The following is a 57,164-nucleotide window of genomic DNA, read 5'->3' as shown; positions in this document are numbered from 1 at the left end:
GGCCGCTGTAAGACGAAGCTATGAAGCAGGCTCTCTTTGCCTGCTTTTTTTGTGTGTCGGCTTTACATCTGACATGTCGAGTTTTCTGAAACTGTACCTTTTTAAATGTCAGACAGTGTTATATGATACTCTGCAGATATTCAAGAATATGTACTTGGAGGACATTCTCATGCGAAATTTTAATGTTGCTATCCCTACGCCTTTTCATGAAGATGAAAGTTTATATTTAGAAGGATTTGATGCTATTGTCGAACATTTGAAAAACAGCGGTATCCATTCGTTACTCATATGCGGCACGACTGGTGAACAGCATTCACTCAGCATAGATGAGCGTCTTCAGATCATTGAGTATGTTAATCAGCGAAAATTTGAAGATGTTGAACTGATGTTCGGTGTTTCAGCCGTAAGAACCAGTGATGCCGTCAAACTGATGAAACACATCGAGAAAACCAATATTGATTCTGTACTGATTGGTTTTCCTCCTTATATAAGACCGACACAGCAGCAAGCCGTTTATTACGTTGACGAACTTCTCAGTCATACCTCTAAAGAGGCTGTGCTTTATAATAACCCCGGCCGGACCGGTTTTAATCTGAGTGAGAAAGCGCTTAAAGACTTAATAAGCCGGCATCCGGGGATAAGGGGGCTGAAAGAAGGAGGAGACGTTCTGCGTCATAAACAAACAGAGTTCCCTGATCACTTTATTTTGTTTGCGGCAGGAGACGTTGAATTTCCGAAGATGCTGAGTAACGGGTGTAACGGCCTGTCAAGCATGGCCGGAAATGTCTATCCTGAAGAAATCAGAGAAAGCTTCAGCAGCTTATCAGAAAATAAACCGATTAATCTGGATCGAATAAACGATCTGATTGCTGAAGTGACAAATCATCATACTGTCATGAATATAAAAAATCACTATAAGAAGATTGGGATTCAAGCAGGCAGCTGCCGGTCACCCATTATATAAGAAATGTTCCGTCGCGGATAAGTGAAACATGTGATCAGCGCGCTTTCTGTACTTGGATTAGGCTTAATAAGCAAGTTTTATAATACTGTTATTAGCGGGGGCGTAAGCATTTGTTTAACTTTACATAAGGGAACCCTTATGATATGGTGATTATTGCTAATATTGACAAGAAAGAGGTGAAAGCGATGATAACGATTTATGGAATTTTGTATGGTAAAAATGCAAAAATTGGAAACATCTTGGCGGATAAAGGGAGCAGTCTGTCCTTTTTTAAGCCAAATCATCATACAAAAACAGTTATCGGTGCTTTTTCTCTATGTCAAATAAACGATAATCCAATGACATAATGTCCTTGTTTATTTGTGCATGATGTTATTTAAGCGTAACACCGATAATTGTGTCGGTGTTTTTTTGTGCCTGATTTTAAAAAAAGGTTAGATGATCACTCCCTTCTATTTACTCAAACAAACCAGAGTTTTATGGAAGGATGAGAAAACATGCAACAAAAAAACAAGTATATAAGAATTCAAGAGTTCCTGAAGCAAAATAAATTTCCTGATTTTAGAATGAATCAAATCAAAAATGCTGTGTTCAAAGGGAGAATAAATCATTTTAATGAAATAACGGTTCTTCCTAAATCCTTGAGAAAATTGTTAATGAATGAGTTTGGAGAGTCAATTTTAAATATTGCTGCTTTAAAAGTGCAGCATTCTGAGCAAGTAACAAAAGTCTTATTTGAAATTTCAGGAGACGAAAAAATAGAAACGGTCAATATGAAATATAAAGCTGGCTGGGAGTCATTTTGTATATCCTCGCAGTGCGGCTGTCATTTTGGCTGTACATTTTGTGCAACAGGAGATATTGGTTTAAAACGCAGCTTAACATCAGATGAAATGACTGACCAAATTTTGTACTTTCACTTAAAAGGACATTCAATTGATAGTATTTCTTTTATGGGAATGGGAGAAGCATTAGCGAATATACAAGTGTTTGATGCTTTACATGTGCTTACAAATCCCGAGTTGTTTGCTTTAAGCCCTCGTCGGTTATCTATTTCGACCATAGGTATTATTCCGGGCATTAAAAAAATCACTCAGGATTATCCGCAGGTCAACCTGACGTTTTCATTACATTCTCCTTTTAATGAACAGCGAAGCAAGTTAATGCCGATTAATGAACGCTTCCCGTTATTGGAGGTAATGGACACATTAGATGAGCATATACGTGTGACCTCAAGAAAAGTTTATATTGCTTATATTATGCTGCCGGGAGTTAATGATTCTATTGATCATGCGAATGAAGTAGTACGTCTTTTAAGAAGCAGATATAAGAGAGGGAACTTGTTCCATGTAAACATCATTAGATATAACCCGACTGTTAGTTCACCTATGAGATTTGAAGAAGTAAATGAGAAACAAGTTGTAAACTTCTATAAAAAATTAAAGTCAGCAGGAATTAACGTGACCGTCAGAAGTCAATTTGGCATTGATATAGATGCTGCTTGCGGACAATTATATGGAAATTATCAAAAAAATAAGAACCGATAAATCAGGTGCAGAACTCGGTTTGACTTCATATTATTTCATTTGATAACATAAAATGGTTATCGTGATTGAAAAAAAGATACCCGTTTTTATAAAAAAGGAGTCATAACGTTGCTGAAAAGGTTTTTTCTTGTTTTTCTTACGCTGATAATGTCTATATTTGCTGTATTCGCGGCTGCTGAAGAGTCTCCCGGCGATCGTGTCATTTCTTTTGACGAGCCTATGATTTTATTGATCTCGCTCGGAATCATCTTATGTTTGTTCATTCCGCCATTCGTCATGTCCTTTTTTGGCAGCTTGGTTGTGAGAATCATATCCGGAGTCTATCAATGTTTTATCGTCCTCACGTTTGCGGGGCTCATTCCGATTGGATTTCTGATCCCCAATGGCTTTTTGACAATTCTTGCTGCCGTCCTGGGAACTTTGGTCAGTTCAGCCAGTGTTGCGGTCACCTTATTCGTTGGCAGGACAGAGAACACAAATAAGCTTTCGTAAGCGGTTTTGACAACAATAACACGCGTCCTGAAAACACCAAGTGTCACAGACCCTTGGTGTTTTTTAATTCCGGCAGAAAAGAAGGTATAATGGGCGGGGAAGAGGTGTCAGCCAATGAAAATAACCAGAGAGACATTAGAAAAACAGCAAATTTGGATATATGGTGTGACTCTTGTGATCGGAGGAATAGCGGGGATCGCCGGGAAAGATTCAGGACTTCGCTGGGGATGGACGATATCACCGTTTATCGCTGTTCTCATGTATGCCATGTTTGCCCAAATCCCATTCTTGAAGCTGAGGGAAGCCTTGTCAAACCTCAAGTTTATGGCGGCTTTACTGATCGGTAATTTCTTAGCTGTACCTGTCGTTGTATGGGTGTTAACCGCCATTTTTCCTCAATCTCCTCCTATATTATTAGGGGTTTGTTTGGTATTGCTTACACCTTGTATTGATTACGTCATCGTCTTTACTCAGCTCGGCAAAGGAAATGAGAGATTAACACTGGCTTCCACGCCGGTTTTGTTCGCCGTTCAGATGGTATTGCTTCCGTTATACCTGCGGCTGTTTATCGGGAAAGAAGTGATAGGGGCTGTTCATGCGGGACCGTTTCTGGAAGCATTCTTATTGTTAATAGCGGTGCCGCTGCTGGCGGCGGTGATGACTCAATTATGGGCTGATAAGAAGCCGGCGGGAGAAAAGGTGCTGGAATGGACGGCGTGGCTGCCTGTTCCTTTTATGGCTCTGGTCTTACTGGCGGTCGTCGCCACACAAATCGGCAAGGTCATCAGTGATGCTGACATCATTATACGTGTGATCCCAATCTATCTGTTATTCCTGCTCATTATGCCGTTTGTTTCCCGGTTTATCGCAAATGCGTTCTGTCTGGATACAGGTGAAGGAAGAGCATTGATCTTCAGCACGGGCACAAGAAATTCACTCGCAGTCCTTCCGTTAGCGCTGGCTTTGCCGGATGCTTGGGCCTCATTGGCCGCCGCTGTTATCGTCACACAGACGATTGTTGAGCTGATAGGCGAATTGGTTTATATAAAAGCGGTGCCCGGATGGCTGCTGAAATAAAAAATAATCTGAACAGAAAAAAACATACCAACAAATATTGGTATGTTTTTTATATCGATTATAAAGTTGAAATATCAATGACGAAACGGTAGCGGACATCGCTTTGGAGAACCCGTTCGTACGCTTCGTCGACTTGATTGGCCGGTATCACTTCAATTTTAGGAGCAATGCCGTGCTCGGCGGCGAAATCAAGCATCTCCTGAGTCTGCGGAATACCACCGACGAGTGAACCCGCAATGCTGCGGCGGCCCGTGATTAAAGAGAACACACTGTATGAATCCGGCTTAGCGGGCGCCCCCACATTTACCAATGTACCGTCAATGCGAAGCAGAGATAAGTAGGCATCTACGTCAAGGTTCGCGGATACTGTATTTAAAATAAGATCAAAACGTCCGGCCAGCTCAGTAAATGTATCCGGATCGCTTGTTGCAAAGTAATGATCGGCTCCAAATTCAAGCGCTTCGTCTTTTTTGTTCATTGAGCGGCTGAGGACGGTGACCTCTGCGCCTAAAGCGTGCGCGAATTGAACGGCTAAATGTCCGAGCCCGCCCATTCCGACAATCGCCACTTTTTTGCCGGGGCCGGCATTCCAGTGTTTCAGCGGAGAATACGTGGTAATGCCCGCGCACAATAGCGGGCTGGCAGCATCCAAATCCAGCTGATCGGGAATCCGGACAACGAATCTGTCAGTGACAACTATTTTCTGGCTGTAGCCGCCGTATGTAGGGTTTCCGTCGTAGTCCAGGTTATTATAAGTCTGAACAACGCCTTTTGTGCAATATTGTTCGTCTCCGTTAAGGCAGTATTCACATTCCCCGCAGGAGTCTACAAAACAGCCGACACCCACACGGTCGCCGACGGCAAATGTGGTGACGTCTTCACCCACGGCTTCCACAACTCCGGCAATTTCGTGCCCGGGAACCATCGGAAAGATTCCGCCGCCCCATTCATCGAATGCGCTGTGGATGTCTGAGTGACAAATCCCGCTGTACTTAATATCAATCAGGATATCGTGCGGCCGTAATGCTCTTCTCTCAATCGTCGTCTGCTCAAATTTAGCTTTTGCATGCGGAGCGCTTAATACACGAGTCGGATGATTATTACACATGGTTATCTTCCTTTCCAAGATAAAGTGATGAATCCTCTGTTCGGTTTTACTTTAAATGTTAAAGCGGACTTTAAGTCAAGGAGTTTGGTTTATTTTTTTATGAAATGATATTCTATAATGGCACGCTTATGAAAGGTATGAAGGACGGGTGGTAAGAATATGAAGATTGCGCAGGCTGCAAAGCAGGTTGAGTTATCAGCCGCAACGCTTAGGTATTATGAAAGTATAGGACTGATTCCTCCGGTAAAACGCAATGAAAGCGGCATCCGCGATTATGACGAAGATGATGTGAATTGGATTCAATTTATAAAATGCATGAGAAGTGCCGGGCTGTCGATTGAGGCGCTGATTGAATATACCGCTTTATTTATTGAAGGAGCCGATCATACGATCGAACCCCGAAAAAACATCCTGATAAATGAAAGGAAAAGGCTGACGGAGAAACAGAGGGAAATTGATGAAACCATAAAACGATTAAACAGGAAGATTGAGGATTACGAAGATATCCTTGAAAATGAAGCGAAACTTAAAAACAGATTGAAAGCTGAATGTATTTCTGAATGAAGAGAAGGTGTCCCGGACGCCGGGCCGCATGAAATGTACCAAGGAAACGAGCCTTGGTTTTTTTATTTTCTAAAGAGAGGAAACAAAACAGCTTTTTCTATCTTATCAATCATTGCTTATCCTTTTTTCAGCTTGACTTTTTTACTGCAGACTTTTAAAGTGTGAAATGTTGCTTAGACTGTGATTAGCGACTTTAATGCTGAAAAGAGGTGGTTTACCCAGATGAACAATCATAAGAATCCTTGGGCGTTATTGCCTTTAGTCTTATTCGTAGGGCTTTTTGTCGGCTCTGGTCTGGTGACCGGAGATTTTTATAAATTGCCGATCTTGATTGCCGCGATTATTGCGTCAGCTTTTGCGCTGTTATTTAACCGGAAGAAATCGCTCAATCAAAAAATAGAATGGTTCGCTTCCGGTGCGGGACATCCTGATATTATCATTATGGTTATGATTTTTATATTGGCAGGTGCCTTTGCTTCAGCGGCTGAGGCGATGGGAGCGGTGCATTCAACTGTCAATCTTGCTTTGAGCATTATTCCGCAGCAGTTTTTGCTGCCGGGGCTGTTTATCATTGCTTGTTTTATTTCTATATCGATGGGAACATCAATGGGCACGATTGCGGCGGTTGCGCCGATCAGCGCGGGTTTGAGCGGAGAGCTTGGCATCTCCGGCGCGATTGCAATGGCGGCTGTGGTCGGCGGAGCTATGTTCGGAGATAATCTTTCTTTTATTTCCGATACGACCATCGCGTCAGTCCGGACGCAAAAAACACAAATGATGGATAAATTCAAAACGAACTTTCTGATTGTTTTGCCTGCTGCCATTGTGACTGTTATTATCTTATTTTTTATTCCGGCAGGCCACGCCGGCCATACGGGTGCTGAATCTTACAACTGGATTAAGGTGCTTCCTTATGTCGCCGTGTTGGTTTTTGCGTTAATCGGTATTAATGTGATGGCTGTCATATTCGGCGGATTGGTTTTGACGGGAATCATCGGATTAGCGGGCGGCAGCCTGACGCTTGACTCTTATTTTAAGGCGATTACGGATGGAATTGCCGGAATGAGCGATCTGATCATCCTGTCCATGCTGATCGGAGGGATGGTCGGCATGATGAAACAAAACGGCGGGATCGACTTTTTACTGGAGTTCATCACGAAACGAATCCGTTCGAAAAAAGGCGCCGAAGCCGGCATTGCCGGACTGGTCAGCGTGACGAATCTGGCTGCGGCCAATAATACGATCTCGATTATCGCAGCCGGGCCGATTGCAAAGAATATCGCTGATAAATTCAACATCGACAACAGAAAATCGGCAAGTATTCTGGATATCTTTTCGTGCATGATTCAAGGATTGATTCCTTACGGCGCACAGCTGTTATCAGCCGGGAAATTCGGGAATATTTCACCAGTCAGCATCCTGCCATACTCTTTCTATCCCGTTTTAATCGGAATCTGCGGCATCGCCGCCATCATATTTGGACTGCCGAAATTCACAAGAAATACGAAATAAAAAAAGGCGCCGTTCGGCGCCTTTTTTCTTTCATGACAGCCAAGCATTTCTCAAAAGCTGTACGCCCTGTGTGATCTGATCCGTATCGAGATGGGCGAAACCCAGCTTTATAGTCGGCGGTTCGGGTTTTTGGGCAACGAAATAAATGGCGGTAGGGTACACCTTCACTCCGTACTGAAAAGCGCGTTCGATTAATGTTTCTTCTGTATAGTTCAGGTGAACTCTCACCAATATATACAATCCCGACTGCTCGCCGATGATCGTCACATGATCGCCGAACTGCTGCTTTACATGTGAAATCAAGTGCTGCATTTTTCGCTTGTAAACAATGCGCATGCGCTTAATATGGCGGGTCCATTCACCGGCCTTCATCAATTCAGCCATGGTCAGCTGGTTAAGCGAAGAAGCGGTGCTTTCGAAATGAATAAACCGTCTTTTATACCGGTGCAAAAGGCGTTGCGGCAAAACCATATAGCTTATGCGGATGCCAGGAAGAAAGGATTTTGAGAAATTCCCTAAATAAATCACCCGGTCTGATTGAATGGAAGCAAGAGCGGGAAACGGCTGCTGTGTATAACGGAATTCACTGTCATAATCATCCTCAAGAATATAACCCTCTCTATGATTCACCCAATTGATCAGAGTTTGGCGCTGCTGAATGGACATGCTTACGCCGTAAGGGCTGTGATGGGAAGGGGTCACATAGATTAATTTTTCTTTCATTGCATGTAATTGAGAAAAATCAGCTCCGTTTTCATAGACAGGCATCGTCTCCAGAGAAAGCCCATGAAATTGAAAAGCCGCTCTGGCACCGTCAAATCCCGGGTCTTCAACGATCATTCCCGAAAAATCCTCTTTCAGAATCCGGCTGAGATATATCAGCATCTGCTGGGTGCTGCTGCCGATGATAATGGAATCCGCATCTGTTTTCACTCCGCGGGATTCCAAGAGATAAGCGGCAATTTGTTCACGCAGGTCTCTCTCGCCGAACGGTTCACCGTAAAGGAAGCTTTTCTCTGATGTCAAAACTTGATTGTATAATTTTCTCCATGTTTTCAGAGGAAAATGCTTTTGATCGACGGCTCCGGCGCGAAAATCAATCAGGATCGGCTGAGTTGATTCGGTTTTCTCAGCGTAAACAACATCATGTTCTTGTTGAAATAAAGAGGGTTCTATTTCATTAGCAAAATATCCTTTGCGTGTTTCTCCGCGAATGTATCCCTCCGCTAAAAGCAGATCATAGGCCATCAGCGTTGTATTGCGGCTTACCCGCAGGGAATCTGCCAGCTCCCGAATTGAAGGCAGCCGCTCATCTGCCTGAATATTTCCCTGCTCAATCAATGTTTTAAATTGCTCGTAAATTTGTTTGTATTTCGGGGTGTCGCTTTCGAAAGCGAAAATCATATTTTTCATCAGATGTTCTCCTCTGACACGTATATTTATTTAAAATTGTACCTTTTTAAATGTCAGTTGATATCTTATTATAGCGGAAAGCGCTTTATCAATCCATGTTCAGAGAGGAGAGTTTTTATGTATATTCCCGCTCCATTTCAGCTGAGTGAAGCTGAAGCGTGCGATGTAATCAAAGAGTATGGTTTCGCAGCATTGTTTTCAACGGCGGAAGGCATGCCGTATGCAACCCACCTGCCATTGATGATGAGTAAGAATAACGAATGCTTATACGGTCATTTTGCATTGCCGAACCCCCAATGGAAAGAGATTGATGGCCAAAACGTGTTAGCCGTTTTTCAAGGGCCTCATTGTTATATCTCGCCTAAATGGTATGAGACGAATCAGGCTGTTCCCACATGGAATTATGTGGCGGTTCATGTTTACGGAGAGGCGGAGCTTTTGGATGAGGAAGAAACCGTGCAGTCGATGAGTGATCTCGTATTGAAATACGAAAGCCCCGACAGCCCGTACAAATTAGAGGATGTCGATGCGAAATTGCTGGCAGGCATGAACAAAGGGGTAAAAGGTTTTAAAATCAAAATCAGCAAAATAGAGGGGAAAGCAAAGCTGAGTCAAAATCATTCAGCCGCAAGACAAGGGCTGGTCGTACAACAGCTCAAACAGATTCCTCATACAAACGAACAGCTCATTTCCGGCTTGATGGAAGAAAACATCAAACGGATCACTGCGAACAACTGACAAGCATACTAAAAACATACCGGCAGCATGCGGTATGTTTTTTCAGGTTACGAAGCTTTTCTCAGAATGAATAACGACTCAAACAGCACATAAATCAACGGCGCCATTAAAATGAAGAAAGAATGAAAAATAGCATACGGTATGAGGAAGTAAACGATAAGTTTCAATAGAATGGAAGACGTTTTATTCAATGTCCAGCGGTTTTTCAAGATATCAGTCATACAAGCTAAAACAAGGCCGACCGTCAAATATCCGGCTGCGATGTAAAGATAAATAAAAAGGTAAAACGGGTAAGAAGACAACGGCGGTGTGTCTTCCTGTGTCATTTTTAAACCCACATAAAAGACCAATAAAAAGCAAACGGACGAAACGAGAGCTAACAAAAGGTGTTTATATAAATACTTCTTCATGTGTTCACCTGCCTATGGCGCAATTATTTCTTAACATATTATGACATGGTTTTACTGTTTCTTCTATGTGAGCGGGGCGTAAAGAATCAATATCATCTTTTTATGAATCCGTTTTTTGTTCGGCTGGATGTAAAAGAAGAATACACCAAAAAAAGCTGTCAGCTTGGTCCTGACGGCTTATTTTTGGTGAAAGGCTTATTTCTCCGTGGTGAAATAAAGCAATGCTATGACCGGAAAAGCGATTCCAATCCATAATGTGATACTCCACCCGCCTGAGGCGTATGCCCATCCTCCGATTGATGATCCTGCAGCACCGCCGAGAAAGAAGATTGCCATAAATAATCCGTTTAATCGGCTGCGAAATTCAGGTGCCAACGAAAAAATGGCACGCTGACTGAGTACGAGATTGGCAGATACCCCCATATCCAACAGGATAGCAGCGGCCACCAGAACTGCTATTCCGACGGGGGAGCTGCTCTGAATCATGAGCGGGAGTAATAAAGAAACGATGACAACACCGAGAGCGATTCCGGTGGCAAGCCGGGTCAAGCCGCGATCAGCCAGACGGCCGCCTATCGGTGCAGCCGCTGCACCCGCAATGCCCGCTAATGCATACAGCGCGATTGCCTTTTGAGAAAAATGAAAAGCAGGACCGGACAATAATAAAGGTACAGTCGTCCAGAATAAGCTGAAAGCTCCAAATACAAACGCATGATAAATGGCACGGCGGCGTAAGACCGGAGTCGTGCGCAGCAGCTTCCACATTGAACCGAGTAAGACGGTGTAGCTTGTGTTTGCTGTTGGTTTTCTGGCAGGAAGCACTTTTGATAAGATGATTGCCAGGACAACACTTAACGCGGCGGATAAAGCAAATATGGCATTCCACCCCCATATATCAGCGACCAGGCTGGATATCGGACGGGAAAGCATAATACCGAGCAGCAGGCCGCTCATCACATTGCCGACAACCCGGCCGCGTGCGGCATCTGGTGCAAGGTATGATGCGAACGGAACTAGCACTTGGGCCGCGATTGATCCCAGTCCGATGAAAAACGCAGCGGCTAAAAACAGTGTTCCATGCTTCACAAATGCTGTCAGTGTCAAAGCGGCTGCGCTTAGAAGGAGCGATACAACGACAAGTTTTTTGTTTTCGATAATGTCTCCCAAAGGGACGAGAAACAGTAAGCCGGCAACGTATCCGATTTGGGTCAGCGTGACAATCAGTCCGGCGCTGCTTGGAGAAAGTCCGATTGCCGCACTAATGAATCCTGCCAAGGGCTGTGCATAATAAAGATTAGCGACAATGATACCGCATGCCATTGCGAGAAGAAGGGTTAAACCAGGTGAAATTCCCTGATCTGCTGTCTGTTTGTTTTCTTTAGCCATATGAATGAACTCCTTTTTAAGTGGTTTTTATGATGCTTGATAAATGATTTGCTGATTCATCTCCTTTACGCAGAGGCTTTTGGAGTCTGCATTTCATCAAGACTTCCCTCAAGTTATTTTGTAAACTGAACGTTTAGTTTTGTTATAAGAAAATAATATACTAAACGTTCAGTTTTGTAAATGGGTTTCTGTTTTCTTTTTTTATACAGGTTAAGTATACTGAACGTATCGTTTATAATTCGGGAAGGAATGATTCATGTGCAGAGTAAACGAGGACGGCCGCGCGATGAAGGAACACATAAGGCGATTCTTTCTGCAGCCTATGACCTATTGTTGGAAAATGGATTTGACGCGGTGACAGTCGATAAAATTGCTGAGCGTGCCAAAGTGAGTAAGGCAACGATTTATAAATGGTGGTCAAACAAGGCTGCCGTTATCATGGACAGCTTTCTTTCGACCGCTACGGACAGACTGCCTGTGCCCGATACAGGATCAACAGTGCAAGATATATTGACCCACGCCACGAATTTAGCAAGGTTTTTGACAAGCCGGGAAGGAACCGTTATTAAGGAATTAATCGGTGCGGGGCAGCTGGATGCAAAATTGGCGGAAGAATATCGCACGCGATTTTTCCAGCCCCGCCGCCTCCAAGCGAAAGGCCTTCTGGAAAAGGGAATTCAGAAAGGTGAATTAAGAGAGAATCTTGATATTGAAGTAAGCATCGATCTCATTTACGGACCGATTTTCTATCGCCTGTTGATCACAGGTGATGAGGTGAATGATTCCTATGTGCATGATCTTGTGATGAATGCGTTTAAGGGAGTTCAGCCTGCCTGAAAAATACTCGGATCATGTGAAAGAGATGCAGACTTCTGCTGCCTATGGGCGGAACATAATGAAAGGCCGAACAAGTTCATTGTTCGGCCTTTTCTGATTGATTTGCGAACTGCCGGGCGGCCGCCACGCAAGCGATAACGCCGACGTTTACCGCCGCAAGTTCCCATCCTGCTTTTTCATGGAGAATCATGGCGGCCAGTAACAGCCCGAAGAAAGGCTGCAGAAGCTGCAGCTGTCCGACCGCGGCGATGCCTCCCTGGGCGAGTCCGCGATACCAGAATACGAAGCCGATCAGCATGCTGAATATTGAGACATATGCAAGACTGAGCAGTGCGGGCGCGCCGATGTTTGACCATGAGTCCGGCATGAAGCAGAAAGACAGGATGAACATAAGGGGAAGCGATAAAACGAGAGCCCAAGAGATCACCTGCCAGTTGCCAAGCCGCCGGGAGAGGCGGGCGCCTTCAGCATAACCGAGACCGCACACGATAATCGAAGCGATCATGTACGTATCACCGAGCGGAGAGGATTCCCCTCCTTGCAGCAGAGCATATCCGGCTACGAGGATGCTGCCGGCAGCCGAGAAAATCCAAAAGACCGGTCTGGGCCGTTCGCCTCCTCGCAGTACGCCGAAGATCGCCGTCGCAAGCGGGAGAAGCCCGATGTAGACAATGGCATGAGCGGATGTGACATGCTGAAGCGCTAATGCTGTAAGCAGCGGGAAACCGATCACGACGCCGAGCGCTACTGTTAGTAGTGAAATGATGTCGCTTTTGGCAGGGCGTTTCTCCTGAAAAATGAGGAGCAGAGCGCCTGCCAATATACCGGCTATCGCGGCGCGGCATACGGTGAGAAATACCGGGTCAAAGTCCGCTACAGCCAAGCGGGTCGCGGGAAGCGAGCCGCTGAAAATGAGCACGCCGATAAATCCGTTAATCCAGCCGTTTGCGGCCTTATTCATTCCAATCACTCCAATATATATTTCTAAACCCATTTTCAAAGTTTATAATGACTATAAACTGAAATTGGCCATATACAAATGGCCAGTTTTTATAAAAAGAAGAATGCCAGTTTGGAGGGAGTAAAAATGGATATCACGCCATTTTTAAATAGAGATCTGGATATTCCGCTTTATCAGCAGCTTTATCGGCATTTTAAGGAAAATATGCATCAGGGCCGTATTCCTAAAGGACTGAAGCTTCCTTCAAAAAGGCTTTTGTCAAGTCAGCTTTCCATCAGTCAGACGACTGTGGAGCGTGCCTATGAACAGCTTGCCGCCGAAGGCTATATTGTCAGTAAGCCGAGAAGCGGATGGTTTGCCGATTATGACTCGGACGCCGTCTATGTGAAAAAGCCGGGTGCTTCGCCTGTTCAAACAAAGGCGAAGGAAGACCGCCAATGGATTGATTTTCACTACGGCACTGTGGATGCCGCTCATTTTCCTTTTTCGGCATGGCGCAAAAGCATGGTTGCAAGCTTAGATCAATATGGGCACGAGCTGTATCGGCCCGGGGATGATTTGGGCGAGCTTGAACTGAGAACGCTCATTTCAGAATACTTATATCAGTCGCGCGGCGTGAATTGCCGTCCTGAACAAGTGATAGTCGGCGCCGGGAACCCTGCTCTTTTGCAAATGCTGTGCAAAATATTTGAAGCAAATCTATCCATCGGATATGAAGATCCGGGTTTTCCGAGAGCGAGGGAGATTTTTAAAGCCAATCACATGAAGATCATTCCGATACCCGTCGATGATGAAGGAGTCTGTATCCGGAAGCTGAATGAAGAGCGGCCGCGTCTTGTATATGTCACGCCTTCTCATCAATTTACGTTAGGAACGATTATGCCGGTAAACAGAAGGATTCAGCTGCTGAAATGGGCGAAGGAACATCAATCGTTCATTATAGAAGATGATTATGACGGTGAATTCCGATACACCGGCCAGCCGATCCCATCATTGCAAGGGCTTGATCAGCATCACCGTGTTATTTATATGGGAACGTTTTCCCAATCTCTGCTTCCTTCGCTTCGCATCAGCTATATGATTCTTCCTTTGCCGCTTATCGAAAAAGGCAGGGAAATCGCTTCTTTATATAAGCAGACCGTCTCCTGCCACAGTCAGCTGACGCTGGCTCAATTTATCAAAAGCGGAGAGTGGCAGAAACATATTAACAGAATGAGAAAGCTGTACCGGAAAAAAAGAGCGGTATTATTAGAGGCCGTGCGGCGCGAGCTGGGACAATACGTCAGGATTCGCGGAGAAAATTCCGGGCTGCGGATTTTACTTGACGTTCAGCTGCCTTTCAGTGAAAAAGAGCTGATTGAAAAGGCGGAGGAACAAGGAGTCAAAATCTATCCCGTGTCTCTCACCTATCAAAAACAGCTCCCTGAAAAAACAGTTTCTCTCGGTTTCGCGGGGGTTTCTGAAACCAATATACAAGAAGGCATAAAAAAACTGAGAGCCGCCTGGGCGCTGTAAAAGGCAGCTCACAGTTTGAAATACTGAAGCTTGAGTCAGGGGTGCTGTCTCAGCAGCAAAACAATTTATAGGACGGGCAGGCGGAGCGCAGTATCAATATTTTGCAAATTGAGCCGGACTTGTTCATTTGTGTTCCACGGGTGATACCAGCCTTTTTCCATCATATAGCGTGAGATTTGCTCGTGCATGTCAAGGGCTTCTTCTAAGTGCCGGGTGAGGATCGCTTTCACTTCAGGCGTTCCGGCTTCCGTCGCCGCCATCGCATAGTTTCTGACACCGCTTTTTGCCGAATTCAATAAATCCATTGCGACAATTTGGTCTGTCAGTGCATTCATTCCCGTCAAGTATTCAATAATCGGATTCATTCGTGATTCATCTCCTCATTTCATGCTGTGCATCAGATAAAATCGAGGCAAATTCCTGCAATTGCCTTGTTGATGTATCCACATCCTGCTGCATGATTTCTTTCAGCTGCGGATCGGATACGAGCGCTTTCATGGTTTTGGATTTCGTCAGACAAAGTGACTTAAAAGAAGCCATCTCCTGAATTTCGAGTAATTCATGTAAGGCGCTGGCCATTTCTGTAGCCTCCGTTCTTTAAGGTTTGAGTACAACTTTAATACAATCATCTGTTTTCGTGTCAAACATCTCATAGCCGTGCTTCGCTTCACTGAGCGGAATGACATGGCTTACAACATCGCCCGGATCAATTTTGCCGGTTGACACCAATTCAAACATATACGGCATATAGTGGATGACCGGAGCTTGTCCTGATCGGATATTGACGTTCCGCTGCATGATATCGCCAAGGGGAAACCCGTTGTATCTGCCGCCGTACACACCCGTAATCTGGATCGTTCCCCCTTTTCGCACCGCTTGGGACGCGATGACCAATGCGCTCATCGCCCCGCCCTGAAGTTTTAATCCGCTGGCGAGGAACTCGAGATCCGTCATTTTTCCGTCCATGCCGACGGCGTCAATGACAACGTCGGCGCCGCCTTTGGTGATTTCCTTCAGGTAGCTGCCTGTATTTTCGTGGTCTTCGAAGTTCACGATTTCTACTTTATTCGTCCGTTTCGCATGCTGGAGACGGTAGTTGACATAGTCTACGGCTATTACGCGTTTCGCTCCCTTTAACCAGCAGAATTTTTGAGCGAAAAGGCCCACGGGCCCGCAGCCGAGAACGATAACTGTATCGCCTTCTTTTACGCCGGCATTGTCGACGCTCCAAAAGCCGGTTGTCATCGCATCGGAAATAACACTCAGTTTCTCATCCGGTTCTTCGCATGTTTCGGGAACTTTAAAGTGGGTAAAGTTCGCAAATGGAACGCGCAAATATTCGGCCTGGCCTCCCGGATAGCCGCCGGCATTTCCTGAATAGCCGAAATAAGCGCCTATATCGCCGTTCTCATTTGATTGATCACACTGGCTTTCCAGGTGATTCTTACAATAAACGCATTCTCCGCAGGCGATATTAAAAGGAATAATGACGCGGTCGCCTTTTTTGACTTTCGTCACGCCGGGACCGGTTTCTTCCACGATGCCCATCGGTTCATGGCCGATGATGTAGTCTTCATGCAAATTCGGGATGAGTCCGTGGATTAAATGTAAATCTGATCCGCAAATTGCCGTACTTGTGACTTTTATAATCATGTCATCGTGTTTTTCAATCTTCGGATCAGGCACGTCTTTGACAACGACGTTTTTCACTCCTTGATACGTTACGGCCTTCATGCTGTAATACCTCCAGTGTTAGTGTTCATCAGGTGTGCGGTCAAACATCCCTTTTCTGTTCGTTTCAACGGGAAACAGGTTCATATTTCCGACCATGAGGGTATTTTTTGCAGAGAGCTGATCCAATTTATACTGTTCGCTCAAATCATGCGGGTGAAACCACTTTTTGCTGACCATCAAGTCTGTTATCTCCTGATGCATCGCGATTCCCTGCATGAGCTGTTTGCGCAGCAAAGCTCTTACATCAGGTGAAGCGGTTTCTGTTAAAGCGACGGCGGTATTTCTGACGCCTTCTTTGGCGCGTATGAGAAAATCCATTGCGAATGTCATATCCGCGAGTTCAGGGACATGTAATGAATTGATCGGATCTAAATGGTCATGATTCAATGATGCTTACCTTCCTTTCAATTGATGATCGAAGTCGGCCGGTTTTGAGGAACGGGAGCCTGAAACGTTGCCCGTTCATAAACCGCCTGCAGATCAGCCAGGTCTTGAGAGGCTTGCTGAACGTCTTTTTCCATTAACGTTTTCAGATCCTGATCAAACACAAGCCCTTGCATGAGCTTGGATTTCGCTACACAAAGCGTCTTGAAGTTAATGATTTCATGTAAGTCCAGCGACTCGTGAGCCGCTAATTCACGCTTTTCCATAATCGTCTGAAACCTCCCTTTCTAAAAATACGTAATTAATTTCCCCTGAGAAAAGAGCTCTAGTCTTACAAATTTTGTTTGTAAGAAAAAGCGGAGAAAAAGCCTGACGGTGCATCAAAAAAAAGAGGAAGCACAATCGCTTCCTCTTGTTCACATGGAATGGCTGTTGGTGTCATGAACGTTTTTCTGATGCGCGGGCGGTTTTGCCGCGCGGGAGACGAGACCGCTGAAACCCGGGGAAGGTCATAAAAAAGATATGAACAAAAACAGCTTGCGAACAATCCCGCAGGCTGTTTTTTCTTTCACCCGTCACGCAGGGACAGAAGGGGAAGGTGAGAAGAAGGCACATATGGTATGATGACAAATAGAATAAAACCTCGTGAGGCCGGTCGGCTAAAAGGAAGTGGACAGAGATTGTTTGGTACAAAACATCAAGAAGACTACGTCTCCCGTGACAGACGCTCATTGCATATGCTTGCGCTTCGGGTGCCCGGTCTGGCGTTTATTTTAATGGTATATGCCGCATCAGTCTCTTTGCAGTACATTTATGAAAGCTGGACGGTTTTTTTGCAGCTGTTATTCACGATATTGATCGTCATTTTTACCGTGCTGCACTGGCATTCCCATCGCTGGGTGAAGAAAAAGACGTTTCTTTATTTCATCATACAGGGATTTATCATATATACATCGGCTAACTTGATGACCGGCGGCTATATCGCGCTGGTGATCGGTCTCTATGCCTTTTTAATTGGGCAGATTATCGGAATGTCGGATAAGGGAAAAACGCTGCTCATACTCTATCTTTTCATTTTAATGTCCATAACAGCCCTGCATCAGGAGCATCCGCATCATCTGCTGCGTTTCATCGTTATCGCCGCTCCCATCATGATCGTGATTATCACGTATGCGGCCACATTTTTCGCGCAAGTTGATGAAAAAATAAAAACACAGATGACGCTTGAAAAATTAGAGCTCGCTCACCGGCAAGTGAAACAGCTGACGCTTCAGAATGAAAGACAGCGGATGGCGAGAGATTTGCACGATACGCTTGCCCAAGGATTGGTCAGCTTGCACATGCAGCTTGAAGCGGTGCAAGTTCATCTTTCGAAAGATAACACTGACAGAGCGAAAGACATCATCAGCCAGTCAATGGAAAGAGTGAAGGGCACATTGGCTGATGCGCGCTTGGCCATTGACAACCTTCGCAGCAAATCAGAAGAGATCGGCTTCTTAAAAGAAAGCATCACTGAACAAATCAACCATTTTACAGAAGCCTCCGGGCTGTCTTGTTTTTTAGATTACAGCGTGCATCATGTGCTTGACGTTCATACGGCGGAGAATTGCCATTACATGATCGGAGAAGGCCTGACAAACGCCGCCAAGCATGCAGAAGCAAAAAATGTCTGGGTGTCCGTTCGGGAAGAAGAGAGACAGATCCGCATAACCGTCAAAGATGACGGGAAAGGCTTTGATGCCGGAACAGAAATGAGAAAAAGCGGACATTACGGGCTGCTTGGGATACAAGAACGCGTCAATATGATGAACGGCACTTTCCGTATAACAAGCGCCAGATCAGCGGGGACTCAAATTGAGATCATCATACCAATTCAGGGAGAGGCGGAACATGTATAAAGTGTTAATAGCAGATGACCATCTTGTCGTCAGAGAAGGTCTGAAGCTTTTGATAGAAACAAATGACCATTACACCATAACGGGAGAAGCGGAAAACGGGAAAACCGCCGTCCGCCTCGCAGAGGAACTAAAGCCCGATGTCATTCTCATGGATCTGTACATGCCGGAAATGAGCGGGCTGGAAGCCATTAAACAGATAAAAGAGCATTCTGATGTGCCGATCATTATTTTGACGACCTATAATGAAGATCATCTGATGATAGAAGGCATCGAATCAGGCGCGAACGGTTATCTGCTGAAGGACACAAGCTCAGAAACCTTATTTCATACGATGGATGCGGCGGTCAGGGGAGAAGTGCTTCTGCAGCCGGACATCTTGCGGCGTTTCCGGGAAATGAAAATGGAACGGGCAAATGCCAATGAAACACAGCTGACGGAAAAGGAAATCATAGTTCTGCAAGCCGTTGCGCAAGGACATAAAAGCAAAGCGATCGCCTTCGATTTAGGAATCTCAGAGCGGACGGTAAAAGCGAGATTAACATCGATTTATAACAAATTAGGCGCTGATTCGCGGACGGAAGCCGTCACCATTGCCATGCAAAAAGGCATTCTGAAACTGAATATATAATGAAAAACTGCCCAAACGTACATGCCCCTATGTACGTTTTTTTTATGTGAATGTGAACTACAATTAGGCAGAAAGTAATGATTGGAGAGGAGTATTCGATGTCTGGTTTTTTATATAAATTAGGGGGATGGTCTGCCCGCAATCGATTAAAAATGATCAGTGCGTGGCTCGTGATACTGATCGCTTCGATTGTGATCGCCATCTCGTTAAAACCTGCTTTTTCTGAGGATATGTCAATTCCCGACACACCTTCTGAAAAGGCGATGGATATGATTCAAAAAGAATTTTCAAAGGGTCCCGATAAAGGAAGCATACGGGTTATTTTCGGAGCTGAAGACGGGAAGAAATTGACGTCAAAACCGGAAAAACAAGCGATTGAAGAGACATTAAAGAAGATCAAAACAGATCATTCAGTCGCTTCGATTGCAAGTCCTTTTGAGATAGGAACCATTTCTAAAGACGGATCAGTGGCATATGCCGATATTACGTACAAAAAAGCGGCGGATGACATTACGGATGCGTCTGTTTCACATATTAAACACAGTCTGTCCGCCGCAGGAGACAAAGGTCTGCAGACGGAGCTCAGCGGCGATGTGCCGGGGGCCGGTGTTGAAATCGGCGGTGTATCTGAAATTGTCGGCGTTGTGCTGGCATTCGTCGTACTGGCTATTACGTTTGGTTCATTAGTCATAGCGGGGCTTCCGATTGTCACGGCCCTGATTGGGTTAGGCGTAAGCGTCGCGCTGACGTTAATCGGGACACAGTTCTTTACGATAGCCTCGGTCAGTCTCTCATTATCCGGAATGATCGGACTGGCCGTCGGGATTGATTATGCGCTGTTTATCTTTACGAAGCATCGTCAGTTTTTGGGCGAAGGTGTACAAAAAAATGAATCGATCGCGAAAGCCGCGGGAACGGCTGGCAGCGCCGTCGTTTTTGCGGGACTGACCGTGATCGTCGCGCTTTGCGGATTGACCGTTGTCGGCATTCCGTTCATGTCTGCCATGGGGTTGACTGCGGCACTCAGTGTGCTGATGGCTGTATCGGCTTCTGTTACGCTGGTGCCTGCGGTGTTGTCAATCGCAGGAAAACGGATGATTCCGAAATCAAACAAGAAGAAAGAAAAGAAAAGCGCCGACACGAATGCCTGGGGGCGCTTCGTTACAAAGAAGCCTATTCTGTTAAGCATTTTCAGCATTATTCTTTTAGCCGTCATCAGTCTGCCGGCCATGCATTTAGAGCTGGGGCTGCCTGATGCGGGAATGAAAGCGAAAGACAGCCCGGATCGCCGCGCCTATGATCTGTTGTCTAAAGGATTCGGCGAGGGTTTTAACGGCAAGCTGACAATTGTTGCCGATGCAAAAGGGGTCAAGGGGAACAAAAGTGAAGCTTTTCAAGACGCCGTGAACGAAATGAAGGACTTGCACAATGTGGCGAGCGTCACACCGGCCATGCCGAACGAAAAAGGGGACTATGCCATTATTACGGCAGTGCCTGAAACCGGGCCGAATGATAAGGCAACGAAAGAGTTAGTGCAGGATATACGGAAACGATCAGACAAAAACGGCATCCGCCTGCTCGTCACCGGTTCAACCGCGGTAAACATTGATATTTCAGACCGGTTAAACGATGCCATTCCGGAATTCGCCATTCTCATTGTCGGGTTTGCGTTTGTATTGCTGACCGTTGTTTTCCGCTCGCTTCTCGTGCCCCTTGCCGCCGTCGTCGGCTTTTTGCTGACGATGACCGCTACACTCGGCTTATCGGTATTCGTTCTGCAGGATGGGAATTTCACCGGCTTGCTCAGCATTCCGGAAAAAGGCCCGATTCTCGCCTTCCTGCCTATTTTAGCGATCGGTATTCTTTTCGGACTGGCGATGGATTATCAAGTATTCCTTGTCAGCAGAATGAGAGAAGAATATGTCAAAACAAAAAATCCGGTACAAGCCATCCATGCCGGATTGAAACATAGCGGACCTGTCGTAACAGCGGCGGGACTGATCATGATTTTCGTCTTTGCGGGATTCATCTTTGCGGGAGAAGCTACGATCAAATCCATGGGCTTGGCAATGACCTTCGGTGTTCTTTTTGATGCGTTCATTGTAAGAATGACCATTATTCCGAGTGTCATGAAGCTGATGGGACATGCGGCCTGGTACTTGCCGAAGTGGCTGGATAAGATCATTCCGAATGTGGATATCGAAGGCCATAAGCTGACACAAGGCAAAACACCGGAGAAACCGGAAGAATAAAATGAAAAAGCAGATCGTTATGATCTGCTTTTTTTATGTGCTGACCGCATTCATGAAAAGAGAAAAAAGCTTTTTCATGTCTTCATGTTTTTTTGTCAGCATTTCAGGATGCCATTGCACACCGACGACAAATAATTCACCCGTCCGTTCAATCGCTTCAATGGCCCCGTCTTTCGCATAAGCCGCGGCTTTAAACGAAGGCGCCGTTTCTTTTATGATCTGGTGATGGAATGAATTCACCCGCGCTGAATCGCCAAACAAAGAATGGAGACGTGTCCCTTTTTCAAAGGAAACATGATGGGTTTTTAACGGCGGATCTTTTTCTTGATCGTGCTTGATTTCAGCAAATGAAGCGTGTGTCAGATCCTGATATAAAGTTCCCCCGTAAGTGACGTTTAACATATGCATCCCCCGGCAGATGGCCAGAATCGGCTTTTCTAAAGCAACCGCCGTGAGAATCAGCTCCTTCTCGTAGGCGTCCCGATCAGGAAAGGTCTTTCTTAAAGCCTGTAAAGGTTCTTCACCGTAAAACAGCGGGTCTATATCCTGACCGCCGGACAGAATGATCCCGTCAACATGAGAGACCTGTTCCTTTACAAGCGTCGTCTCTTGAATCACCGGCAGTATAAACGGCACACCGCCGGCCTCAGAAACAGACTGAATATAATCATTATTGACATATGCCCGATTATAACCCGGGAAAGGACCGGATTGATCAGCCATAATGTTTCCCGTAATTCCGATGCGTTTGGCCATTCTTTGCCCCCCTGAACCATGCTCATAATAAATCTGAACGTAGGTTGTACAAATCAGTTTGAAATTATTCTTCATGATACGTGAACTTTCAAAAAAAAAACCCGTGACAATCACGGGCTTTTACATTCATTTCAATTTCTTGATTTCTTCCGTCAGCTCTTTGAATTTTTGATCAAGCTCACGATATTGTTTATCAGCCGGAGTCATGAAGCTGAGTTTTCCGAGGACTTCCTGCCGTTCGGTTTCAAGCTTTAATCGCAGTTCTTCAGCATCGTCCCTGACGGAGGGAGATTCTTTCCATTGTTTTCGAACGCTGCCGTTTGAGATATCAAGCCGGATGTCCGTCGTCTTTTCGAGAAAGTAGCGATCATGAGATACGATGATAAGCGTTCCGTCGTATCGGGCCAAAGTGTCTTCAAGCTGCTCGCGTGACGGCAGATCAAGGTGGTTTGTCGGCTCATCCAGAATCAGCACATCTTTCTCCTCCAGAATAAACGCCATCAGTTTGCATTTGACCCGCTCTCCCATGCTCATCTTGCCGATGGGTTCCGTCCATTGCGCTGCGGTAAATCCTAAATGCTTCATGAGGGATTGCACATTGCCCCTTGCTTCGAACGTTTCTTTGTAAAAAAGCTGTTCGGGGGTTTTATCAAGCGGAAGGTCGAATACTTCCTGGGTTAAATATCCGACATTTGCAGACGGAGATATCCATATGCCGCCCTGCGCTTTTTCCTGACCGAGGATGACCTTCAATAATGTTGTTTTCCCGCTGCCGTTCGGGCCTGTAATCGCGATCTTTTCACCGTGCATCACAGTGAAATTCACGTTTTTGAAAAGCGTTCGGCCGTCATATGACTTTGTGACATCCCTTACTTCTAAAAAACGCTTTCCCGCTTTTTTGCGGTGCTCAATGGAAAAACGGACTTCATACTCCGCTTCAACCGGTTCTGCTTTCACTTTTTCAAGCTCTTTTTCAAGACGCTTCTGCTTTGATTTAATCTGGGCGTCCGTGCGTTTTGCTTTTACACGATGGTATTCTTTAAAGCCTTCTATTTTCGTTGATTGGGCGTGGGCTTTTTTCGACCAGGCGCTCAGCTCGTTCATTTGAGCTTCAATCCGTCTGATCATATTTTGCTGATTCTCATATTCCCGCTGCTGTGTCAGCCTTCTCTGTTTGCGGACCTCCATATAGCTTGAATAATTCCCTTTATGTTCAATGAGTTTCTTTCCTTCGATGGCCCAGATTTTTGTCGCCGCTGCATCTATAAAAGCACGATCATGCGAAACGAAAATAATGGTGCCTTTGTAATTCTTGATCTGATTCAGCAGTATTTCTAAACTGTGCTGATCGAGGTGGTTCGTCGGCTCATCTAATAACAAAAGGCTGCTTGAGGAGGAGAAACCTTTGGCAAGACGGGCTTTCAGTTTTTCTCCGCCGCTCAATTGCGAAAAGGCACGTGCGGGCACGTTCCACTTTTCTAACAAGGCTGCCTCCGCAGGCTCCGGATGGCCGGAATCATAAGCTTCCGTTTCTTGTTCCACCATATATATGTTCACATCTTGCTTCATCTGAATCTGTCCTTGTGACGGCGCTTTTTGATTGCAGATCAATTGCAGCAATAACGATTTGCCGGCGCCGTTTTTACCGATAACGCCGATGATGTCACCTTGCTGAACGCTCGCGCTGATCTGTTCAAAAAGGGGAACGCTGTTGATTTCATAACTGATGCCGCTTATTTTTAACATTTCTTTCATATGTCAATCCCTCGCTTTAAAGGGAGGACAAAAAAATCCTCCCAATTGATTTGGAAGGATTAGCCGTACCTGTGCATGATCAAATAAGCTATTTTCACATAGCTTTCGTATCGTATAGAAAATGGGCAGACTAATCCTATTTTTTCTGATTTGAAATATTTGATTTCAAACGGTCAAAATAAGATTAGTTAATCATTGTCCACCCATCATCCCTTCGTATTTGTTACAAACAGTGTAGCACACACTTATCTGTAAAAGCAAAGGGTATAAGCCTTTTTATTCCAGATTGGAGACTTCCCACTCTTCTTCTAAAACGGCATAATAATATTCATCCCACCATTCATTATCATGGGGGATGCATTTTTTAAAAAATCCTTCCCGTCTCATCCCGATCTTTTCCATCACCCGGTGCGAAGCCGTGTTTTCCGGCTGACATGTCGCAATGATCCGGTGTAATTTCATCTTGTTAAAACCGAATGCCAGCACGGCGCGCGCCGCCTCTGAAGCATATCCTTTGCCCTGGTATTCCGGGTGAAACACCCAGCCGATTTCATACGTATGATCGCCAAAATACTGAAAAAAAACAATGTGGCCAATGACCGTTTCCTCATCCTTCAATAAAACGGGAAACTTCCCGGCATGTTCACCGCTGTTTTCAGTAACGAATTTCCTGGCATCATCTTCGGTAAAGACACCCTCTGGTATATATTTCATGACATTCGGATTTGATGTGTACGCATAGACATCCTGCCAATCTTCCGGTTCAAATGTGCGAATGACGAGCCTGTCAGTTTTGATATTCATTTTTTATGTTCCTCCATCAAAAAGATTTCATTTACTACTTCGATTGAAAGATGTAAAAACCTTTGAGCGGGGAAGAGCCGAATAAAAAAAGCCTGCAGCTATACACTGCAGGCGGTTATTTTTCATTTGCGGCGGCGGGCAGGTTTGTAAACCCGAATTGCCCTCCGACAGCTTCTTTTACTTCATGAATAACGATAAATGATTTCGGGTCAATTTTTTGAACATGTTTTTTGATTTTCAGCAATTCGTTCTTTTTAATGACGACATAGATAATGCGCTTGTCTTTGCTGCCATAATACCCGTATCCGTAAAAAATCGTCGCCGCGTTGCCGTACTCAGAGGTGATGGCTTTGGCGATTTCTTCGTATTGGTCAGACATAATGGTGAGGGCTTTTTTATTATGGAAACCCTCAATGACAATATCGACGATTTTGGCGCACAGATATACGAATATAAACGTATACAGCATGTGATTGATGCCGATCGCTAAAACGGATGCGAAAATGATGACACAATCCATATAAAACATGCTTTTGGAGATGTTAAAGCCCTTTGTGTAATTTAATAAATACGCCAAAAGCGTGGTTCCGCCGGTAGATCCGTCAGCAATAAAGATCAATGCCAGCCCCGCTCCCATCAGCAGAGCGCCGAATACAATCCCAAGCACCATGTCGTGCACGCCGAACGGAATAAAGCTGACGATGCTGAGAAAAACAGAAGTCATCCCCGTACCGAGTATCGTGTATAAAATCGTTTTTTTCGTTAAAAATTTATAAGCCAGCCCGATAAAAATCAAATTTACAACCAGAGTCGTAATACTTGCAGGTATATGGAAAAGATAATATAACACGAGAGCGATTCCCACGGTGCTGCCGTCCCCTAAATGATTCGGGATGACGAAAAATTCCACGGACGCCGCAATAAGAAAGGCTCCGGCCATAATCATCAGTATATCCTTGCAAATGTTCTTCATGTGCAAACCTCCTCTGCAGTCAAAAATATATAAAAAACAAAAACGCCTCAAAAATTATCCAGCAGAACTAAATAATTTTTAAGACGAATCATTCACAATCTCGTTTGTTCATTCAGTAAAGAATGATCAGCTTCAATATCGAAGATTATATAGACACCTTCACATCTTGTCAATGCCGTGAAAATTGATTTTTCTGCAGTGTATATGAGGTTTAAATCAAGTTAAAACGAGGAATTATATCAGAAGAGTTTTCATTTCTGCTCTATCAATAAGAGAAATGTAATGAAAGACAACGAAGAAGGGATGATGACATTGGAACGAATTTTTATCAGTCCGGCCAAATACGTGCAGGGAAAAAACGCCATTGAAACGATCGGCGGACATCTGGAGGGCATTGGTGAAAAAGCCGTCGTCATTGCGGACAAAACCGTATGGGATATCGCGGGCCACAAGGTGACGGCTGAATTAAAGAAAAGCAATATTTCTTCTGAAGAGGCGGTTTTCAACGGCGAAGCCTCCCAGGAAGAAATGAAAAGAATTGCCGGCATCGCAGAAAAAGCAGGCGCGACTATTGTCATCGGAGTCGGCGGCGGTAAAACGCTTGATACCGCCAAAGCCGTATCAGATGAAATAAACGGCTACACCGTTATCGTGCCGACGGCCGCTTCAACGGATGCTCCGACAAGCGGGCTGTCTGTCGTGTATTCTGAACAAGGCGCGTTCGAAAACTATCGTTTCTATCATAAGAATCCTGACCTGGTTCTGGTCGATACGAAAATCGTCGCGGAAGCTCCGCCGCGCTTTTTAGCATCAGGGATTGCCGATGCGATGGCGACGTGGATAGAGGCGCGCAGTGTCATCGCCAATGGCGGTAAAACGATGGCAGGCGGAATTCCTACCATCGCCGGAGAAGCTATCGCGGAAAAATGTGAAGCGGTGTTATTCAAATACGGCCGTCTCGCTTATGAGTCTGTGAAAGCGAAAGCCGTTACGCCCGCATTGGAAGCGGTGGTTGAAGCCAATACACTTCTGAGCGGACTGGGATTTGAAAGCGGCGGCTTAGCTGCGGCACATGCCATTCATAACGGATTTACCGCGCTTGAAGGTGAAATCCATCACTTGACCCACGGTGAAAAAGTGGCATTCGGCACGCTCGTTCAATTGGCGCTGGAAAAACGTTCGCTTGAGGAAATTGAGCGGTATATCGCGTTTTATATCAGCTTGGGGCTGCCTGTCACACTTGAAGACATCAAATTGAAAGACGCATCTAAAGAGGACATTATGAAAGTGGCAGAAGCCGCGACGATTGAAGAAGAAACGATTCATGCCGCTTTTGACGTGACGGCTGACGACGTGGCGGATGCCATTATAGCGGCTGATCAATACGCAAAAGCTTTTAAAGAAAAACACGCGTAAAACCTTTTATGCGTGACCCGGAACCAAGGGCTGTTACAGCCCTTGGTTTTTTTGTGCCCTTTGAAAACTTTTAAAAATAAAGAAAAAATTATGATACAATATACAAATGTTTTGAGAGATTGACAAAGGAAAGGTGGGAACGATATGCTGCATAATCCGACCGGTAAGGAGCGGCTTGCGCTGGCTTTTCTTCTCGGAATGCTTGCGATACTGGGGCCGCTCAATATAGATATGTATCTGCCGAGTTTCCCTGAAATCGCTGAAGATTTAAGCGCCCGCGCATCGCTTGTCCAGCTCAGTTTAACCGCATGTCTGATCGGGCTGACAATCGGACAGGTTGTTGTCGGCCCGTTAAGTGACGCGAAGGGAAGAAGAAAACCGTTATTACTATGTATTTTTTTATTTGCGTTGTTTTCTCTGTTTTGCGCACTTGCACCGAACATTGCAACACTAGTGATTGCCCGTTTTCTTCAAGGGTTCACCGCTTCGGCAGGACTCGTTTTATCCCGTGCAATCGTCAGAGATGTGTTTACGGGAAGAGAGCTTTCTAAATTTTTCTCGCTGCTGATGGTCATTACCGCCGTCGCGCCGATGGTGGCGCCGATGACGGGAGGCGCGATTTTACTGCTTCCGTTTGCATCATGGCATACGATTTTTCTCTTTTTAACGTTTATCGGTTTTTTGCTTGTAATCATCATTGCGCTCAAGCTGACAGAAACCCTGCCGCCGGAAAAGCGGATTCCGAGCTCCATCGGAAATTCCGTGCGGACAATGGGAAGCCTGCTGAAGGATCGGTCATTTATCGGCTATGCGCTGACGGTCGGTTTTATTCACGGCGGGAGCTTTGCGTATGTCTCCGGAACGCCTTTCGTGTATCAGGATATTTACGGAGTATCGCCTCAGGTATTCAGTGTTTTATTCGGCATAAACGGTCTGGCGATCATTACCGGAAGCTTTATCATCGGCCGTTTCGGCGGGATTATTCACGAAAAAAGCCTGCTGAGAATCGGCGTGATTACAGCGATGACGGCGACTGCCGTTCTGCTCGTCATGACGATCATTCACGGGCCGCTGGCGGCACTGGTGATTTCCATTTTTATTTATATGATTACGATCGGCATGACGCTGACAAGCACCTTTACATTGGCGATGGAAAAGCAGGGACACCGCGCGGGAAGCGCAAGCGCACTGCTCGGCATGCTTCCGCTTCTTCTCGGTTCCATCGTGTCGCCGCTTGTGGGGATGAATGAAGCGACGGCCGTGCCGATGGGGGCAATTATGTTCACGACATCCGTTATCGGTTCCATCGCTTTTTTCGCCTTAACAACAAAACCGGAGAAAGCAAAAAAGGAGTGAAATGATTCACTCCTTTTTTTGATGCCCGCTATTCATATTTCTTCAGCACGATCGCCGAATTATGCCCGCCAAAGCCGAATGAGTTGGAAAGGCCGATCGTTAACGATTGCTGGCGGGGCCCGTCTGCTACATAGTCCAAATCACATGCCGAATCAGGGTGCTGCAGATTGATCGTCGGCGGAATGATGCCGTGTCTCAGGCTTTCTGTCAGAGCGATGGCTTCAACGCCGCCTGCCGCGCCAAGCATGTGGCCGAGCATTGATTTGTTGGCCGTAACCGGAATGTCATAGGCAAGCTCCCCGAATAATGTCTTGATGGCCAATGTTTCAGAAAGATCTCCGGCTTTTGTGCTTGTCGCATGGGCGCTTACGACATCAATGTCTTCCGCTGAAACGTTCGCCTTTTTCAAAGCGTTTTTCATCGCCAGGTAAGCGCCCGTTCCTTCCGGATGGGAGGCTACCATATGATAGGCGTCAGAGCTTGCGCCGTAGCCGAGCACCTCACAGAGGATCGGGGCGTTTCTGCCGATTGCGCTATCCAATGATTCCAATACTAAGATGCCCGCGCCTTCACTCATGACAAACCCATCGCGATCCGCGTCAAACGGCCGGCTTGCCGCGGCGGGGTCTTCGTTTCTCGCTGACAGCGCGTGGGCATTGCCGAAGCTGGCTAATGACAAATTCGTAATCGCCGCTTCCGCTCCCCCGGCAAACATGATATCTGCGTCATCATTCCGAATGGCGTTGAATGCTTCCCCGATCGACGTATTGCCGATGGAACACGCGGTGACGGGAGAAAGTGAGGGGCCGAGCGCGCCTAATCTGATGCTGATTTGAGCGGCGGCCGCGTTTGAGATCATCATGGGGACAAGGCTCGGGCTCACTTTTCGCGCTCCCCGTTCATTTAAAGTATGAACGTTATCAATCAAAGTCGTGATGCCGCCGATTCCCGAACCGACGTACACGCCGAGGCGTTCACGGTCAATCTGATCGAGCTGAATCCCGGAGCTTTCAAGCGCCTGTTCCGCTGCCGCTAAAGCAAACTGGCTGAAACGGTCAAGCCGTCTCGCTTCTTTTCTGCCCCATCTTTCTTCTGCGTCAAAATCACGGACGGTGCCGGCTATTTTTGTCTTTGAACCGGAGACATCAAACGAATCGATGAAAGAGATTCCCGATTTTCCTTCCGTCAGGTGTTTCCAAAATGTATGCACATCATTGCCGAGAGGTGAAATCACTCCCATTCCGGTGATCACAACTCTTTTCATGGTCATTCCTCCTTCGGTATGTATTTATTGTAACTCGCAATTATCCTATTACAAGTTGTTGATTATCCTAGTATAATGAATACCAGGGTAAGAGAGGAGAGATTCGGTATGATACCAGAAGGAAGATTGCAGGCGCTTTCAGAGTTTTTAAAAACGCAGCGGGCCAAAATTTCTCCGCAGATGGCCGGGCTGCCGATGGGCACACGGAGAAGAACGCCCGGACTCCGAAGAGAAGAGGTCGCGCAATTAGCCGGCGTAAGCACCACGTGGTATACGTGGCTGGAGCAGGGCAGAGACATTAAAGTGTCCGCAGCCGTATTGGACGCCGTTTCCGACGCGCTGCAGCTCAACAAAGATGAGAGAAATTATTTATACGCGCTTGCCATTGAGGAGGGCGTGAAGCAGCCGTTTACCGCGGAGGAAGAAGCGGTTATCAGCCCGTCGCTTTCAAAAATCCTGCAGGAGCTCCGTTATTGTCCCACCATTATCTCCGACAGGCGGTGTCATATCGTAGGATGGAACCAGGCCGCGGCTCACGTGTTTTTAGATTTTGAACAAATTCCTCCTGAAAAACGGAATCTCATAGAGCTATTGTTTTCCAGAAAAGAATTAAGAAGTTTAGCCGTGAACTGGGAGCACTTTGTGAAAGGATTCATCGCCATTTTCAGAACGTATTACGGCCAGTATGTAGCTGATACGTGGTATTCTCAGTTTATAGAAGAAATGGAGAAAACGTATTCGGAATTTCATACGCTGTGGAATGAGAGCGAAGTCAGCTCGGCACCCGAAGTATTAATTGAGTTCCGCCACGCGAAGGCGGGAAAAATGGTCTTTAACCTGACTTCATTTCAGGTTCAGGGCAATAGTGATCTGCGCTGCAGTGTGTATACGCCGGTAGATCATACCGAAACGGAAGCAAAGCTGAAAAAGCTCTTCGAAAACAGGTGAAGAACAGAAAAAAACGGGAGGCGGCCGCCTCCCGTTTCAGTTTAAAATAAAAGCATGAGACCGGCGATGGCCGGTGTTAAAAAGATGGCTGATTTCAGAATGACTTTCGGCACGAGGTTGGTGAATTTCGCTCCGACATATGCGCCGCACATCGTTCCGATCAGCACTTTGACCAACAGCATATAATCGACAAATCCTTCCGTCACATAACCGAGTCCTCCGCCGACCGCAAGCGGGATAATGACAAGCATGGTGGTGCCGACCGACTGGCGGATGGATAAGCGCAAAAGAATCATTAAGCCAATTTGGATGAAAGGGGCAGAGCCGATGCCGAACGTTCCGGACAAGATTCCTGCGATGACACCGAGTACAACGGCTTTCACCCATATATTCAGATTGCTTTGCCGTCCGGAATCTTCTTGTGTTTCTTTTACAAGAAATAACCGGACTAAAATAAGCAGAGCAGATAAAAACAGCATGCCCGCCGTCAAGTAATGCAGCAAATCTGCGGGGATAAGAGAAGTAAGCCTTGCCCCGAAAAACGAACCGAATGCCGCAAAAACGCCGACGATGAGGCCGATCTTCATCTGAATATTGCCTTCACGGTAGTGGCTGAAAGCCCCCGACAAACTTGTGAAAGCCATTCCGGCGAGGGAGGTGCCCAAAGCCGTATGAATCGGTACGTGAAACAGTATAGTTAAAAGTGCAATGACAAAACCGGCTCCCCCGGCGCCGATAAACCCGAGAATAATCCCGAGAAGAAACATAACGAGTATAATAAGCACAATCTTCTCCTCCATTTAGATGCCTGATCACCATGTTCCGCTCCGCTGTATCAGGTTCTAATAATCGACCGTAGTCCGTCGACCGTCGTCTGATATCTTTATGTTACCTTAAATTTAAGGTATTGGCAAGAAGACGAATCGCTTTTATACAGAGGGTTTACAGCTCTTTCACCATCACTTTTTCCCCGTTTGAGTCCAGCTCTCCATTGAATAAGAAGCCGAATTTTTGATAAAGCCGCAATGCATGCACGTTATCTTCAAACAGGCTTAAATAAATCCGTCTGCAATCATATATTCGAACGAGATGGCGGATAAGGGCATCAAGCAACAGCTTGCCCAATCCCCGTCCCTGATAACGTTCATCAATAAAAAAACGGTCAAGCCACACTCTTCCGTTTTCATTTTCCTCATCATATTCCGGAAACCATCCGTACATGGCAAAGCCGACCAATTCCCCGTTAACATAAAGACCGGCCGGCTGATAATGCCGGCAATCCTCAGCATCTTGTAAGCACTCTTCCGCGGTTTCAATAAATGAAGTCTGGCTTTCACTTACATGAAGCGCCAGTATATCGGCACGGTTTTCTTCCGTGACTGTTCTGATTTCAATCGTCATACTTGTTACTCCTCTTCCGCTTTTTTTGAGACGGTAAAGCTTTCATTGCGTAAGCCATTTGTGAATCAGCCTTCTCTCGGATACAATGATCATCATAAAGGATATGGTTACCGTATAGTCAAGGAGGCATTATGAGCGAAGACGTCAGAAAATACTTCACAACGGGTGAATTTGCAAAACTGTGCCACGTAAAAAAACAAACCCTGTTCCATTATGACGAGATCGGCCTGCTTTCTCCGGAAATCAAAAAAGCGAACGGATACAGATACTATTCCTATCATCAATTCGAACTGTTCCAGGTCATCGGCCTGTTTAAGGAGGTCGGCGTGCCCTTGAAGCAGATCAAACCGCTCTTAACAGACAAAACCCCTGAGGGTATCATCACACTTTTAAAAGAGAAATCTTCAGAAATCGAAAGCAAAATCAAAAAGCTGGAGCACCTGCAAAGGATGATTCAGACAAAGGTGAAGCTGACCGAACAAGCCTTGGAGACAGACTTTTCCTCCGTCTCATTGCAGCGATTAGATGAAGAGACACTTATGATAGGACGACCCGTACTCCATTTGCCAGAACGGCAATACACTGCCGCCATTTCCGAATTGATCCGTTATATGCGGGTACATGAGCTCGATCAGGGGCACCCGGTCGGCGGACTGTTTGCGCGGGAGCAGATTCTGAAAAAAGAATTCTACAACTACACCCATTTTTATATGAAGACAGAAGAAGGCATAGAGAATAGAGACCTCCATATTAAGCCGAAAGGGCTTTATGCCGTCGGGTACCAAATAGGGGATGAAGCGGAAGCGGCTTACCGCAGCATCATGCAGTTTATTGAAGAGTATGGGCTGGAAATGGGCGATTATGCATATGAAGAATATATGCTTGATGAGGTTGTGGCGGACGGGTTTGACAATCAGATCACAAGAATCCAGCTGCAAGTCCGCAATCGATAAAGCCGGTGACGCCGTTCGTTTACGTCTTCTAACAAACCTTGTATAATGAGAAAAATCAGATTGCAATTGAGGTGAAACACGATATGTTTCTAGCGCCCTTATTTGAACATGATGTACCGGCAGCACTTCTCCGCCCTTAATGGAGAAAAGTGACTGCGCTTCTCTCCGTTAGGGCATATGACGTGACCTAATATGATAACGGAGGGTGCATCAAATTGAAAAATACATTGTTCGGTTCGATTTATTTGGCATTGGCCGCCAGTATCTGGGGCGGTATGTATGTCGTTGTAAAAGTTGTGGTAGCGGTCATTCCGCCGCTTGAACTGGTATGGCTGAGATATGCGGTGGCGCTTCTTTCGCTTTTGATTCTCAGTTTGTTTACACGCCAATCCTGGAAAGTTCATAAACGTGATTTATTACTGATCGCTGCGATCGGATTGATCGGCAACACGATTTCGATCGTCACGCAGGAAATCGGCACGAAATTATCAACCGCGCAGATGGGTGCGATTATTACGGCATCCACTCCCGCATTTATGGTTGTATTTGCCCGGCTGATGTTGAAAGAGCGGTTAACGCTGAAAAAAGGAATAGCGACAGGGCTGGCGACGATCGGAGTATTGCTCATTGTGGGGAACGGAGATCTCGATATGTCGAGCCAGCTCGGCGGTCTCTCGCTTCTGGCTGCGGCGCTGACATGGGCTTTGATGTCCGTGCTGATGAAACGGGTTCCCGGCCATTACTCACCGCTTGTCGTCACAACGTATTCCATTTGCGTCGCATTTGTCATCCTGACCCCGTTTACAGCGGGCCCGCTTCGGGAGATTCCTTTGTCTCAGCTTGCCCGGCCTGAGATATGGGGCGGACTTTTATATTTGGGTGTGATCTCAACCGCCTGCGCGTTCATGCTTTGGAATCGCGGATTGCAATTACTGAATGCGGCAAGCGGCGGTCTGTTTTTCTTCTTTCAGCCGCTTTCCGGGACATTGCTCGGCTGGCTGCTGCTGGGAGAGACGATCGGAGGAACCTTCTGGATCGGGGCGGCCCTTATTGTTTCAGGCGTCGTTCTCGTCATGAAAGAAAAATAGAAAATGAAAAAAAGCCATTCAGCAAATGAATGGCTTTTTTCTGTTTTCCCGGCAGGATTCGCCCCTCCATAAACAGAAAACAAGGAGCAGAAACGGATCATGGGCACCGGTACTCTCAAGGTGCAATACCCGGACCCTCAAGCTTTCGTCAATTAATATAACAGGCGGTGAAAAAATGGAGCCAAAATGGCTAGATTGGGCAAAACAGCTTCAATCCGCGGCGCAAGCGGGGCTGGCTTATTCCAAAGACATATATGATATTGAGAGATTTGAAGAAATAAGAAAAATAAGCGTGGATATCATGGCGCATCATACCGGCATCGACAAAAGAATCATTAAAGACGTATTCGCCGGTGACACGGGCTATCCCACTCCGAAAGTTGATATCAGAGCGGCAGTTTTTAAAGATCAGAGCATATTAATGGTAAGAGAGAAAAGCGACGGCAGATGGGCGCTGCCGGGCGGATGGGCTGATATCGGGATTTCTCCGGGCGAGACCGCTGTCAAAGAAGTAAAAGAGGAGTCGGGAATCGACGTAAAGCCCGTTAAACTGTTAGCTGTAATGGATAAGAAATGCCATTCCCATCCGCCGTCCGCCGCCCACGTTTACAAAGTGTTTATCAAATGCGAGATCATCGGCGGCCGGCTCAGGGAGGGAACGGAAACAAGCGCGGCCGGCTTTTTTGCGGAAACGGAACTGCCGCCGCTATCTGAAGCCCGCAATACGGAAAGTCAGGTTGAAAGGATGTTTGCATATCTCAAACATCCGGACGAACCCGTTTATTTTGATTAAGGCAGCAATCAGAAAGAAAAGGGGGCCCGAGTATAATGGAGGATTCAATTAAACAGCAGGCGCAGCGGCAATTTGCCAAAAACGCCGCGAAATATGTGACTAGTCCAGGACACGCCGCAGGAGAGGATTTGGCGTATCTCGTTTCAGCTTCCGGTGCCGAAAAGCATATGGACGTGCTGGATATCGCGACGGGAGGCGGACATACGGCTAACGCTCTCGCTCCTCTCGTACGCTCTGTTATCGCATATGACCTCACGGAAGAAATGTTAGCAGCCGCTGAAGCATTTATAACCGGAAACGGATGGACGAACGTGTCATTCGAAAAAGGCGATGCTGAAAAGATGCCGTTTGCCGATGCTGCTTTCGATATCGTCACATGCAGAATCGCGGCGCATCATTTTCCCGATGTCAGAGCCTTTGTTCATGAAGCGTTTCGGGTTGTCAAACCGGGCGGCAGACTGCTTCTCATTGACAATACCGCACCTGAAAAGGATGAATATGACCATTTTTATAATGACATTGAAAAGAAACGGGATCAGAGCCACTTTCGGGCGTGGAAAAAAACAGAATGGCTCCGTTTTCTGGAGACAGCCGGCTTCCGGATTGAATCCGCTGTCTGCTTTTTGAAACCATTTCAATTTACCGTCTGGTGTGAACGGGCAGGCCTGACTGAAGAGAAAGCCGCATTACTGGAAAAACAGATGCTGGATGCTCCTCGTGATATACAGCGGTTTTTTTCTGTAGAAAAGGATCAATCAGGCCGTATTGCGTGCTTCACAGGTGAATCGGCCTGTTTCTGCGCGCTCCGTCCCGTCTGAGACGAAAAAACCGCTGTGCAGTTTTCCTGCCCGCGGTTTTTTCGTCTTATCTGTTCTTGATTTAAGAAATAATGGCGGATGGGGCGTCCTCCGTTGAATGCTTTCCGCCGGCATCAGGAGTCAGAATGCCGCTGTTTGTGACCGTTTCAATAGATTGTAAGAGGAGATGGCCCAGTTCCTCTTCTCCGAATGAATCGAGCATTAATTTCGCCGTCCATATTTGGCCGATAGGATTGGCAATTCCTTTTCCGACAATATCCGGGGCGGAGCCGTGAACAGGCTCAAACATGGAAGGATATTTGCCGTTTACATTGATGTTGGCTGCGGGAGCGATTCCGACGCTTCCCATAATCGCCGCGCCGATATCTGTCAGCACATCTCCGAACAGATTCGAAGCGACAATGACATCAAAGCGTTCCGGCTGCGTGACAAAGAAGGCCGCCAGTGCATCGATGTGCTGGGAATCCGTCTCAATCCCGGCGTACTCCCGGCTGACCTCTTTAAAGATGTCATCCCAGAACGGCATCGAGTGAATAATACCGTTTGATTTCGTCGCGCTTGTGACGTGTTTCCGCCGACTTGCCGCCAGTTCGAAAGCATACCGCATCACTCTTTCCGTACCCCGGCGGGAAAAGACCGCGTTTTGTATGGCGATTTCGTCCTCACCCTGATAGATTCTGCCGCCGACAGAGCTGTACTCGCCCTCACTGTTTTCGCGGACGACTATCAGATCAAAATCCTTCGGGTTAACGAGGGGGGAAGTGATTCCCGGCAGGAGCTTCGCCGGCCGCACATTAATCACCTGTTCAAATTCCCGGCGTATCTTGATGAGCAGCCCCCACAGCGAAACATGATCGGGGACGAGTTTTTGATTCCCCACCGCTCCCAAAAACAAAGCATCAAAGTGCTGTAACGTTTCTAATCCATCATCCGGCATCATAGTCCCGTGCTCCAAATAATACTCGCAGCTCCACGGAAAAGAAGTGAAATCAAAGGCAATGCCTCCATGTAATTCGGCGATCGCGTTCAACACCCGCTCCGCTTGCGGAACTGTTTCTTTCCCCACACCGTCCCCCGGTATGCTGGCAATCTTGTAAGTTTTCATGTTTCCGTCACCTCTGAATGAATTGTTTTCGGTTTGCGGCAGACCGTCGACCGTCGTTCATCATAATTCCATATTACGCCACATCCGATATGCTGACAAGCTCGGGAATGTTGCTTCCATAGATAAACTGTTATATGATCTTGGTAACAATAAGGCCTAAATTGTATGAAGAGGTAGGAAAGATGGATAATTTTAAATTAGATAAGCCAATCCCGTATTATCTGCAATTTTATTCCCAATTGAAAAAAATGATATTTGACGGGATTTTTAAACCGGGTGAACGGCTGAATGAGACTCAGCTGGCCAAGGATTTCGGAGTCAGCCGGTCGCCGGTCAGAGAAGCCATGCGGCTCCTTGAAAAGGACGGGCTTTTGACGGCAGACGATCGAAACGGCTTTGTCATTTATTCTTTGTCCGTTAAGGATGTTGAAGAGATTTATAAAATCAGAATGTCACTTGAATCACTGGCGGTCGAACTCGTTATTGATGAAGCGGCTGAGAGTGAAATGGACCTCATTGAAAAACAGCTGCGGGAGACGGAAGAAGCCATCAATAAAGGCGTCAAAGAGACTGAGATTATTTCCTTAAACGAGTCGTTTCATCGGCTCCTTGTGGATTTCAGCCGCAACAGCCGGCTGGCCATGCTGCTTGAGCATGTCAATGTGCTGATTCATTTTTGCAGAGTTCTTAATTTTAAAGGCGATGACCGTGCGGAGGTTATCCTGCATGAGCACCGGAAAGTCTTTGAAGAAATAAAAAAGGGCGATAAAACAAAAGCCGTGCAATATATGACGGAGCATCTCAAGCATGATGAAGAACATCTGAAAGGCGTGCTCAAAGCGGGAGAAACAGACGAATCATCACGATAGACAAGGTGAAAAGCCTTGTCTTTTTTTTTGCCGATGTCATCGAACCGTCATAAAGACCTGACGGATGTTCCTTGCATGATTTTTTCCGCGTCATTTATGATGGATATGGAAGAGACGCAAAAAAGGCAAAGGAGTTTGAAAAATGGCGAAACATATTCTGATGATCAATTTTCCCGCAGAAGGACACGTAAACCCGACTTTGGGTATGACAAAGGCCTTCAGCGAACGGGGCGATCACGTTCATTATATCTCAACGGAAAAATACAAAAGCAGACTGGAAGGAGTAGGGGCGAAAGTTCATCTTCACAGCGATCTGCTCAGAATGACACCTATTGATCCCGGCAGTCCGTCCGGTATACTTGCATTTTTAAAGGTTCATATCAAAACGTCACTGGAGATTTTACATATTGTGCAGCGGCTGGCAGAGGACATTCAATTCGACGCCGTCTATTATGATAAATTCGGTGCGGGAGAGCTGGTGCGGGATTATCTCAACATCCCCGGCATCTCTTCTTCAGCATCCTTCCTGTTCAATGAAGACCGTCTGAAAATACTGCCGCTCCATCCGGAATCGGGCGTGCCGTTTCAGCCGGACAGGGAATGTGAAGAGCTGTTGGCCGAGATGAAAGACAAATACGGTGTCGCCCCTGACAGCATGGTTCAATTTATGAACAACACAGGTGAATTGAACGTCGTCTATACAAGCAGGTATTTTCAGCCCGAAAGTGAGACATTCGGAGATGAGTATTTATTTATCGGTCCGAGTTTTCCGAAGAGAAAAGGGCGCGTCGACTTCCCGATTGACTCATTAAAGAATGAAAAAGTCATTTATATCTCAATGGGAACGGTGCTCGGGGACACGGAAGCGTTTTTCAATCTGTGCATAGACGTTCTCAGATTTTGAAGGAAAAGTAGTCATTGCCGCCGGGGAAAAAGCCGATCTGTCGAAAATCAAACAGGCGCCGGAAAACTTTATCATCGCCCCGTACGTGCCGCAGCTTGAAGTGCTGGAGCAAGCCGACGTGTTTGTCACGCATGGCGGAATGAACAGTGTAAATGAAGGCATTCATTATCAAGTGCCGCTGGTCGTCATCCCGCACGATAAAGACCAGCCGATGGTTGCGCGCCGCCTGACTGAATTGGATGCAGGCTATACCGTGCAAAAAGATGAAGTGAGCGCTGAAAAGGTAAAGCTTGCCGCGGAAGAAGTGCTGCATAACGGAAAATACAAACAAGGCATTCAAGCCATTAATGAAAGCTTTAAAGAATGTACGGACATGAAGGATGTTCTGGCCCGGATCGATCGGTTTATTGAACAAAAACATGCTCAATAATACATGGAAAAAGCCTGTTTCCTCTGCAAAAGGGAAACAGGCTTTTTATAATGGCTTTTAGATGATGTGATGTTCTTCATTTGCAAGTTTCACAAGAGTCAGAAGAGATTCTGCCTCACGTGCGTCGAGTGTTTTTGCCAGACGGTCTTTTTCAAAGATCTGCTGGCCGAAGACATTCACTGACGCCTGGTCAACCGCCGTGTGCCAGTCCTTTTGTGAATGATTCTCAGAAAAAGAGAAAACGAACACGGCAAAGACCGCTATAAGCATCGCCATGACCCAAAATTTTTGCCGATTTCCTGCTGCTGACATAGGCCGCCTCCTAAACATTTTACTGGTATTAGATCATATATGAGCTGTTTTTAACAGAGTAAAGAAGTCATTATTTCATGTAGTCCAAATGAAACGGAGCACAGCCGAAAGCCCGCCGGTCAGGCCGATGAGCCAATTCATATTTTGTTCATATTTTATTAAAAGTTTATCCAAGCCTGTCCTTTACAGTAGATATAACCACAAAATGCTGCTGAAAGGAGCCTTTAAAAAATGCATATTCATATGATCAACAAAAACCAGTTTGAGAGTGACTTGGAGGCGGCCGGCTTCAGCCGTCAGGCAGATGATATTATCGGCAAAATGAAAGAGTACGTAACGGAATACGCGGCTTCATCCGAACGGTTCCTGATTGAAATTCAAACCGTCATGAACGAATACAAAGCCGTCGTCTGTGCGATGTTTTCGACCATGGAAATTGCCGGTGCAAATAAAGACGAGAAGCATGTTGAATTTGAAGCCTGCACAGTATTGTGTGAATAAAAGACATTCATCAAACCTCCGCGGCTGCCTGAAGCGGCAGTATACTGACTGGTGTTTCGAGAAGGGAAAATATTGAAACTTCTATAGCGGCCGTTCGTATAAAAGAGTAAATCAGCTTGTATATGGAGGTTCGTGAAATGAACGATAAGAAAAAACAAGCTTTTGAACAGCTTTTCAGCACTTTAGACGAAAGGCATGAAATAAACGGCGCTGTATTGGCAGCGAAAAACGGCCGCATCTTATACCAGGGGTCATTCGGCGCTGCAGAACTGAATACAAAGAGGATGCTGAATGACCAATCGGTCTTTGAATTGGCCTCAGTATCGAAGCCGTTTACAGCTTTGGGCGTTATCATTTTAGAGCAGCAAGGGAAGCTGCGTTATGACGATATGATAGAGCGATGGCTTCCTGATTTTCCTTATCCGGGCATTACCATTCGGCATTTACTCCATCATACGTCAGGATTGCCGGACTATATGGAGTTGTTCTTAACACATTGGGACCGGGACAGAATTGCCGTTAATCAAGATGTGATCGATATGCTTAAGCAGCATAAGCCGGATGCTTATTTCCCGCCGGGCAAGGAGTGGCTGTACAGTAATACGGGGTATGTGGTGTTAGCGGTTATTATAGAAATTGTATCAGGCATGAGTTTTGCTGAATTTATGAAACAAGCCGTATTTCATCCGCTTCGTATGCACGATACGCGGATTTATAACAGGAGGCTGAGTAAAGAAAACATCCCGAACTATGCATATGGCTATGTGTATGATGTTCATTCCGGAGAATATGTGCTGCCGGATGAACTTGAGGAAACCGATTATGTCGTCTTTCTTGACGGGATTCAAGGTGACGGAACCGTTAACTCCGCTATTAGAGATTTATATCTGTTTGATCAGGCTCTTTATACGGAAGAAATCATCAGCAAAGAGTCTAAAGATCAAGCGTTTACACCGGGCTATTGGAATGAAGAAGAGCAATTCGGATACGGATTTGGCTGGATGATTCAAAACAGCCGGCAAAAAGGGAAGGTTATCAGTCACGACGGAGGCTGGCCGGGCTATTCAACTCTGATGATCCGGTATATTGACCAGAATAAAACACTGATTTATCTCAGCAATATGGAACAATCGTATCAATTTGAACAAGCTGTAATTGCCGCGGCTGTAAACATCTTATTTGATCAGCCATACGTGATTCCGAAACGTCCGGCAGATCAGAAAAAAGCAGATATCGATCCTGCGATTTACAGCAGATTTACCGGCAATTACTCATTTCAGGATGACACACATGCATCGGTGGCGGTAAAAGAAAACCGATTGTATCTTACAATAGACGGGCAGACACCATTCGAATTATTCCCAATGACGGAAACCCGTTATTTTGTCAGGGCGCTGCCGCTTGAAATTGAATTTGCAGGTGATAAAGCACAAACAGCCCCGCATTTTGTTTTATATCAGGACGGCACAGAAGAAACGGCTGTGCGGATAGACTGAGTGACATGCAAAACAAAACCGCCGTCCTGAGAAGACGGCGGTAATAGAAAAGTCAAACCCCTTTGATGACGCGAAATTTTCTTTTCGGCTCTGACATAAATATAGAAGAAAAAATCATAGCTCCGAGCATTGTGATGTATTCCATATAAAGCGAAACTTCTGCCAAAACCAACCCCGCAATCATTAAAACAGCGCCCAATACCACCGCAAAAACCTTCGTTTTCATGATGAGTTCCCCCTATTATCTGATAATTGAATTATACTGCATCTCCATTAATGTGTACATTTTGTGAACAATTTCACCTGATGAAAGGCAATAAAGAGAGATTTGAAGAATTAGGAGAAATGACAGGCCATCTTTTTGTTTTACCGAAGAAACGAAAGGGAAAGTGAAAAATCAAAAAGGCAAAGGAGTTCTTGAAATGAAAGCGAGACTATTTTTATTCAGCATGTTTCTCCTGATCCCCGTTCTGGCGCTTGCCGGATGCAACAGCCAATCTTCAGGAGGAAGCGAAAAAGCGAAAGACAAAGAAACGCACTCTCACGAAGACATGAATCACTCAGGTTCATCCGAGGTGCCGAAAGGTTTAAAGAAGGCCGAAAATCCGACTTATAAGGTCGGCAGTGACGTCATGATTTTAGCTTCTCATATGAAAGGCATGAAAAATGCGCAAGGAACCGTAAAAGGTGCTTATGATACAACGGTTTACAGTGTATCTTACACTCCGGAAACGGGAGGAAAGCGCGTCGAAGATCATAAATGGGTCATTCAGGAAGAGCTGAAGGGCGCCGGTGATAAAACGTTAAAACCGGGTGACAAGGCCGTGATCGAGGCATCCCATATGAAAGGCATGAAGGGCGCCGAAGCCGTTATTGATTCAGCCGAAAAGACAACCGTTTATATGGTCGACTATACACCGACTGACGGCGGCCAAAAAGTAACCAATCATAAATGGGTGACAGAAGACGAGCTTGCTGCCGCAAAATAAAAAGACCGCAAAAGCCGAAGGAACTCCTTTGGCTTTTTTGCGGTCTCACATTTATGCGGATTTTCTTTTCAAAGCGGGTCTCGTTAAAGAGAATACAGCTAACGCGACAGCGATAATGACAATCAAACCTCCGCACCAGGCTGTTGCTGTGACTGAACCGGTTTGTCCGATCACGCCGCCGCCGATGGCTGACCCGAGCGCGATGCCGATCTGCAAAGCGGACGTGTTGAAGCTTTGCTGAATATCGGAAGACTCAGGCGCAATTTTGATTAAATAGCTTTGCTGCGCCGGCGCAAGGCTCCAGCTGAGCAATCCCCAGATCACCATCGCAGGCAGGAAAATGATTAAAGAAACCGTTGTCAGCGGAAGAATAAACAGGATCAGAGCGAAAGAAACGGTCACAAGCATGATGCTTTTAAATGCCCCTAAGCGGTCATACAGCCAGCCTCCGAACGGGCCGCCGCATACCGCTGACAGACCGAACAAAAAGTAGCATACACTGACCCAAACGGAACTCAAATGAAGCGTTCTTTCCAAAAAAGGCGCAAAGTAGGCATAGAGTGTGTAATGCCCCGCCAATGTAAACAAGGTGACAAGATGTGCGCTGGCAATTTTGGCGGTCCCGATCGTCTTGATCTGCTCACGAAACGGAATCATTTTTTCAGCAGGTATTTTTTCGAAAAAGACGCTGATAATCAGCATGGAAACGAGAGATAATACGCCGATTCCCAAGAACAGAACGCGCCATCCGAAGGCATTGCTGATGATAATACCGACAGGCACGCCTAAAGCGATTGCGGAGCTGAACCCCATGAAAATGATGCCGATCGCCCGCGCTCTGTATTCAGGTGCCACGATTTTAGGAGCAATCGTTAAAGAAAGGACGACAATCAGCCCTGTGCTCATGGAAGCGAGCACCCGTGACACCATAAGTACGGCGAAATTGGGACTGAAATAAGCGACCAGATTACTTAGGAAGAAAATAAACAGTGCGATTAAATAAAGCCGCTTTCGTTCAGCCTTTGCCGTCACTGCCAAAAGCAGCGGGCCGGATACCGCGTAACCGAGCGCAAACACGCTGATCAGCTGCCCCGCGCTGACGATGGATATATCTAAGTCGGAAGCGATTTGCGGAAGAATACCGCCCACAATTAATTCAACCAATCCGACTGCGATGGTAGATGCTGCAAGCAGAAATACTTTGAAATTCATGTACAGATACTCCTTTTTTATTTTTTAGAAAATAAAAAATCCTGATTACAAAAAGTGTACGGGACAATTTTTGTAATCAGGATTTTACGGTTCCTGGTAGACACCCTCAAACCATATCATTGAGGTTATACAATGTATGCAATATTCGGTTGTGTCCGTTTCTGCAAAAAATTCTACCATAATGGTGAGGGAGATTCCATAGAAAATTCGAGGAAATCCTTTCAAATTTCAATATCGGCGGCTGTAACGTCATTGATGAAGCAGGGAAAAAAATTTATGATAACCGTAAGGAGTCTATACAGATCAAACATTATACAGCCGGAGGAAACCGATGAATAAGTACGAAAAAATCGCCAACGAAATGAGAAAGAGGATTAAAAGCAGTGTATATGATATAGATCAGCCGATCCCGGATGAAAAGACGCTCGCTGCGGAGTTCGGGTGCAGCCGGATGACGATGAAGCGGGCGCTTGATACACTTGCGGCTGAAGGGATGCTTTTCAGAAAAAGAGGGCATGGCACGTTTATCATTCAATCAGCCATGCAGGATGAACACGTTCACGTAGTCAGCAACGAAATTCTCGGCTTGAGCAATTTGTTAAAAGGCAAAGATATCAAGAGCAAGGTCATCCGGTTTGAAGTGCAGTTTCCGTCTCAAGATGTCGCCGCACATTTGGCCATCGATGAAAAGACTCCCGTCTATTATGTAGTGAGGCTCAGAATCGTTGAAGGCGAACCGTACGTTCTTGAAAAAACGTACATGCCGGCGAGCCTTATACCCGGCATTAATGACGAGGTGCTCAACCATTCCATCTACGATCATATTACGCGGGAACTCCAGCTCAAAATCGCAGGCTCACACAGAAAAATCAGAGCGTGCAAGTCGGATGATATGGATCAGCAATATCTCGGCTGCCGGCCGGATGACCCGATACTTGAAGTCGAGCATGTAGGCTTTTTGGACAACGGCACTCCCTTTGAATATTCATTTTCCCGCCACCGTCATGACAAGTTTGTCGTGACCTCAGTCAATATAAAACGTTCATAAAGCGCCGAAGAGTGAGAGAAAAACTCACTCTTTTTTTTGTTGCCGCTGATTTACATCTTCGCTTCTTTTATGTTATATTACCCAATGATAGAATCATCCTACAAATTTCAGAGGTGTTTTGATGGAGATATCCAAAACAAGCAGACTGTCGCTCGTAGAACAAGTGGTGGCGCAAATTGAATCGTTAATTCAATCGGATAAATGGCCGGTCGGGACGCGCATTCCCCCTGAGCTGGATTTAATGAAGCAATTTGATGTGAGCCGAAACACATTGCGTGAGGCCATTCGAGCGCTCGTACATGCCGGCCTGCTTCAGACAAGGCAGGGGAGCGGTACGTATGTCAGCTCATCCAGTGTTCTCGGCGCGGCATTTTACCGCCATATTAAAAAATCAAATTTGCTTGAAACATTAGAAGTCAGGTACGCACTCGAAAGAGAAGCTGCACGATTGGCGGCGGAAAGGCGTAATGACGAAGACCTGAAAGCACTGAAGGCATGCTTGGATGAATGTGAAGCGGCCTTGCAAAATGAAGATCGAAAACGGTATGCCGAAGCCGACATTAAGCTGCACAAAACCATTGTACAGGCGGCCCATAACAACATGCTTTCTGATCTATACGAGCATATGACGGAGGCGCTTTGTGCGTCAGTCCATAACCTGTTGGAAATCACCCCTGCTATCCGGATCCACACCCAGCTTGCCGCCGCGATTATCGGACAGAAACCGGATCAGGCCATGGAGGCCGTCAACCAATACATCAGAGTATTTAAAGATACAATACACATGGAGGATGAACATGAAAATTAAAGACGAACATCAAATTCTGCAAGCAAGTCAGCGTAAAAAACTGATATTGCTGGTCATCGGAGTCATATTGATAGGGGCCAACCTCAGAGCGCCTCTGACATCGGTCGGACCGCTCGTTTCCTCAATTCGGGACAGCCTCGGCATGACCAATGCGGCTGCCGGCACCATTACGACAGTGCCGCTTTTGGCCTTTGCATGTCTGTCACCGTTTGTACCTTTATTGTCCCGGCGCTTCGGGACCGAGATTGTCTTACTGTCATCATTAATTGTCCTGACAGCCGGAACTCTGCTGCGCTCCATCGCCGGAATCGGCACTCTCTTTTTCGGAACGATCCTGTTGGGATTGTCGATCGCCGTATGCAACGTCCTGCTGCCGAGTCTCATTAAACATAAGTTTCCCGGAAATTTAGGCATCATGACCGGCGTCTACTCGGTTTCTATGAATCTGTGCGGCGCGATTGCATCCGGCATCAGCGTGCCGATCGCCTCTTCAGCGGGGTTAGGCTGGAAAGGCGCGCTCGGCTGCTGGGCTATCCTTTCTTTCATTGCGTTTGTCATGTGGATTCCGCAAATGCGAGGACGCGAACTGCCCGTCCGCACGACTGGGACAAACGGAGAGAAGAAAAGCAGTCTGCTGCGGTCTCCGCTGGCTTGGAAGGTGACGATGTTCATGGGGCTGCAATCCCTTATTTTTTACACCGTCATCGCTTGGCTGCCGGAAATTCTTCAGCAGAATGGACTCAGCTCAAGTAAGGCGGGATGGATGCTTTCATTAATGCAATTCTCAGTCCTGCCGATTACTTTTATCGTGCCGATCGCTGCCGCTAAAATGAAAAATCAGCGCGCACTCGCCGGACTGACGGCTTTATTTTTCCTTATCGGCATTGCCGGCGTTCTTTTCGGAAGCCCGGCTCTCACTCCGCTATGGGTCATTTTGATCGGAATTGCGGGAGGCTGTGCGTTCAGTCTGGCGATGATGTTCTTCAGCCTGCGGACCCGGCACGTTCATGAAGCCGCGGCGCTTTCCGGCATGGCACAGTCATTCGGATACCTGCTTGCCGCGTTCGGGCCGCTCGTATTCGGTTTGCTGCATGACATCACGCACGGCTGGACGGTTCCGTTATTCATGCTGATCGCAGTCTCCGTTCTGATCTTCATTTTCGGAGTCGGAGCGGGAAAAGCGGAACAGATCAAAACAGCATAAAAAAACAAAGGGCCCGCTTAGGGTCCTTTGTTTTTTATTTAAAAAGCTGTCTCAGGCCGTCACGCTGTCAGTTTTAAGCCGATGACACCGATGAGGATAAGCCCCAGAGACACCAATTGTGACAGATTGAATTTTTCTTTAAACCAAAGTATGCCCACGGCCGAAACGCCGATGCTTCCCATGCCGGTCCAAGCCGCATACGCGACACCTGTGGGAAGAACCTGCATCGCTCCGGAAAGGCAAAAGAATGAAAGCATAAAGCCTGTTACCATGACAATCAGCGGCCACTTTTTTTTAAAACCGTCAATATGTTTCATGGCAACGGCCGCTACAACTTCCTCCGCTCCGGCAATAAATAACAGCAGCCATGCCATTAATGTTCACCCCTTGTTTCAGTTTCTTTCGTAAATACCTTCATTCCTAAAATGCCGGACAACAGCAAAGCCAAAAAGAATATTTGCCCGATTGAAAACGATTCGCCTAAAATGACGCCCGTTACATATGTGCCGACGGTGCCTATTCCGACAAAAACGGTGTATGCGGCAGCCATCGGAATTTTTTTATAAGAGCGGATCAGCATCAGAAAGCTGACGGCAATCAGAAGGAAAATACCAATCCAATCAAAGAGCGAGTCCGCATGCTTCAGGGCGGACGCCCAAACGACTTCTAACAGTCCGGCTATCAATACAAGCAGCCAATACATGATACAGTCACCTCAGTTATGAATGAATGTCAGTCATTTTTACGGCGGTCAAAAATGATCGGTCTCTGCCAATCATTTCTGCAAGCTTCTTTTGAGAAAGCTGAATATTTCTTTTTTATATACTTCGAGATCGACATCCTGTTCACAGCCGATATAAAACCGTTCAGCCGCGTTCTCGACAACGTTGATAATCGTTCTGGCCGTCCATCTGACATGAATGCCGCTGTGGACCTCACCCTGTTCAATGGCCGTATTGATCACGCCTTCCAGCCAGGAATAATAAGGCTGATAAATGGCTTCCCATTTCTCCATTGAATGATCGATGGCAAGACCGGAATAACAGAGAACGATAATATCTTTATGAAGCCGGGTGATGTGAAATGTCTCATCTACCAAAATGTCCAGCAACGTCCAAAAATCTTCAGAACCGTCCGTTTTCCCTTTTATTCTGTCCAGCGTAGTGTCGAGCAGGTTTTCTGCAATCGCGGATATCAGTGCGTTTTTAGAAGAAAAATATAAGTAAAACGTACCTTGGGCCGTGCCGGCTTTTTTGACGATTTCTGAAATGGATGCTTTGTCTAATCCTTTTTCAGAAATGACTTCAATCGCGGCTTGCAGGATCTTTTCGTATTTTCCCGAGCTTTGTTTTGCCAATAGAGGGGTTCCTCCTTTTATGAATGACTGTCATTCATTTTATCGCATGTTCGCTTTTTTGTCATCCTTTAAAATAAAAATACCGGAAAGAAGACCATACTTCTTTCCGGCATTCGTCATTTATCACTGTCGATCATAGCCTTCGGCAGACCCGTATATTTTGCCCAGTAATAAATACCGAGCGAGCCGATGGCGATCAGAATCAGGTCAAGCGGATTGCTGATAATGCCCAATCCGTGGCCGAACGAGCCGAGATAGGAGAAAATCAGCATCATGACATAAAAGCCGACGATCCACCATGCTGATTTCAGCTGCTGCCGTATGCTGACATCATCTTTGGGAGCATATTTACTGAAACAGAGATAGATCAGAAACATGACAATTTGAGAACCGAGAAGCCAGGATACGGTGCGCCATCCGGACCAATATACAATATAAGAGGTAAAAATAAACGACAGCGGTCCGATGATGCTCATCCCTTTTAAATAAAACGGTCTGTTAATATTCTTCGCGTTGACTCTCAGCGCCGCAGAAGAAATCGGCGCAATCGCATAAGACAGAATCAATGCGACGGAGCATACGTTGACAAGAGCGTTCCAAGAAGGGAACGGAAGCGTCCAAAAAACAGCCAGACCGAACGAAAGCCAAAGGGAGGCACGCGGTGTCCCGGTTTCTTTATTGACTTTAGAAAAAATGCTGAATAATGTTCCGTTTCTGGCCCAGGCATAGACGAGACGTGAAGTCGTATTCATAAAGATATTTCCGTTACCGCCCGGTGATAAAATCGCATCTAAAATGACCAATGTCGCCAGCCACCCCAAACCGAGCAAAACAGCGATATCTTTGAACGGAAGGGAGAATTCAGTCCCGATAGCCGGCCATCCGTGCTTCAGGGTATCCGCCGGGATCGCCCCGATAAAAGTGAGCTGCAGCACGGTGTAAATAATAGTAGAAACGATAATACAGACAATCAATGCGATCGGAATGTTCCGCTTCGGATTCTGCACTTCACTCGCGACAGCCACAATCGGATGCAGCCCAAGGTATGCAAACATGACGCCGCCTGTGGAAATCGCGGCCTGAATTCCGGTAAAACCAAAAGGCGCGAATCCGTGAACGGTCATATTGCCCGGGTGAAAATGAAAAATCAGTACCACAATTACCGTAATCGGTACGACATATTTAAAAATCGAAATAATGAAGTTTGCTTTCGCAAAGGTTTTGACACTCCAGTAATTGAGGAGGAAGAACAGGCAGAGCAGCGCAAATTGCAATATCCACCCGGCAATCGTCGGAGAATCGGAGCCTTTTACGGTCAAACCGGGAAACCAATACGCCACGTATTGGCGGACTGCCGTGACTTCTATAGAAATAAGACTCGTGTATGCCACAATGGTGACAAAGGAAATTAAATATCCGACCAGGTGTCCGTGTGAATATACGGGGTACCGGATAATTCCCCCGGTCCGCGGCAGCGCGGCGCCCAGTTCCGCATAAACCAAGCCGATCAATAAGATGATTCCCCCGCCGATCAGCCAGGAAAAAATGCCTGATGGGCCCGCTTTAGAGGCGACGTTACTGACGGCAAACAGCCATGCCGAACCGAATATGGCTCCCATGCCGATTAAAATAAGATCAAAAAGTGACATAGTTTTCTGGAAGTTTCCTTGCTTAGACATTCGCTGCCTCCTTAGAAAAGACATTGTTCTCTTTACATAATTCCCATTATCATTCAAACATACCCAGCCGGCCGGCTGGAAAATTAGGACAACTTTCGAAACGAAGTATGTACAGCAATGTGCTCACATTATAATAACGGCCGTATGGCAAGATCTCCCGGCTTATATTCCCCGTTTTAAACACATTCAAACCTCATATTCAGAAAAACAAAAAACGCCCGAAACAGGCGTTTTTTGTTACAAGTTCATATCTTTCAGTCCGGGGCTGTGCTCATTCGGAAGCTCGGGAAGTTCCGGCACGGGGAAACCTTTAGGAGGCTCGGACACACTTAATTCGCCGCCGTTTCGGCTCGGCGTCGTTCCCTGCAGAATTTCTCCGATCCGTGTCGGATCCAGTCTGAAATTAAATTGGGTATTATGATAACCCATCTCAACGAATTTCCGGCATTCCGGGTATTTTTCAATATCATAATTCGGCACGGGAAATAATTTGCCCCATTCGACACCCAGTGTTTCCAACGCTTTTGTAAATGCATTTTGATGGGCGTTGTCACGGACGATCAGAAATCCGAGTGTTTCTCTGAACGTCTGATTTGAACTCATTTCATAAATGCGTGTCTTTTGCAGCACGCCGGTTGATTCCAGCACGACATTGTCCAATAAATCGGAAATCAGATTCCCGTGGTTGTATACCCAAGACCCGTTCCATGGATTGCCGCCGGCGTCTACAGGAAGAGAACTTTGCGCCCCGATGATAAAATGGTGCGGATTGGCGTGTTTCACCGCTTCATCAAGCGGCGCCTGATCTGCTGCCTGATTTCCGGCGCCCTCAGCGCCGCTTTCATCTAGCAGTGCATTGATCGTACTTTGGACGAGTTCAACGTGTGCGATCTCTTCTAAAAATACACCGCGAAGCAGGTCACGGAACTGTTTTTCTTTTCCTCTGAAATTAGAGCTTTGGAAAAAGTATTGCATCATCGTCCGCATTTCTCCGTAGTGCCCGCCTAAAATTTCCTGAAGCACCTTGGCCGCGGCCGGGTCCGGCTTGTCCGGTTTAATGATATTGATCAGCTCTTCTTTGTAATAATACATAAACAGCGCCCCCTGAAAGAAGTTTTCGGTTCTTCTGTTAGTGTCTTTGCAAAGTCAGTTTTTATGTATCGGCATCAAAAAAAGGACGGAAAGCGTGTCCGTCCTTTTGTGTTAAGCCTCAACCGCCCCGCGAAGTTTCGTGTTGACAAGCCCGTTCCATCCTTGATCCATCGTACTGTGAATCTCGGAGCTTTTCCGATTGACTTTATTGATGACGGCTTCCGGCTCTTTCCATCCGCCGTGAATGAGAGTGAATTCCGTATCTCCGCTTTCCGTTTCCTTTAAGACAAAAGAAACGATCCAGCCTTCCGTATCCCACGAAAAAGACAGGCGGTACGGCGCTTCAATATCCAGCAGCTTGCACGGAGACGGACCGAACGGAGATTCCAGCTGAAACTCACTGTCTTCTTGAGGTGTGAAATCATTCGGCATAAACCAGAGAGACAGGCCGTCCGCAGTGGAGACCGTATCCCAGACAACTTGTATCGGCGCCTTGAAAACGGCGGTATGAATAATGTCGGGTAATGGCTGATTGCCGCTGTTGTTGTTTTTGTTATCTTTGTTTTGTTTATCAGACATGATGCGTAACCACTCTTTCGCTGTTTTTACTTTTGATCATACTACACGGGGCAGGACATTTGAAATCAAATCAAACTTATTCTATGCTTTTCCAAAGCCATTCAATTCATTTTAAGGAGACGTAGTGATGACAGATCAATTTAAAGCGTTAGTAGTCGATCAACGTGAAGACCGGTTTTCAGTCAGCGTACGGGAGCTAGCGGTTCAGGACCTTCCCGAGGGTGAAGTGCTGATTAAGGTTTGCTACTCAGGGGTGAATTATAAAGACAGCTTGGCTGCCATTCCTGACGGCAAGATCGTAACGTCGTATCCTTTCGTGCCGGGAATTGATTTAGCGGGAATCGTCGTTTCCTCAGATGACGCCCGTTTCAAAGAGGGGGACAAAGTCATTGCGACAAGCTACGGCATAGGTGTTTCCCGCTTTGGCGGTTATAGCGGGATGGCCCGCATTCCGGCAGATTGGATCGTGCCGCTGCCTGAAGGTCTGACACTTAAAGAAGCCATGACGATCGGAACCGCCGGCTTCACTGCCGCATTGTCCGTCCAGCGTCTTGAAGAAAACCATGCCGCTCCTGAAAAAGGGAAGGTGCTGGTGACGGGAGCGACAGGCGGCGTCGGAAGCTTTGCCGTCTCCATTCTTTCAACCTTAGGTTACGAGGTCGAGGCCAGTACGGGAAAAGAAGAAGAAAGCGGCTATTTGAAGAGCCTCGGAGCGAAGACGGTCATTCACCGTGATGAAGTGTATAACGGCACGTTAAAACCGATGCAAAAACAAAAATGGGCAGCGGCTGTCGATCCGGTCGGAGGTGAGCCGCTTGCTTCAGTTCTCAGCCAGATTCAGTACGGCGGATCAGTTGCTGTGAGCGGACTGACAGCGGGAACGAAACTCCCTGCTACAGTCTTCCCGTTTATATTGCGCGGCGTCAGTCTCTTGGGAATCGATTCCGTATTCTGTCCGATGGAGACAAGAAAGAAAACATGGCAGCGTTTAGCTGATGACTTCAAGCCTGCAGATCTGGAGGCCTTTATTCAAAAGGAAATTACACTTGAAGAGCTGCCGGATACGCTTCCTGCCCTTTTAAAAGGAGAAGCGAGAGGGAGAACGATTGTTACAATAAACGAAGAATAAAACAAAAACCCCCCAACTAGCGGGACGGGACTGACCCCATAAGATGAGACAAATAAAAACACCTTCAAGTTTGAATACGGATGATTGTTAGCCGAAATTAGACTTGGAGGTGTTTTTTCTATGGGGACAAGAGTGAGTTATCCGGTTGAAGTGAAACAGAAGGCTGTAGAAATGAGATTGGCAGGCGTACCTATGAAAGAGATCCTGCAGGAGTTGAATATTAAGAATAAGACACAGGTTCAGACATGGGTTAGATGGTATAAGGCTGGTGATACACATCGATTCGAACAGCCTGTTGGAAAGCAATACACTTACGGAAAAGGTCCGGAGTATTCTTCCGATTTAGAGAAACTGCAGGCAGAGATTCGTTACCTGAGACAACAGAATGAAGTTTTAAAAAAGTACAACGAATTGGAAAGGAAGTTGATAGCGAAACGTCAGTCGAACTTGTAGAAATATTGCACAGCACAATGACCGTACAGGATATCTGTATTCATTTAGGTATCTCTCGAGCGTCTTATTATCGTTGGAAGAAGAATCTGATGAAGGATCATCCCAAGCGCCATTTGGAAAAACAAATCGGCACGTTGTGCCGAGAGCACAAGTATCGATATGGATATCGAAAAATCACAGCCATACTAAAAAAGAGAATGTGTATTAACCATAAAACGGTTCAACGTATTATGCAGAAAAATCAATGGCAGTGTCGGGTTAAGGTGAAAAAGCGCAAGAAGGATGGGCAGCCATATGCCGTGGTCGATAATATATTGGATCGGAACTTTCAGTCTGATCGTCCTCTTGAAAAACTAGTAACGGACATCACATATTTGCCTTATGGACAGAAACAATTGTACCTTTCCAGTATATTAGATTTATACAATGGAGAAGTGATTGCTTTTACTATTGGGGATAAGCAGGACACAGCCTTTGTCTTAGACACACTTGATCAGCTACCAATGCTGCCTGAGAACTGCGTGTTACATAGTGACCAAGGTTCTGTGTATACATCTTACGAGTATCAAAAAGCTGTTAAAACAAAAGGCATTACCATGAGCATGTCCCGCAAAGGGACGCCCGCTGATAATGCCTCCATCGAATCGTTTCATTCCTCGCTAAAGTCTGAAACGTTCTATCTTAACAGCATTGATCGAACTACGACTGCCATCGTAGAACGCACTGTCATAGAATACATTCATTATTATAACAATATTCGTATTCAAACCAAACTAAACAACCAATCACCGATAAACTATCGGCAATTGGCTGTTTAAAAGGTGTTTTGACCCCTGTCTCAAAAACGGGGGGCAGTCCCTAGCAGTTGGGGGGTTTTCATTATATAATCAATTGTTGGTTATGATAGGGGTAATTCATTGATCATGTTATGAAAATAAGTTGATGTAAAACATAAATTGATTATATATAGGTAATATAAAGGTAAGTTATAAAATTTTCTGAAATATTCATTGACTGAAAGCGCTTTTAAAATTATGATAATAACATAAGTACCAATAATATCATTATAACTTCACTACAAAGTAACTATAAAATAACAATTTGACGAGAGGGGAGAGCGAATAATCACTATAAATGATAACGCTTTCAGATCATTTTCTTCTTATATAACTGTTTTGGACGGTCAGAACTTGTATGCAGACGTTATAGGTGTAAATATTGATAACTGAATATTCCGATATTATCTCTGTGTAAAAACTAGGAGGATTTGAAGATGAATAAAAATAGCAGCCAGCATTCATTTTTAAGAACCATCATTTTAGTATCGACATTCGGGGGACTTCTTTTCGGCTACGATACAGGTGTAATTAATGGGGCGCTGCCGTTTATGGCGGAAGCTGACCAGCTTAATCTTACGGCTTTGACTGAAGGGATGGTGGCGAGCTCCCTGCTCTTGGGGGCTGCGATCGGAGCAGTTTTCGGAGGGAGATTGTCGGACTATAACGGCAGACGTAAAAATATCCTTATCCTTGCCGTTTTGTTCTTTGCAGCGACGCTTGGATGTACACTGGCGCCTAACGTATCGGTTATGATCATCTCCCGTTTTCTGCTGGGGCTTGCCGTCGGGGGAGCATCCGTAACCGTTCCGGCATATTTGGCTGAAATGTCGCCGGCGGAAAGCCGAGGGAGAATGGTTACCCAAAATGAATTGATGATTGTAACGGGCCAGCTGCTTGCCTTCACGTGTAATGCTATCATCGGCAATGTGCTTGGTGATACCTCTCACGCTTGGCGTTATATGCTCGTTATCGCGGCCCTTCCGGCGGTATTCTTGTTTTTCGGTATGCTGAAAGTTCCTGAAAGTCCGCGCTGGCTGGTTTCTAAAGGAAGAAAAGAAGATGCTCTGCACGTTCTCCGGCGAATAAGGAATGAAGAGAAAGCGAAGGCTGAGCTCGCTGAGATTGAATCTGCCTTTCGTAAGGAAGCTGAGATGGAGCAGGCGACCTTTAAGGATCTTGCCGTTCCGTGGGTGCGCCGCATTGTGTTTATCGGGATCGGAATTGCGGTAGTGCAGCAGCTCACCGGCGTGAATTCGATTATGTACTATGGAACTCAAATTTTAAAAGATGCCGGTTTCGAGACAAAAGCCGCATTAATCGGCAATATCGCTAACGGTGTGATTTCAGTGCTCGCGACTTTTGTGGGAATATGGCTTCTCGGCAAAGTCGGCCGCCGCCCGATGCTGATGACGGGGCTCATCGGAACGACTGCGATGCTGCTTTTGATCGGAGTTCTGTCTGTCGTGCTGAAAGGATCGCCTGCTCTTCCTTATGTAGTTCTTTCATTAACAGTCACTTTCCTTGCGTTTCAGCAGGGGGCTGTCTCTCCGGTGACCTGGCTGATGCTGTCGGAGATATTCCCGCTGCGATTGCGGGGGCTTGGTATGGGGGTCACTGTCTTCTGCCTCTGGATCGTGAACTTCATTGTTGGTTTAACTTTTCCGGTCCTGCTCGCAAACATCGGATTGTCTGCAACCTTCTTCATTTTTGTCCTGTTAGGGATAGCGTCCGTTATATTTGTGAAAAGGTTCCTTCCGGAAACGAAAGGTCTGTCGCTCGAACAGCTTGAACAAAACTTCCGTGCCTATGAAAAAACAGATCGTAATAGCGCAGAAGCCGAGGTGAGCGGGTAATCTGAATAGACGCGGGGTTCCTGGGGATCCCGCTTTTTACTTATTATATAGAAGGGAATAATAAGCGGGAAAAAAGTTTCGTAAAAGTGTTGACCTAATTTAAAGTGCGTGGTATATTATTAAACGTCGCTGATGAACAAAGCGATAACGCTAAATGAGAAAATGATCTTTTGAAAAAAAGACTTTACAAATTCTCAAAAGCGTGTATAATAAATGAGGTCGAGAAAAAAGACTTCGTAAAGAAATAAAAAACACTTGACATCATAACTGATTGGTAGTATGATAGTTAAGTCGCCTGATAAGCGCCCGTAGCTCAATTGGATAGAGCGTTTGACTACGGATCAAAAGGTTAGGGGTTCGACTCCTCTCGGGCGCGCCAATTCAAATGCGGGTGTAGTTTAGTGGTAAAACCTCAGCCTTCCAAGCTGATGTCGTGAGTTCGATTCTCATCACCCGCTCCATTATAATGATCTTTGAAAACTAAACAAGACAAAACGTACCTGTTAATTCAAAGTTTTAAATAAATCGCACAGCAATGTGCGTAGTCAGTCAAACTACTTTATCGGAGAGTTTGATCCTGGCTCAGGACGAACGCTGGCGGCGTGCCTAATACATGCAAGTCGAGCGGACAGATGGGAGCTTGCTCCCTGATGTTAGCGGCGGACGGGTGAGTAACACGTGGGTAACCTGCCTGTAAGACTGGGATAACTCCGGGAAACCGGGGCTAATACCGGATGGTTGTTTGAACCGCATGGTTCAGACATAAAAGGTGGCTTCGGCTATCACTTACAGATGGACCCGCGGCGCATTAGCTAGTTGGTGAGGTAACGGCTCACCAAGGCGACGATGCGTAGCCGACCTGAGAGGGTGATCGGCCACACTGGGACTGAGACACGGCCCAGACTCCTACGGGAGGCAGCAGTAGGGAATCTTCCGCAATGGACGAAAGTCTGACGGAGCAACGCCGCGTGAGTGATGAAGGTTTTCGGATCGTAAAGCTCTGTTGTTAGGGAAGAACAAGTGCCGTTCAAATAGGGCGGCACCTTGACGGTACCTAACCAGAAAGCCACGGCTAACTACGTGCCAGCAGCCGCGGTAATACGTAGGTGGCAAGCGTTGTCCGGAATTATTGGGCGTAAAGGGCTCGCAGGCGGTTTCTTAAGTCTGATGTGAAAGCCCCCGGCTCAACCGGGGAGGGTCATTGGAAACTGGGGAACTTGAGTGCAGAAGAGGAGAGTGGAATTCCACGTGTAGCGGTGAAATGCGTAGAGATGTGGAGGAACACCAGTGGCGAAGGCGACTCTCTGGTCTGTAACTGACGCTGAGGAGCGAAAGCGTGGGGAGCGAACAGGATTAGATACCCTGGTAGTCCACGCCGTAAACGATGAGTGCTAAGTGTTAGGGGGTTTCCGCCCCTTAGTGCTGCAGCTAACGCATTAAGCACTCCGCCTGGGGAGTACGGTCGCAAGACTGAAACTCAAAGGAATTGACGGGGGCCCGCACAAGCGGTGGAGCATGTGGTTTAATTCGAAGCAACGCGAAGAACCTTACCAGGTCTTG

General features: G+C 46.2%; 57 protein-coding genes, 2 tRNA genes, 1 rRNA gene, 1 pseudogene and 1 riboswitch (1 of these 62 only partly in view). Of the genes and pseudogenes, 34 read left to right on the top strand and 27 right to left on the bottom strand.

Translation table 11 applies throughout. The features are described from left to right. Positions 1–169: 169 nt before the first annotated feature. The 5 genes from OVA33_RS01670 (at position 170) to OVA33_RS01650 (ending at position 4,080) form a co-directional block, all read left to right on the top strand. The gene (locus OVA33_RS01670) at positions 170–964 is read left to right on the top strand and encodes a dihydrodipicolinate synthase family protein (RefSeq protein ID WP_003156098.1); all 795 of its coding nucleotides are present in this window, start codon (positions 170–172) and stop codon (positions 962–964) included. A 143-nt stretch (positions 965–1,107) separates the two neighbouring features. Then, positions 1,108–1,311, top strand: coding sequence for a hypothetical protein (locus OVA33_RS01665; RefSeq protein WP_007409550.1), 204 nt, complete (start codon positions 1,108–1,110; stop codon positions 1,309–1,311). A 150-nt stretch (positions 1,312–1,461) separates the two neighbouring features. Then, positions 1,462–2,511 carry a Cfr family 23S rRNA (adenine(2503)-C(8))-methyltransferase gene (locus OVA33_RS01660; protein WP_061861893.1) on the top strand — a complete coding sequence of 350 codons (1,050 nt, stop codon included), beginning with the start codon at positions 1,462–1,464 and terminating at the stop codon, positions 2,509–2,511. Between the two features lie 108 nt (positions 2,512–2,619). Next, positions 2,620–3,003: a hypothetical protein gene (locus OVA33_RS01655; protein WP_015239247.1), complete on the top strand. Its 384-nt coding sequence runs from the start codon at positions 2,620–2,622 to the stop codon at positions 3,001–3,003. Positions 3,004–3,117: 114 nt separating this feature from the next. Beyond that, positions 3,118–4,080, top strand: a complete 963-nt coding sequence (locus tag OVA33_RS01650) for an arsenic resistance protein (RefSeq protein ID WP_017419192.1) — start codon at positions 3,118–3,120, stop codon at positions 4,078–4,080. 58 nt (positions 4,081–4,138) lie between these two features. On the opposite strand, the gene OVA33_RS01645 is transcribed toward OVA33_RS01650, so the two are convergent. Then, the gene (locus tag OVA33_RS01645) at positions 4,139–5,188 is read right to left on the bottom strand and encodes an NAD(P)-dependent alcohol dehydrogenase (protein ID WP_017419191.1); all 1,050 of its coding nucleotides are present in this window, start codon (positions 5,186–5,188) and stop codon (positions 4,139–4,141) included. 159 nt (positions 5,189–5,347) lie between these two features. Here OVA33_RS01645 and OVA33_RS01640 point away from each other — a divergent pair, with 159 nt between their 5' ends. Both OVA33_RS01640 and OVA33_RS01635 read left to right on the top strand, forming a co-directional pair. Further along, positions 5,348–5,752 (top strand): MerR family transcriptional regulator, encoded by a 405-nt coding sequence (locus OVA33_RS01640; RefSeq protein WP_017419190.1) that lies wholly within the window; start codon positions 5,348–5,350, stop codon positions 5,750–5,752. Between the two features lie 222 nt (positions 5,753–5,974). Beyond that, positions 5,975–7,264, top strand: a complete 1,290-nt coding sequence (locus OVA33_RS01635; RefSeq protein WP_071181558.1) for a Na+/H+ antiporter NhaC family protein — start codon at positions 5,975–5,977, stop codon at positions 7,262–7,264. Positions 7,265–7,294: 30 nt separating this feature from the next. Here OVA33_RS01635 and pdxR (OVA33_RS01630) read toward each other — a convergent pair whose 3' ends face one another. Beyond that, positions 7,295–8,677 (bottom strand): MocR-like pyridoxine biosynthesis transcription factor PdxR, encoded by a 1,383-nt coding sequence (pdxR, locus tag OVA33_RS01630; protein WP_128974185.1) that lies wholly within the window; start codon positions 8,675–8,677, stop codon positions 7,295–7,297. Between the two features lie 117 nt (positions 8,678–8,794). Here pdxR (OVA33_RS01630) and OVA33_RS01625 point away from each other — a divergent pair, with 117 nt between their 5' ends. Continuing rightward, positions 8,795–9,415 carry an FMN-binding negative transcriptional regulator gene (locus tag OVA33_RS01625; RefSeq protein ID WP_021495040.1) on the top strand — a complete coding sequence of 207 codons (621 nt, stop codon included), beginning with the start codon at positions 8,795–8,797 and terminating at the stop codon, positions 9,413–9,415. Between the two features lie 47 nt (positions 9,416–9,462). Here OVA33_RS01625 and OVA33_RS01620 read toward each other — a convergent pair whose 3' ends face one another. Next, complete coding sequence (locus OVA33_RS01620; protein WP_014417021.1) at positions 9,463–9,825, bottom strand: hypothetical protein; 363 nt, start codon at positions 9,823–9,825, stop codon at positions 9,463–9,465. A gap of 195 nt (positions 9,826–10,020) precedes the next feature. Beyond that, on the bottom strand, positions 10,021–11,211 hold the full coding sequence (locus OVA33_RS01615) for an MFS transporter (RefSeq protein ID WP_065180735.1): 1,191 nt from the start codon (positions 11,209–11,211) through the stop codon (positions 10,021–10,023). 258 nt (positions 11,212–11,469) lie between these two features. Here OVA33_RS01615 and OVA33_RS01610 point away from each other — a divergent pair, with 258 nt between their 5' ends. Then, positions 11,470–12,048, top strand: coding sequence for a TetR/AcrR family transcriptional regulator (locus tag OVA33_RS01610; RefSeq protein ID WP_123117629.1), 579 nt, complete (start codon positions 11,470–11,472; stop codon positions 12,046–12,048). A gap of 76 nt (positions 12,049–12,124) precedes the next feature. On the opposite strand, the gene OVA33_RS01605 is transcribed toward OVA33_RS01610, so the two are convergent. Beyond that, a complete protein-coding gene (locus tag OVA33_RS01605; RefSeq protein WP_063636953.1) occupies positions 12,125–13,009 on the bottom strand; it encodes a DMT family transporter in 885 nt (294 codons plus the stop codon). Positions 13,010–13,135: 126 nt separating this feature from the next. Between OVA33_RS01605 and pdxR (OVA33_RS01600) the strand changes: the two genes are divergently transcribed. Then, the gene (pdxR, locus tag OVA33_RS01600; RefSeq protein ID WP_063636952.1) at positions 13,136–14,524 is read left to right on the top strand and encodes a MocR-like pyridoxine biosynthesis transcription factor PdxR; all 1,389 of its coding nucleotides are present in this window, start codon (positions 13,136–13,138) and stop codon (positions 14,522–14,524) included. A gap of 65 nt (positions 14,525–14,589) precedes the next feature. On the opposite strand, the gene OVA33_RS01595 is transcribed toward pdxR (OVA33_RS01600), so the two are convergent. Genes OVA33_RS01595 through OVA33_RS01575 form a run of 5 tightly spaced genes read right to left on the bottom strand, consistent with a single transcriptional unit; the run spans position 14,590 to position 16,908 of the window. Then, positions 14,590–14,889 carry a spore coat protein gene (locus OVA33_RS01595; protein WP_014417026.1) on the bottom strand — a complete coding sequence of 100 codons (300 nt, stop codon included), beginning with the start codon at positions 14,887–14,889 and terminating at the stop codon, positions 14,590–14,592. 7 nt (positions 14,890–14,896) lie between these two features. Continuing rightward, a complete protein-coding gene (locus OVA33_RS01590; protein WP_014417027.1) occupies positions 14,897–15,103 on the bottom strand; it encodes a hypothetical protein in 207 nt (68 codons plus the stop codon). An 18-nt stretch (positions 15,104–15,121) separates the two neighbouring features. Further along, positions 15,122–16,258 carry a zinc-dependent alcohol dehydrogenase gene (locus OVA33_RS01585; protein ID WP_104843121.1) on the bottom strand — a complete coding sequence of 379 codons (1,137 nt, stop codon included), beginning with the start codon at positions 16,256–16,258 and terminating at the stop codon, positions 15,122–15,124. Between the two features lie 18 nt (positions 16,259–16,276). Next, positions 16,277–16,645, bottom strand: a complete 369-nt coding sequence (locus tag OVA33_RS01580; protein WP_003156070.1) for a spore coat protein — start codon at positions 16,643–16,645, stop codon at positions 16,277–16,279. 17 nt (positions 16,646–16,662) lie between these two features. After that, positions 16,663–16,908, bottom strand: coding sequence for a hypothetical protein (locus tag OVA33_RS01575; RefSeq protein ID WP_007409324.1), 246 nt, complete (start codon positions 16,906–16,908; stop codon positions 16,663–16,665). A gap of 414 nt (positions 16,909–17,322) precedes the next feature. On the opposite strand from OVA33_RS01575, the gene OVA33_RS01570 reads away from it, so the two are divergent. The 3 genes from OVA33_RS01570 to OVA33_RS01560 all read left to right on the top strand — a co-directional run bounded on the left by OVA33_RS01570 (position 17,323) and on the right by OVA33_RS01560 (position 21,420). Then, a complete protein-coding gene (locus OVA33_RS01570; protein ID WP_025650280.1) occupies positions 17,323–18,540 on the top strand; it encodes a sensor histidine kinase in 1,218 nt (405 codons plus the stop codon). Beyond that, positions 18,533–19,168 carry a two-component system response regulator YdfI gene (locus OVA33_RS01565; RefSeq protein WP_014417035.1) on the top strand — a complete coding sequence of 212 codons (636 nt, stop codon included), beginning with the start codon at positions 18,533–18,535 and terminating at the stop codon, positions 19,166–19,168. The genes OVA33_RS01570 and OVA33_RS01565 overlap by 8 nt, the downstream gene beginning before the upstream one ends. A 98-nt stretch (positions 19,169–19,266) precedes the next feature. Further along, entirely contained in the window at positions 19,267–21,420 is a 2,154-nt protein-coding gene (locus OVA33_RS01560; protein WP_025650281.1) for an MMPL family transporter, read from the top strand. A gap of 33 nt (positions 21,421–21,453) precedes the next feature. On the opposite strand, the gene OVA33_RS01555 is transcribed toward OVA33_RS01560, so the two are convergent. The 4 genes from OVA33_RS01555 to OVA33_RS01540 form a co-directional block, all read right to left on the bottom strand. Further along, the gene (locus tag OVA33_RS01555; RefSeq protein ID WP_025650282.1) at positions 21,454–22,176 is read right to left on the bottom strand and encodes a gamma-glutamyl-gamma-aminobutyrate hydrolase family protein; all 723 of its coding nucleotides are present in this window, start codon (positions 22,174–22,176) and stop codon (positions 21,454–21,456) included. A 126-nt stretch (positions 22,177–22,302) separates the two neighbouring features. Further along, the gene (gene abc-f / locus OVA33_RS01550) at positions 22,303–23,931 is read right to left on the bottom strand and encodes a ribosomal protection-like ABC-F family protein (protein ID WP_017419179.1); all 1,629 of its coding nucleotides are present in this window, start codon (positions 23,929–23,931) and stop codon (positions 22,303–22,305) included. Between the two features lie 276 nt (positions 23,932–24,207). Beyond that, on the bottom strand, positions 24,208–24,735 hold the full coding sequence (locus OVA33_RS01545) for a GNAT family N-acetyltransferase (RefSeq protein WP_017419178.1): 528 nt from the start codon (positions 24,733–24,735) through the stop codon (positions 24,208–24,210). A gap of 115 nt (positions 24,736–24,850) precedes the next feature. Next, entirely contained in the window at positions 24,851–25,708 is an 858-nt protein-coding gene (locus OVA33_RS01540; RefSeq protein WP_003156057.1) for a YitT family protein, read from the bottom strand. A gap of 282 nt (positions 25,709–25,990) precedes the next feature. On the opposite strand from OVA33_RS01540, the gene OVA33_RS01535 reads away from it, so the two are divergent. Together OVA33_RS01535 and OVA33_RS01530 are read left to right on the top strand one after the other, a co-directional pair. Further along, positions 25,991–27,124 (top strand): glycerol dehydrogenase, encoded by a 1,134-nt coding sequence (locus OVA33_RS01535; RefSeq protein ID WP_065180736.1) that lies wholly within the window; start codon positions 25,991–25,993, stop codon positions 27,122–27,124. 144 nt (positions 27,125–27,268) lie between these two features. After that, complete coding sequence (locus tag OVA33_RS01530; protein ID WP_094296441.1) at positions 27,269–28,480, top strand: Bcr/CflA family efflux MFS transporter; 1,212 nt, start codon at positions 27,269–27,271, stop codon at positions 28,478–28,480. Positions 28,481–28,508: 28 nt separating this feature from the next. Here the strand turns inward: OVA33_RS01530 and fabF are convergent, their stop codons facing one another. After that, entirely contained in the window at positions 28,509–29,744 is a 1,236-nt protein-coding gene (gene fabF, locus OVA33_RS01525) for a beta-ketoacyl-ACP synthase II (RefSeq protein ID WP_021495025.1), read from the bottom strand. 108 nt (positions 29,745–29,852) lie between these two features. Between fabF and OVA33_RS01520 the strand changes: the two genes are divergently transcribed. Beyond that, positions 29,853–30,692, top strand: coding sequence for a helix-turn-helix transcriptional regulator (locus OVA33_RS01520; protein ID WP_014417044.1), 840 nt, complete (start codon positions 29,853–29,855; stop codon positions 30,690–30,692). A 41-nt stretch (positions 30,693–30,733) separates the two neighbouring features. On the opposite strand, the gene OVA33_RS01515 is transcribed toward OVA33_RS01520, so the two are convergent. Continuing rightward, on the bottom strand, positions 30,734–31,477 hold the full coding sequence (locus tag OVA33_RS01515; RefSeq protein ID WP_104843126.1) for a sulfite exporter TauE/SafE family protein: 744 nt from the start codon (positions 31,475–31,477) through the stop codon (positions 30,734–30,736). A gap of 157 nt (positions 31,478–31,634) precedes the next feature. Next, complete coding sequence (locus OVA33_RS01510) at positions 31,635–32,093, bottom strand: GNAT family N-acetyltransferase (protein ID WP_017419174.1); 459 nt, start codon at positions 32,091–32,093, stop codon at positions 31,635–31,637. Positions 32,094–32,224: 131 nt separating this feature from the next. On the opposite strand from OVA33_RS01510, the gene OVA33_RS01505 reads away from it, so the two are divergent. From OVA33_RS01505 to OVA33_RS01490, 4 genes are all read left to right on the top strand, one after another. After that, the gene (locus OVA33_RS01505) at positions 32,225–33,046 is read left to right on the top strand and encodes a MerR family transcriptional regulator (protein ID WP_003156048.1); all 822 of its coding nucleotides are present in this window, start codon (positions 32,225–32,227) and stop codon (positions 33,044–33,046) included. 215 nt (positions 33,047–33,261) lie between these two features. Next, a complete protein-coding gene (locus OVA33_RS01500; protein ID WP_123117633.1) occupies positions 33,262–34,134 on the top strand; it encodes a DMT family transporter in 873 nt (290 codons plus the stop codon). Between the two features lie 175 nt (positions 34,135–34,309). After that, the gene (locus tag OVA33_RS01495; RefSeq protein WP_110085241.1) at positions 34,310–34,927 is read left to right on the top strand and encodes an NUDIX hydrolase; all 618 of its coding nucleotides are present in this window, start codon (positions 34,310–34,312) and stop codon (positions 34,925–34,927) included. Positions 34,928–34,962: 35 nt separating this feature from the next. After that, the gene (locus tag OVA33_RS01490; RefSeq protein ID WP_110085240.1) at positions 34,963–35,745 is read left to right on the top strand and encodes a class I SAM-dependent methyltransferase; all 783 of its coding nucleotides are present in this window, start codon (positions 34,963–34,965) and stop codon (positions 35,743–35,745) included. A 61-nt stretch (positions 35,746–35,806) separates the two neighbouring features. Here the strand turns inward: OVA33_RS01490 and OVA33_RS01485 are convergent, their stop codons facing one another. After that, on the bottom strand, positions 35,807–36,850 hold the full coding sequence (locus OVA33_RS01485; RefSeq protein WP_128974186.1) for a tartrate dehydrogenase: 1,044 nt from the start codon (positions 36,848–36,850) through the stop codon (positions 35,807–35,809). Positions 36,851–37,032: 182 nt separating this feature from the next. Here OVA33_RS01485 and OVA33_RS01480 point away from each other — a divergent pair, with 182 nt between their 5' ends. Further along, the gene (locus OVA33_RS01480; RefSeq protein WP_025650286.1) at positions 37,033–37,719 is read left to right on the top strand and encodes a GntR family transcriptional regulator; all 687 of its coding nucleotides are present in this window, start codon (positions 37,033–37,035) and stop codon (positions 37,717–37,719) included. A 142-nt stretch (positions 37,720–37,861) separates the two neighbouring features. Continuing rightward, positions 37,862–39,053 (top strand): annotated as a pseudogene (locus OVA33_RS01475) (macrolide family glycosyltransferase). Positions 39,054–39,110: 57 nt separating this feature from the next. On the opposite strand, the gene OVA33_RS01470 reads toward OVA33_RS01475, so the two are convergent. Beyond that, entirely contained in the window at positions 39,111–39,365 is a 255-nt protein-coding gene (locus OVA33_RS01470; RefSeq protein WP_014417054.1) for a hypothetical protein, read from the bottom strand. Between the two features lie 231 nt (positions 39,366–39,596). On the opposite strand from OVA33_RS01470, the gene OVA33_RS01465 reads away from it, so the two are divergent. Next, complete coding sequence (locus OVA33_RS01465) at positions 39,597–39,866, top strand: hypothetical protein (RefSeq protein WP_007409303.1); 270 nt, start codon at positions 39,597–39,599, stop codon at positions 39,864–39,866. Between the two features lie 137 nt (positions 39,867–40,003). After that, positions 40,004–41,362 carry a serine hydrolase gene (locus OVA33_RS01460; protein WP_063636949.1) on the top strand — a complete coding sequence of 453 codons (1,359 nt, stop codon included), beginning with the start codon at positions 40,004–40,006 and terminating at the stop codon, positions 41,360–41,362. 52 nt (positions 41,363–41,414) lie between these two features. Here OVA33_RS01460 and OVA33_RS01455 read toward each other — a convergent pair whose 3' ends face one another. Beyond that, positions 41,415–41,588 (bottom strand): hypothetical protein, encoded by a 174-nt coding sequence (locus OVA33_RS01455; protein ID WP_007409301.1) that lies wholly within the window; start codon positions 41,586–41,588, stop codon positions 41,415–41,417. Positions 41,589–41,784: 196 nt separating this feature from the next. Between OVA33_RS01455 and OVA33_RS01450 the strand changes: the two genes are divergently transcribed. After that, a complete protein-coding gene (locus OVA33_RS01450) occupies positions 41,785–42,351 on the top strand; it encodes a YdhK family protein (protein ID WP_017419166.1) in 567 nt (188 codons plus the stop codon). Positions 42,352–42,402: 51 nt separating this feature from the next. Here the strand turns inward: OVA33_RS01450 and OVA33_RS01445 are convergent, their stop codons facing one another. Beyond that, a complete protein-coding gene (locus OVA33_RS01445; RefSeq protein ID WP_007409299.1) occupies positions 42,403–43,563 on the bottom strand; it encodes an MFS transporter in 1,161 nt (386 codons plus the stop codon). A gap of 53 nt (positions 43,564–43,616) precedes the next feature. Next, positions 43,617–43,716, bottom strand: a riboswitch (purine riboswitch). A gap of 178 nt (positions 43,717–43,894) precedes the next feature. Here OVA33_RS01445 and OVA33_RS01440 point away from each other — a divergent pair. The 3 genes from OVA33_RS01440 (at position 43,895) to OVA33_RS01430 (ending at position 46,623) form a co-directional block, all read left to right on the top strand. Beyond that, positions 43,895–44,611: a GntR family transcriptional regulator gene (locus tag OVA33_RS01440; RefSeq protein WP_014417057.1), complete on the top strand. Its 717-nt coding sequence runs from the start codon at positions 43,895–43,897 to the stop codon at positions 44,609–44,611. Between the two features lie 121 nt (positions 44,612–44,732). Beyond that, entirely contained in the window at positions 44,733–45,419 is a 687-nt protein-coding gene (locus OVA33_RS01435; RefSeq protein WP_014417058.1) for a FadR/GntR family transcriptional regulator, read from the top strand. After that, entirely contained in the window at positions 45,409–46,623 is a 1,215-nt protein-coding gene (locus OVA33_RS01430; protein ID WP_012116961.1) for a CynX/NimT family MFS transporter, read from the top strand. Before OVA33_RS01435 ends, OVA33_RS01430 begins: the two co-directional genes overlap by 11 nt. 59 nt (positions 46,624–46,682) lie before the next feature. Here the strand turns inward: OVA33_RS01430 and OVA33_RS01425 are convergent, their stop codons facing one another. From OVA33_RS01425 to OVA33_RS01400, 6 genes are all read right to left on the bottom strand, one after another. Next, positions 46,683–46,997: a DMT family transporter gene (locus tag OVA33_RS01425; protein ID WP_003156024.1), complete on the bottom strand. Its 315-nt coding sequence runs from the start codon at positions 46,995–46,997 to the stop codon at positions 46,683–46,685. Continuing rightward, the gene (locus OVA33_RS01420; protein ID WP_003156023.1) at positions 46,997–47,326 is read right to left on the bottom strand and encodes a DMT family transporter; all 330 of its coding nucleotides are present in this window, start codon (positions 47,324–47,326) and stop codon (positions 46,997–46,999) included. The genes OVA33_RS01425 and OVA33_RS01420 overlap by 1 nt, the downstream gene beginning before the upstream one ends. 72 nt (positions 47,327–47,398) lie before the next feature. Further along, complete coding sequence (locus tag OVA33_RS01415; RefSeq protein ID WP_007409294.1) at positions 47,399–47,980, bottom strand: TetR/AcrR family transcriptional regulator; 582 nt, start codon at positions 47,978–47,980, stop codon at positions 47,399–47,401. A 116-nt stretch (positions 47,981–48,096) separates the two neighbouring features. Continuing rightward, complete coding sequence (locus tag OVA33_RS01410) at positions 48,097–49,659, bottom strand: APC family permease (protein WP_017419163.1); 1,563 nt, start codon at positions 49,657–49,659, stop codon at positions 48,097–48,099. Between the two features lie 237 nt (positions 49,660–49,896). Beyond that, complete coding sequence (locus OVA33_RS01405) at positions 49,897–50,751, bottom strand: manganese catalase family protein (RefSeq protein WP_014417059.1); 855 nt, start codon at positions 50,749–50,751, stop codon at positions 49,897–49,899. A gap of 111 nt (positions 50,752–50,862) precedes the next feature. Further along, positions 50,863–51,330: an SRPBCC family protein gene (locus OVA33_RS01400; RefSeq protein ID WP_017419162.1), complete on the bottom strand. Its 468-nt coding sequence runs from the start codon at positions 51,328–51,330 to the stop codon at positions 50,863–50,865. A gap of 127 nt (positions 51,331–51,457) precedes the next feature. Between OVA33_RS01400 and OVA33_RS01395 the strand changes: the two genes are divergently transcribed. The 6 genes from OVA33_RS01395 to OVA33_RS01370 form a co-directional block, all read left to right on the top strand. Continuing rightward, positions 51,458–52,459: an NADPH:quinone oxidoreductase family protein gene (locus OVA33_RS01395; protein ID WP_025650290.1), complete on the top strand. Its 1,002-nt coding sequence runs from the start codon at positions 51,458–51,460 to the stop codon at positions 52,457–52,459. A 120-nt stretch (positions 52,460–52,579) separates the two neighbouring features. After that, a protein-coding gene (locus tag OVA33_RS01390) for an IS3 family transposase (RefSeq protein WP_094246999.1) occupies positions 52,580–53,730 on the top strand; the annotation gives its coding sequence in 2 pieces (ribosomal slippage) (positions 52,580–52,853 and positions 52,853–53,730; 1,152 coding nt in all). Between the two features lie 455 nt (positions 53,731–54,185). Beyond that, the gene (locus OVA33_RS01385) at positions 54,186–55,604 is read left to right on the top strand and encodes a sugar porter family MFS transporter (protein WP_025650424.1); all 1,419 of its coding nucleotides are present in this window, start codon (positions 54,186–54,188) and stop codon (positions 55,602–55,604) included. Between the two features lie 302 nt (positions 55,605–55,906). Then, a tRNA-Arg gene (locus OVA33_RS01380) sits at positions 55,907–55,983 on the top strand. A gap of 8 nt (positions 55,984–55,991) precedes the next feature. Then, positions 55,992–56,065: transfer RNA gene (locus OVA33_RS01375), tRNA-Gly, on the top strand. Between the two features lie 98 nt (positions 56,066–56,163). Then, positions 56,164–57,164: ribosomal RNA gene (locus tag OVA33_RS01370) — 16S ribosomal RNA — on the top strand; it runs 549 nt beyond the window's last position.

The sequence above is a fragment of the Bacillus sp. KICET-1 genome (assembly GCF_027721405.1).
Classification (GTDB): domain Bacteria; phylum Bacillota; class Bacilli; order Bacillales; family Bacillaceae; genus Bacillus; species Bacillus velezensis.
Note: the sequence above shows the minus strand (reverse complement) of the source record. Positions and strands in the feature narration are given on the sequence as shown.

Coding starts and splice junctions, on each gene's coding strand:
- OVA33_RS01670 (WP_003156098.1), top strand. CDS start 170: ATGCGAAATTTTAATGTTGCTATCCCTACGCCTTTTCATGAAGATGAA.
- OVA33_RS01665 (WP_007409550.1), top strand. CDS start 1,108: ATGGTGATTATTGCTAATATTGACAAGAAAGAGGTGAAAGCGATGATA.
- OVA33_RS01660 (WP_061861893.1), top strand. CDS start 1,462: ATGCAACAAAAAAACAAGTATATAAGAATTCAAGAGTTCCTGAAGCAA.
- OVA33_RS01650 (WP_017419192.1), top strand. CDS start 3,118: ATGAAAATAACCAGAGAGACATTAGAAAAACAGCAAATTTGGATATAT.
- OVA33_RS01645 (WP_017419191.1), bottom strand. CDS start 5,188: ATGTGTAATAATCATCCGACTCGTGTATTAAGCGCTCCGCATGCAAAA.
- OVA33_RS01640 (WP_017419190.1), top strand. CDS start 5,348: ATGAAGATTGCGCAGGCTGCAAAGCAGGTTGAGTTATCAGCCGCAACG.
- OVA33_RS01635 (WP_071181558.1), top strand. CDS start 5,975: ATGAACAATCATAAGAATCCTTGGGCGTTATTGCCTTTAGTCTTATTC.
- pdxR (WP_128974185.1), bottom strand. CDS start 8,677: ATGAAAAATATGATTTTCGCTTTCGAAAGCGACACCCCGAAATACAAA.
- OVA33_RS01625 (WP_021495040.1), top strand. CDS start 8,795: ATGTATATTCCCGCTCCATTTCAGCTGAGTGAAGCTGAAGCGTGCGAT.
- OVA33_RS01620 (WP_014417021.1), bottom strand. CDS start 9,825: ATGAAGAAGTATTTATATAAACACCTTTTGTTAGCTCTCGTTTCGTCC.
- OVA33_RS01615 (WP_065180735.1), bottom strand. CDS start 11,211: ATGGCTAAAGAAAACAAACAGACAGCAGATCAGGGAATTTCACCTGGT.
- OVA33_RS01605 (WP_063636953.1), bottom strand. CDS start 13,009: ATGAATAAGGCCGCAAACGGCTGGATTAACGGATTTATCGGCGTGCTC.
- pdxR (WP_063636952.1), top strand. CDS start 13,136: ATGGATATCACGCCATTTTTAAATAGAGATCTGGATATTCCGCTTTAT.
- OVA33_RS01595 (WP_014417026.1), bottom strand. CDS start 14,889: ATGAATCCGATTATTGAATACTTGACGGGAATGAATGCACTGACAGAC.
- OVA33_RS01590 (WP_014417027.1), bottom strand. CDS start 15,103: ATGGCCAGCGCCTTACATGAATTACTCGAAATTCAGGAGATGGCTTCT.
- OVA33_RS01585 (WP_104843121.1), bottom strand. CDS start 16,258: ATGAAGGCCGTAACGTATCAAGGAGTGAAAAACGTCGTTGTCAAAGAC.
- OVA33_RS01575 (WP_007409324.1), bottom strand. CDS start 16,908: ATGGAAAAGCGTGAATTAGCGGCTCACGAGTCGCTGGACTTACATGAA.
- OVA33_RS01565 (WP_014417035.1), top strand. CDS start 18,533: ATGTATAAAGTGTTAATAGCAGATGACCATCTTGTCGTCAGAGAAGGT.
- OVA33_RS01560 (WP_025650281.1), top strand. CDS start 19,267: ATGTCTGGTTTTTTATATAAATTAGGGGGATGGTCTGCCCGCAATCGA.
- OVA33_RS01555 (WP_025650282.1), bottom strand. CDS start 22,176: ATGGCCAAACGCATCGGAATTACGGGAAACATTATGGCTGATCAATCC.
- abc-f (WP_017419179.1), bottom strand. CDS start 23,931: ATGAAAGAAATGTTAAAAATAAGCGGCATCAGTTATGAAATCAACAGC.
- OVA33_RS01545 (WP_017419178.1), bottom strand. CDS start 24,735: ATGAATATCAAAACTGACAGGCTCGTCATTCGCACATTTGAACCGGAA.
- OVA33_RS01540 (WP_003156057.1), bottom strand. CDS start 25,708: ATGAAGAACATTTGCAAGGATATACTGATGATTATGGCCGGAGCCTTT.
- OVA33_RS01535 (WP_065180736.1), top strand. CDS start 25,991: ATGAAAGACAACGAAGAAGGGATGATGACATTGGAACGAATTTTTATC.
- OVA33_RS01530 (WP_094296441.1), top strand. CDS start 27,269: ATGCTGCATAATCCGACCGGTAAGGAGCGGCTTGCGCTGGCTTTTCTT.
- fabF (WP_021495025.1), bottom strand. CDS start 29,744: ATGAAAAGAGTTGTGATCACCGGAATGGGAGTGATTTCACCTCTCGGC.
- OVA33_RS01520 (WP_014417044.1), top strand. CDS start 29,853: ATGATACCAGAAGGAAGATTGCAGGCGCTTTCAGAGTTTTTAAAAACG.
- OVA33_RS01510 (WP_017419174.1), bottom strand. CDS start 32,093: ATGACGATTGAAATCAGAACAGTCACGGAAGAAAACCGTGCCGATATA.
- OVA33_RS01505 (WP_003156048.1), top strand. CDS start 32,225: ATGAGCGAAGACGTCAGAAAATACTTCACAACGGGTGAATTTGCAAAA.
- OVA33_RS01495 (WP_110085241.1), top strand. CDS start 34,310: ATGGAGCCAAAATGGCTAGATTGGGCAAAACAGCTTCAATCCGCGGCG.
- OVA33_RS01490 (WP_110085240.1), top strand. CDS start 34,963: ATGGAGGATTCAATTAAACAGCAGGCGCAGCGGCAATTTGCCAAAAAC.
- OVA33_RS01485 (WP_128974186.1), bottom strand. CDS start 36,850: ATGAAAACTTACAAGATTGCCAGCATACCGGGGGACGGTGTGGGGAAA.
- OVA33_RS01480 (WP_025650286.1), top strand. CDS start 37,033: ATGGATAATTTTAAATTAGATAAGCCAATCCCGTATTATCTGCAATTT.
- OVA33_RS01470 (WP_014417054.1), bottom strand. CDS start 39,365: ATGTCAGCAGCAGGAAATCGGCAAAAATTTTGGGTCATGGCGATGCTT.
- OVA33_RS01465 (WP_007409303.1), top strand. CDS start 39,597: ATGCATATTCATATGATCAACAAAAACCAGTTTGAGAGTGACTTGGAG.
- OVA33_RS01460 (WP_063636949.1), top strand. CDS start 40,004: ATGAACGATAAGAAAAAACAAGCTTTTGAACAGCTTTTCAGCACTTTA.
- OVA33_RS01455 (WP_007409301.1), bottom strand. CDS start 41,588: ATGAAAACGAAGGTTTTTGCGGTGGTATTGGGCGCTGTTTTAATGATT.
- OVA33_RS01450 (WP_017419166.1), top strand. CDS start 41,785: ATGAAAGCGAGACTATTTTTATTCAGCATGTTTCTCCTGATCCCCGTT.
- OVA33_RS01445 (WP_007409299.1), bottom strand. CDS start 43,563: ATGAATTTCAAAGTATTTCTGCTTGCAGCATCTACCATCGCAGTCGGA.
- OVA33_RS01440 (WP_014417057.1), top strand. CDS start 43,895: ATGAATAAGTACGAAAAAATCGCCAACGAAATGAGAAAGAGGATTAAA.
- OVA33_RS01435 (WP_014417058.1), top strand. CDS start 44,733: ATGGAGATATCCAAAACAAGCAGACTGTCGCTCGTAGAACAAGTGGTG.
- OVA33_RS01430 (WP_012116961.1), top strand. CDS start 45,409: ATGAAAATTAAAGACGAACATCAAATTCTGCAAGCAAGTCAGCGTAAA.
- OVA33_RS01425 (WP_003156024.1), bottom strand. CDS start 46,997: ATGGCATGGCTGCTGTTATTTATTGCCGGAGCGGAGGAAGTTGTAGCG.
- OVA33_RS01420 (WP_003156023.1), bottom strand. CDS start 47,326: ATGTATTGGCTGCTTGTATTGATAGCCGGACTGTTAGAAGTCGTTTGG.
- OVA33_RS01410 (WP_017419163.1), bottom strand. CDS start 49,659: ATGTCTAAGCAAGGAAACTTCCAGAAAACTATGTCACTTTTTGATCTT.
- OVA33_RS01405 (WP_014417059.1), bottom strand. CDS start 50,751: ATGTATTATTACAAAGAAGAGCTGATCAATATCATTAAACCGGACAAG.
- OVA33_RS01400 (WP_017419162.1), bottom strand. CDS start 51,330: ATGTCTGATAAACAAAACAAAGATAACAAAAACAACAACAGCGGCAAT.
- OVA33_RS01395 (WP_025650290.1), top strand. CDS start 51,458: ATGACAGATCAATTTAAAGCGTTAGTAGTCGATCAACGTGAAGACCGG.
- OVA33_RS01385 (WP_025650424.1), top strand. CDS start 54,186: ATGAATAAAAATAGCAGCCAGCATTCATTTTTAAGAACCATCATTTTA.